Annotated in this window: 49 protein-coding genes and 1 pseudogene (1 of these 50 running past the window's edge); 21 read left to right on the top strand and 29 right to left on the bottom strand. The window is 70.4% G+C overall.

Features of this window, described 5'->3' with window-relative positions; translation table 11 throughout:
* The 6 genes in view from ETD86_RS10080 to ETD86_RS10055 are tightly spaced (at most 13 nt apart) and all read right to left on the bottom strand, a layout consistent with a single transcriptional unit that may run on beyond the window.
* Positions 1-133, bottom strand: the 5' end (the start) of a protein-coding gene (locus ETD86_RS10080) for a GH39 family glycosyl hydrolase (RefSeq protein ID WP_211369945.1). 1679 nt of this gene lie to the left of the window's left edge; only the first 133 of its 1812 coding nucleotides appear in the window; it begins with the start codon at positions 131-133; the stop codon falls past the left edge of the window.
* Positions 126-1643, bottom strand: coding sequence for a glucoamylase family protein (locus ETD86_RS10075; RefSeq protein WP_138665847.1), 1518 nt, complete (start codon positions 1641-1643; stop codon positions 126-128). Before ETD86_RS10075 ends, ETD86_RS10080 begins: the two co-directional genes overlap by 8 nt.
* 13 nt (positions 1644-1656) lie before the next feature.
* Positions 1657-2478, bottom strand: coding sequence for a carbohydrate ABC transporter permease (locus ETD86_RS10070; protein WP_138665846.1), 822 nt, complete (start codon positions 2476-2478; stop codon positions 1657-1659).
* Positions 2475-3383: a carbohydrate ABC transporter permease gene (locus tag ETD86_RS10065; RefSeq protein ID WP_211369944.1), complete on the bottom strand. Its 909-nt coding sequence runs from the start codon at positions 3381-3383 to the stop codon at positions 2475-2477. The genes ETD86_RS10070 and ETD86_RS10065 overlap by 4 nt, the downstream gene beginning before the upstream one ends.
* Entirely contained in the window at positions 3380-4657 is a 1278-nt protein-coding gene (locus tag ETD86_RS10060; protein ID WP_211369943.1) for a sugar ABC transporter substrate-binding protein, read from the bottom strand. Before ETD86_RS10060 ends, ETD86_RS10065 begins: the two co-directional genes overlap by 4 nt.
* Positions 4654-5649: a LacI family DNA-binding transcriptional regulator gene (locus tag ETD86_RS10055; RefSeq protein WP_170222980.1), complete on the bottom strand. Its 996-nt coding sequence runs from the start codon at positions 5647-5649 to the stop codon at positions 4654-4656. Before ETD86_RS10055 ends, ETD86_RS10060 begins: the two co-directional genes overlap by 4 nt.
* Positions 5650-5791: 142 nt before the next feature.
* On the opposite strand from ETD86_RS10055, the gene ETD86_RS10050 reads away from it, so the two are divergent.
* Positions 5792-6196 (top strand): nitroreductase family deazaflavin-dependent oxidoreductase, encoded by a 405-nt coding sequence (locus ETD86_RS10050; RefSeq protein WP_138665844.1) that lies wholly within the window; start codon positions 5792-5794, stop codon positions 6194-6196.
* Positions 6197-6442: 246 nt separating this feature from the next.
* Here ETD86_RS10050 and glgA read toward each other — a convergent pair whose 3' ends face one another.
* Entirely contained in the window at positions 6443-7615 is a 1173-nt protein-coding gene (gene glgA, locus ETD86_RS10045) for a glycogen synthase (RefSeq protein ID WP_138665843.1), read from the bottom strand.
* 209 nt (positions 7616-7824) lie between these two features.
* Between glgA and glgC the strand changes: the two genes are divergently transcribed.
* On the top strand, positions 7825-9060 hold the full coding sequence (glgC, locus tag ETD86_RS10040; protein ID WP_138665842.1) for a glucose-1-phosphate adenylyltransferase: 1236 nt from the start codon (positions 7825-7827) through the stop codon (positions 9058-9060).
* 142 nt (positions 9061-9202) lie between these two features.
* Here glgC and ETD86_RS10035 read toward each other — a convergent pair whose 3' ends face one another.
* Positions 9203-9907, bottom strand: coding sequence for a hypothetical protein (locus tag ETD86_RS10035; protein ID WP_138665841.1), 705 nt, complete (start codon positions 9905-9907; stop codon positions 9203-9205).
* A gap of 363 nt (positions 9908-10270) precedes the next feature.
* On the opposite strand from ETD86_RS10035, the gene ETD86_RS10030 reads away from it, so the two are divergent.
* Positions 10271-11749 carry an Nramp family divalent metal transporter gene (locus tag ETD86_RS10030; RefSeq protein ID WP_138665840.1) on the top strand — a complete coding sequence of 493 codons (1479 nt, stop codon included), beginning with the start codon at positions 10271-10273 and terminating at the stop codon, positions 11747-11749.
* Between the two features lie 215 nt (positions 11750-11964).
* The gene (locus ETD86_RS10025) at positions 11965-12627 is read left to right on the top strand and encodes an MFS transporter (protein WP_138665839.1); all 663 of its coding nucleotides are present in this window, start codon (positions 11965-11967) and stop codon (positions 12625-12627) included.
* Positions 12628-12685: 58 nt separating this feature from the next.
* Here the strand turns inward: ETD86_RS10025 and ETD86_RS10020 are convergent, their stop codons facing one another.
* On the bottom strand, positions 12686-13648 hold the full coding sequence (locus ETD86_RS10020; protein WP_138665838.1) for a sporulation protein: 963 nt from the start codon (positions 13646-13648) through the stop codon (positions 12686-12688).
* A gap of 90 nt (positions 13649-13738) precedes the next feature.
* Entirely contained in the window at positions 13739-14425 is a 687-nt protein-coding gene (locus ETD86_RS10015; protein ID WP_138665837.1) for an MFS transporter, read from the bottom strand.
* 244 nt (positions 14426-14669) lie between these two features.
* On the opposite strand from ETD86_RS10015, the gene ETD86_RS10010 reads away from it, so the two are divergent.
* Positions 14670-15905 carry a serine hydrolase domain-containing protein gene (locus tag ETD86_RS10010; RefSeq protein ID WP_246147822.1) on the top strand — a complete coding sequence of 412 codons (1236 nt, stop codon included), beginning with the start codon at positions 14670-14672 and terminating at the stop codon, positions 15903-15905.
* On the opposite strand, the gene ETD86_RS59605 is transcribed toward ETD86_RS10010, so the two are convergent.
* The gene (locus ETD86_RS59605) at positions 15896-17413 is read right to left on the bottom strand and encodes an IclR family transcriptional regulator domain-containing protein (RefSeq protein ID WP_138665835.1); all 1518 of its coding nucleotides are present in this window, start codon (positions 17411-17413) and stop codon (positions 15896-15898) included. The genes ETD86_RS10010 and ETD86_RS59605 overlap by 10 nt on opposite strands.
* A gap of 110 nt (positions 17414-17523) precedes the next feature.
* Here ETD86_RS59605 and ETD86_RS10000 point away from each other — a divergent pair, with 110 nt between their 5' ends.
* The 8 genes from ETD86_RS10000 (at position 17524) to ETD86_RS09965 (ending at position 26030) form a co-directional block, all read left to right on the top strand.
* Positions 17524-18303 (top strand): CoA transferase subunit A, encoded by a 780-nt coding sequence (locus tag ETD86_RS10000; RefSeq protein ID WP_246147821.1) that lies wholly within the window; start codon positions 17524-17526, stop codon positions 18301-18303.
* Complete coding sequence (locus ETD86_RS09995; RefSeq protein ID WP_138665833.1) at positions 18300-18929, top strand: CoA transferase subunit B; 630 nt, start codon at positions 18300-18302, stop codon at positions 18927-18929. The genes ETD86_RS10000 and ETD86_RS09995 overlap by 4 nt, the downstream gene beginning before the upstream one ends.
* Positions 18926-20071, top strand: a complete 1146-nt coding sequence (locus tag ETD86_RS09990) for a thiolase family protein (protein ID WP_138665832.1) — start codon at positions 18926-18928, stop codon at positions 20069-20071. The genes ETD86_RS09995 and ETD86_RS09990 overlap by 4 nt, the downstream gene beginning before the upstream one ends.
* 5 nt (positions 20072-20076) lie before the next feature.
* Positions 20077-20829, top strand: a complete 753-nt coding sequence (gene pcaH / locus ETD86_RS09985; protein ID WP_138665831.1) for a protocatechuate 3,4-dioxygenase subunit beta — start codon at positions 20077-20079, stop codon at positions 20827-20829.
* On the top strand, positions 20826-21362 hold the full coding sequence (gene pcaG / locus ETD86_RS09980) for a protocatechuate 3,4-dioxygenase subunit alpha (RefSeq protein WP_138665830.1): 537 nt from the start codon (positions 20826-20828) through the stop codon (positions 21360-21362). The genes pcaH and pcaG overlap by 4 nt, the downstream gene beginning before the upstream one ends.
* Positions 21349-22590 carry a lyase family protein gene (locus ETD86_RS09975; protein ID WP_246147820.1) on the top strand — a complete coding sequence of 414 codons (1242 nt, stop codon included), beginning with the start codon at positions 21349-21351 and terminating at the stop codon, positions 22588-22590. Before pcaG ends, ETD86_RS09975 begins: the two co-directional genes overlap by 14 nt.
* Positions 22591-22592: 2 nt before the next feature.
* Positions 22593-23678, top strand: a complete 1086-nt coding sequence (gene pcaDC, locus ETD86_RS09970; RefSeq protein WP_138665829.1) for a bifunctional 3-oxoadipate enol-lactonase/4-carboxymuconolactone decarboxylase PcaDC — start codon at positions 22593-22595, stop codon at positions 23676-23678.
* 237 nt (positions 23679-23915) lie between these two features.
* Complete coding sequence (locus tag ETD86_RS09965) at positions 23916-26030, top strand: PP2C family protein-serine/threonine phosphatase (RefSeq protein ID WP_138665828.1); 2115 nt, start codon at positions 23916-23918, stop codon at positions 26028-26030.
* 1 nt (position 26031) lies between these two features.
* On the opposite strand, the gene ETD86_RS54970 is transcribed toward ETD86_RS09965, so the two are convergent.
* The 15 genes from ETD86_RS54970 to ETD86_RS09890 all read right to left on the bottom strand — a co-directional run bounded on the left by ETD86_RS54970 (position 26032) and on the right by ETD86_RS09890 (position 42004).
* Positions 26032-26454: a hypothetical protein gene (locus ETD86_RS54970; RefSeq protein WP_170222978.1), complete on the bottom strand. Its 423-nt coding sequence runs from the start codon at positions 26452-26454 to the stop codon at positions 26032-26034.
* A gap of 160 nt (positions 26455-26614) precedes the next feature.
* Positions 26615-27775 (bottom strand): MFS transporter, encoded by a 1161-nt coding sequence (locus tag ETD86_RS09955; protein WP_211369942.1) that lies wholly within the window; start codon positions 27773-27775, stop codon positions 26615-26617.
* Entirely contained in the window at positions 27772-28323 is a 552-nt protein-coding gene (locus ETD86_RS09950; protein WP_138665826.1) for a Chromate resistance protein ChrB, read from the bottom strand. Before ETD86_RS09950 ends, ETD86_RS09955 begins: the two co-directional genes overlap by 4 nt.
* 20 nt (positions 28324-28343) lie before the next feature.
* On the bottom strand, positions 28344-30122 hold the full coding sequence (gene kstD / locus ETD86_RS09945; RefSeq protein ID WP_138665825.1) for a 3-oxosteroid 1-dehydrogenase: 1779 nt from the start codon (positions 30120-30122) through the stop codon (positions 28344-28346).
* 147 nt (positions 30123-30269) lie between these two features.
* On the bottom strand, positions 30270-31892 hold the full coding sequence (locus ETD86_RS09940; protein WP_138665824.1) for an FAD-binding oxidoreductase: 1623 nt from the start codon (positions 31890-31892) through the stop codon (positions 30270-30272).
* A gap of 139 nt (positions 31893-32031) precedes the next feature.
* Complete coding sequence (locus ETD86_RS09935) at positions 32032-32568, bottom strand: dihydrofolate reductase family protein (protein WP_138665823.1); 537 nt, start codon at positions 32566-32568, stop codon at positions 32032-32034.
* 113 nt (positions 32569-32681) lie between these two features.
* Entirely contained in the window at positions 32682-33110 is a 429-nt protein-coding gene (locus ETD86_RS09930) for a MarR family winged helix-turn-helix transcriptional regulator (protein WP_138665822.1), read from the bottom strand.
* A 33-nt stretch (positions 33111-33143) separates the two neighbouring features.
* On the bottom strand, positions 33144-33530 hold the full coding sequence (locus tag ETD86_RS09925; RefSeq protein ID WP_138665821.1) for a VOC family protein: 387 nt from the start codon (positions 33528-33530) through the stop codon (positions 33144-33146).
* 70 nt (positions 33531-33600) lie between these two features.
* The gene (locus ETD86_RS58030) at positions 33601-34800 is read right to left on the bottom strand and encodes a carbohydrate-binding protein (protein ID WP_246147819.1); all 1200 of its coding nucleotides are present in this window, start codon (positions 34798-34800) and stop codon (positions 33601-33603) included.
* A gap of 78 nt (positions 34801-34878) precedes the next feature.
* Positions 34879-37290: a PQQ-dependent sugar dehydrogenase gene (locus tag ETD86_RS09915; protein ID WP_211369941.1), complete on the bottom strand. Its 2412-nt coding sequence runs from the start codon at positions 37288-37290 to the stop codon at positions 34879-34881.
* A gap of 222 nt (positions 37291-37512) precedes the next feature.
* A complete protein-coding gene (locus tag ETD86_RS09910; RefSeq protein ID WP_138665820.1) occupies positions 37513-38343 on the bottom strand; it encodes a carbohydrate ABC transporter permease in 831 nt (276 codons plus the stop codon).
* On the bottom strand, positions 38340-39287 hold the full coding sequence (locus ETD86_RS09905; protein ID WP_211369940.1) for a carbohydrate ABC transporter permease: 948 nt from the start codon (positions 39285-39287) through the stop codon (positions 38340-38342). The genes ETD86_RS09910 and ETD86_RS09905 overlap by 4 nt, the downstream gene beginning before the upstream one ends.
* The gene (locus ETD86_RS09900) at positions 39287-40555 is read right to left on the bottom strand and encodes an ABC transporter substrate-binding protein (protein WP_138665818.1); all 1269 of its coding nucleotides are present in this window, start codon (positions 40553-40555) and stop codon (positions 39287-39289) included. The genes ETD86_RS09905 and ETD86_RS09900 overlap by 1 nt, the downstream gene beginning before the upstream one ends.
* A 91-nt stretch (positions 40556-40646) precedes the next feature.
* Positions 40647-41414 carry a fibronectin type III domain-containing protein gene (locus ETD86_RS09895; protein WP_211369939.1) on the bottom strand — a complete coding sequence of 256 codons (768 nt, stop codon included), beginning with the start codon at positions 41412-41414 and terminating at the stop codon, positions 40647-40649.
* Positions 41415-41419: 5 nt separating this feature from the next.
* Positions 41420-42004: a polysaccharide lyase family protein gene (locus ETD86_RS09890; RefSeq protein WP_138665817.1), complete on the bottom strand. Its 585-nt coding sequence runs from the start codon at positions 42002-42004 to the stop codon at positions 41420-41422.
* 161 nt (positions 42005-42165) lie between these two features.
* Here ETD86_RS09890 and ETD86_RS09885 point away from each other — a divergent pair, with 161 nt between their 5' ends.
* The 3 genes from ETD86_RS09885 to ETD86_RS09875 all read left to right on the top strand — a co-directional run bounded on the left by ETD86_RS09885 (position 42166) and on the right by ETD86_RS09875 (position 48152).
* Entirely contained in the window at positions 42166-45057 is a 2892-nt protein-coding gene (locus ETD86_RS09885; RefSeq protein WP_211369938.1) for a CBM35 domain-containing protein, read from the top strand.
* An 86-nt stretch (positions 45058-45143) separates the two neighbouring features.
* Positions 45144-46310 carry an ROK family transcriptional regulator gene (locus ETD86_RS09880; RefSeq protein WP_138665815.1) on the top strand — a complete coding sequence of 389 codons (1167 nt, stop codon included), beginning with the start codon at positions 45144-45146 and terminating at the stop codon, positions 46308-46310.
* Positions 46311-48152, top strand: coding sequence for a glycoside hydrolase family 36 protein (locus tag ETD86_RS09875; RefSeq protein ID WP_138665814.1), 1842 nt, complete (start codon positions 46311-46313; stop codon positions 48150-48152). It begins immediately after the preceding gene.
* Between the two features lie 5 nt (positions 48153-48157).
* On the opposite strand, the gene ETD86_RS09870 is transcribed toward ETD86_RS09875, so the two are convergent.
* The 3 genes from ETD86_RS09870 to ETD86_RS09860 form a co-directional block, all read right to left on the bottom strand.
* Positions 48158-49750: a pectate lyase family protein gene (locus ETD86_RS09870; protein WP_138665813.1), complete on the bottom strand. Its 1593-nt coding sequence runs from the start codon at positions 49748-49750 to the stop codon at positions 48158-48160.
* Positions 49751-49759: 9 nt separating this feature from the next.
* On the bottom strand, positions 49760-50980 hold the full coding sequence (locus ETD86_RS09865) for a carbohydrate-binding protein (RefSeq protein WP_138665812.1): 1221 nt from the start codon (positions 50978-50980) through the stop codon (positions 49760-49762).
* Between the two features lie 79 nt (positions 50981-51059).
* Positions 51060-52805 carry a glycoside hydrolase family 97 protein gene (locus tag ETD86_RS09860; RefSeq protein WP_170222977.1) on the bottom strand — a complete coding sequence of 582 codons (1746 nt, stop codon included), beginning with the start codon at positions 52803-52805 and terminating at the stop codon, positions 51060-51062.
* A gap of 179 nt (positions 52806-52984) precedes the next feature.
* On the opposite strand from ETD86_RS09860, the gene ETD86_RS09855 reads away from it, so the two are divergent.
* The 5 genes and pseudogenes from ETD86_RS09855 to ETD86_RS58025 all read left to right on the top strand — a co-directional run.
* On the top strand, positions 52985-54292 hold the full coding sequence (locus ETD86_RS09855) for an alpha-L-fucosidase (RefSeq protein WP_138665810.1): 1308 nt from the start codon (positions 52985-52987) through the stop codon (positions 54290-54292).
* 19 nt (positions 54293-54311) lie between these two features.
* On the top strand, positions 54312-55724 hold the full coding sequence (locus ETD86_RS09850) for an ABC transporter substrate-binding protein (protein ID WP_170222976.1): 1413 nt from the start codon (positions 54312-54314) through the stop codon (positions 55722-55724).
* The gene (locus ETD86_RS09845; RefSeq protein WP_138665808.1) at positions 55721-56620 is read left to right on the top strand and encodes a carbohydrate ABC transporter permease; all 900 of its coding nucleotides are present in this window, start codon (positions 55721-55723) and stop codon (positions 56618-56620) included. Before ETD86_RS09850 ends, ETD86_RS09845 begins: the two co-directional genes overlap by 4 nt.
* A gap of 8 nt (positions 56621-56628) precedes the next feature.
* Positions 56629-57531, top strand: a complete 903-nt coding sequence (locus ETD86_RS09840) for a carbohydrate ABC transporter permease (RefSeq protein ID WP_138665807.1) — start codon at positions 56629-56631, stop codon at positions 57529-57531.
* A 3-nt stretch (positions 57532-57534) separates the two neighbouring features.
* Positions 57535-57671, top strand: a pseudogene (locus tag ETD86_RS58025) (L-glyceraldehyde 3-phosphate reductase); the annotation flags it as partial.

The following is a 57671-nucleotide window of genomic DNA, read 5'->3' as shown; positions in this document are numbered from 1 at the left end:
TCACCGCACCGGCGCCGGGCACCGCCCGGAGGCCCGTGGGGGCCTCCAGGTCGGGCCACGCCGCTGTGGTGATCTCGCCGGACGTCTGGCCGATGCGGTCCTGCCAGTCGCGGTGGGCGGACGTGTTACTCAATGGCTTCCCCGTTTCCTCGAACATCCCATTCTTCGAGCCGCATCACCGGGCGGAGCTTGGCCTCCACGCCGGAGCCGGCGAAGTAGCGGTGCAGGTTGCCCTCGGCGAGCACGTTGCCGAGGGCGGCCATGACCATGCCCTGGTCGAGCGCCAGGTACCACTTCGACACCACGCCGGAGCGGACGGCGATCGCGTCGTAGAAGCCGCCGGGGCCGTAGGCGTCGAAGTCGCGGCGCAGCTTGGCCAGGTTGTCCAGGGCGGCGTCCTTCGCGTACGGCAGAGCCAGGAAGCTGGCGTGCGGCGTCACCACGCCGTCGCCGTAAGCAGCGGGCTCCGGCTGGGCCGGGCGGCAGCCCTCGTAGCCGGGGTCGGTGCTGGTGCGCTCGCGGTCGGAGGTGTAGCCGGGCGTGTCCATGCCGAGCGGGTCCACGCCGTACTCGCGGTAGCCGCCGTGCGGGTCATTGGACGGGGAGAAGCCCCAGTAGCCGTACTCGGCCTCGTTGAGCCCGTGTTCGATCTGGGCGCGCACGAAGATCGGGTGGTTGCGGCCCCAGCTCCGCGGCGCCCACGCGGCCTCGGGGACGACGAGGTCGGGCATGAGCGCCTCGAACATCGAGCCGCCCCAGTTGGGCACGAAGCGCATGCCGCGATAGCCGTAGGTGCCCTCCCAGACGTTCACGCCCAGGTGCTTCTTCCACGACCCGACCGGCTTCTGGTCCTGCCAGCCGAAGTCGCAGCCGTTGTCGGGGAACGTCCGGTACGGGCCGAAGTAGCTCTCGCGCGGGATCTGGCCGAGCGCGATGCCCACGTACTGGCCGATGCGGGTCTCGGCGGGCGCGCCGTAGTGGTGACAGGTGGAGTAGACGGTCGTGCCGGTGCCGGCGTAGTCGCTCTCCACGTGGCAGCCGTCGGGCGGCTCCGGCCAGAAGCCGCCGCGCAGCAGGCCCGTGCCGGCGTCGGGGCGGGCCGCCGGGTCGTAGTAGGACGTGAAGTTCATCGAGGTCAGCAGCCGGTTGGCACGGGCCGCATACTGCGGGGTGGCGTTGCGGACCATCATGAGGGCCGTGGCCAGCCAGCCGTTGTCCACGCTGGAGGCGAAGAGGCGGACCGGGTCGCCGGTCTCCGGCCAGGTGCGGACGAGCTGGAGGGTGGCGGGGTCGTACCAGTTGTAGAACTGGCCGGTCGGGGCGTTGCGCTCCAGCCGCTCCAGTGCCGTGAGGACCCGGCCGATCCTGGCGGCGGCGTCGTGGCCGCTGATCAGGCGCAGATCGCGGGCGGTGAGCGTGCTCCACACGTACGTGCCGATGTTGGTGGGCGAGGTGACCTTGGCGCGGGTCTTGAGGTCGCCGGTCACCTTGTCGGACGGCAGGCCGGTGGCCGGCTCGACCATGGCGGCCATCGACCGCCAGGTGTCCTTGGCGTAGCGGTGGAGCGTGCTGTCGGCGTTCGCGGGGGGTGCCGGCACCACGAGAGCCAGCACGACTGAACCGGAGAGGATCGTCTTGCGCATGAGGGGGCTCCTCTTACTTGAGTCCGGTGGTGGCGATGCCCTGGATGAAGAAGCGCTGCAGGAAGACGAAGAGGAGCAGGATCGGCGCGATGACCACGACCGATCCGGCGACGAGCAGGTTGTAGTGGGTGCCTTCGTTGCCGTTGAGGATGTTGAGCGCAACCGGGAGGGTGTACATGTTCTCGCTCTGCGCGACCACGGCCGGCCACAGGAAGTTGTTCCACGAGCTGAGGAACGTGATCAGCCCCAGCGTGGCCAGTGCCGGCCCGCACAGCGGCAGGATGATCCTGAAGTAGATGCGGAACTCCCTGGCGCCGTCCACCCTGGCCGCGTCGATCAGCTCGTCGGGCAGGTCGGAGATGAACTGCCGCATCATGAACACGCCGAGCGGCGTCACCACGGTCGGCAGGATGATCCCGATGAACGTGTTGACCATGCCGAGCTTGGCGATCAGTACGAACTGCGGCACCATGAGCACGATCGCCGGGATCGCCAGCTGGACCAGGACCAGCCCGAACGCCAGGTTCTTCCCGCGGAAGTCGAGCTTGGCGAAGGCGTACCCGACCATGGAGCAGAACAGCAGGTTCGTGACCACCAGCACGAGCGCGATGATCACGCTGTTGGCGAACGCGGTGCCGATGCTCACCCGCTCGAACAGCTCGACGAAGTTGTCCAGCGTCCACGTCTCCGGCCAGAACGTCGGCGGGTCGCGCCTGATCTCCCGCTCGGGCTTGACGGAGCTGAGCGCCGTCCACAGGAAGGGCCCCACGACCAGCACCAGGCCGACCGTGAGCCCGAGGTAGATGATCGCGTGCTGGCGGCGGGTCCGTCTCATCTGTTCCTCCCCAGCCTCAGCTGCAGCACGGCCAGCGCCACGATCACGGTGAACAACACCGTCGAGGCGGCCCCGGCGTAGCCGTAGTTGCCGACCCCGAACTGGCCGAAGATCGCCAACGACGCCGACAGCGTGGCGTTCAGCGGCCCGCCACGGGTCATCACCAGCGGCTCCTCCAGGAACTGCATGAACCCGACCGAGCTGTAGACGGTGCAGAACAACAACACGGGGCGCAGCGAGGGCACGGTCACGGAGCGGAAGCGGGCCCACCGCCCGGCGCCGTCGACCTCCGCGGCCTCGTACAGCTCCCTCGGGATGGTCTGGAGCGCGGCCAGCAGCACGACCATGTTGAAGCCGAAGCTGCGCCAGGCGGTCATGACGATGATCGAGGGCAGGGCGGTGCTCTGGTTCTGCAGCCAGTTCGGGCCTTGGACGCCGACCAGCTCCAGCAGCCGGTTGACCAGCCCCGCCTCGGGCTCCAGGAGGAACTTCCAGGCCACGGCGATGCCGATGATGCTGGTGATGTTCGGCAGGTAGTAGCCGAGCCGGAAGAACGCGGCAGGCAGGCGGGCGATGCCCGAGTTGAGCAGGACGGCGGCGGCCAGCCCGAGCCCGATGGTCAGCGGCAGCGCCGTGACCACGAACACGACCGTGTTGACCGCGGCCCGCCGCATGGCGCCGTCGTTGACGAGCCGCAGGTAATTGTCGACGCCGACGACGTCGACGGCGAGCGGGTTCGTCACGTCGGTGCTGCGCATGTCGGTGAAGCTCATGCCGATGCCGACGAGCAGCGGACCCAGGTAGAACACCACGAACAGCACCACGAACGGCAGGATGAACATCCAGCCGATCCAGCTCCTGCGTAAGGTGAGCCGGACGACCGCCGCGGGAACCGCCGAATTCACAGGCCGGTCCCGATCGTGTCGGCCTGCGACTGGATGGACTTGGCCGTCTGCTCAGGGGTCTGCGTGCCGCGGGCCAGCTTCTCCAGCTCGCCCTCCAGCACCCGGGCCACCTGCTCCCACGTGGGGAACGGCGGCGGCGTCTTGGCGTCCTTGAGCTGCTCGCCGAAGACGGCCAGCTGCTTGTCGGCGGTCAGCTCGGGCTCCTGCCAGGCCACCTGCACGGCGGGCAGCGCCTTGACCGTCGTGTACCACTTGGCCTGCACCTTGGGCTCGCTCAGCCACTGCAGGAACTGCCAGGCCGCGTCGCGGTTCTTGGCCTTCTTGAACACCGCCATGGCGGACCCGCCGATGAAGCTGGTGCCCGAGACCGGGCCCTTCGGGTACGGGGCGACGTCGAACTTGTCCTTGAACTCGGGGCCGCCGTCGTTGTTGAGCACGCCGACCATCCACGGCCCCGAGAAGAATCCGCCGACCTCACCCTTGATGAACGTCTGCGGGAAGGCGCCCTCGGCCGTGTTCGTCGGGGCGAGCTTCTGCTTGAACAGCGACTCGTACTGCTTGAGCGCCGTCACGGCCTCGGGGGTGTCGAAGGTGTACGTGCCGTCCTTGACGATCTCGCCGCCGGCCTGCCAGATCAGCGGCAGCACCTCCTGCCAGGAGGCGCCGAGCGTGTAGCTCTGCTGGAAGCCGTCCTTGGCGCCGCCCTTCTCCTTGAGCGCCCTGGCGAACTCGGTGAACTCCTGCCAGGTCTTCGGCGGTTGCACGCCCGCCTTCTTCGCCTGGTCGGTGCGGTAGTAGAGGACGCGTGTCTCGACGTACCACGGCACGCCGTACGCCGTGCCGCTGAGCTCGACCGTCTGCCACGCACCGGGGAAGAACGCCGCCTTGTCGACCAGGTTGCCCGGCGTCGGGTCGAGCGCGCCGGTCTTGGCCAGCTCGCCCGACCAGGTCGAGCCGATCATGCTCACGTCGGGCGTGGCGCCGCCCGCGATGGCCGCGGTGATCTTGTCGTGCGCCACGTCCCACCCGATCGCCGTGACGTTGACCTTCACACCGGGGTTGGCGCTCTCGAAGTCCTTGACGAACGTGCCGAGCGCCTTTCCTTCCTCCCCCATCGCCCAGACCGTGACCTCCCCCGTGACCTTGCCGGTCGTGACGTTCTGCGCCTGCTCCGGCGCCTGGGCGGCGTCGCGGCCGCAACCCGCGGCCAGGATCGCGAGAGCCAGCAGGCCGCCGGTGGCGCGGGCTCCGGCGCGCCGGGTGATCGTGTTCACGTTCTTACCTCCTGGGGGTGGGGACCGCAGCTGGCGCGGACGACCAGCTCGGTGGTCAGGATGAGGTGGCGCGGCGTGTCGCGGACGCCGGTGATCAGCTCGTCGAGCGCGCGGGCGGCGCGGGCGCCGAGCTCGCGCATCGGCTGGCGCACGGTGGTCAGCGCGGGCCTGGCGTGGCGGGCGGCCATGATGTCGTCCCAGCCGGTGACGGCCACGTCGCCGGGCACGTCGAGGCCGAGCTCCTCGGCGGCGAGCAGCGCCCCCAGCGCCACCTCGTCGTCGGAGCAGACGATCGCCTCCGGCCTCCTGTCCTTGAGCAGCGCCCTGGCCGCGTCGAAGCCGCACTCCACGGTGTACTCCCGCGTGGCGACGGCCTCGATCGCGCCGCCGAGCACCGACCGGACGCCGCGCCAGCGTTCGTCCACGTCGTCGCCGCTGGTCAGGGGCGCGCCGAGGAACGCGAACCGCTCGTAGCCGTGGCCGGCCAGGTGCTCGGCCAGTGCCCGCGCCGAGGCGGTGTTCTCGCTGCGCAACGTGTCCGCGCCGGGCAGCGGGTCGCGCGAGATGACCACCAGCCGCACGCCGAGCCGCACCAGCTCGGCGATCAGCGGGTCGGGGGCGGCATGGCCGAAGACCAGCAGGCCGTCCACCCGCCCGGCCAGGTCCTTGATCAGGTCGTTGACCCTGGTGCGGCCCTTGGTCGACAGGATGACCACGGAGCGGCCCAGCTCGGAGGCGACCTCCTCGTAGCCGAGCAGCACCTCGGTGTAGTACGGGCCCGCGAGGTCGGGGAAGACGACGCCGTTGGCGGCGTGCCGGCCTTCGGCCAGGCTGACGCCGAGCCGGCTGGGGGTGAAGTTGAGCTCCTCGACGGCCTTGAGCACCTTCTCGCGCGTCTTGGCCGCGACGGGCCCGGTGCCGCGCAGGGCCCTGGAGACGGTCGCGATCGACACGCCTGCCCGCTTGGCCACCTCGTAGATGGTCACGTCCATGGAGCCACTCCTTTGTGTAAGCGCTTTCATGATGAGCTGATGTAAGCGCTTACACAAATGCAGTGTGCCAGGTTTGTTAACTTCTCGTACAGACCCCGTCGAGTAACGGTGAGGTCACGCTGGAGATGGGTAGGCGGACGGCATGCTCTACGGCAAGGAACACGTCCGGCGCTACCAGGAGACCGACGGCGCGGAAGGACACGACTGGAACAACACCACAGTCCTGCTCCTCACCACCAAAGGCCGCAAGTCGGGCAAGCCATACACGACCCCGCTCATCTACCAGCGACACGGCGACGACAACGTGGTCGTGGCCTCGAAGGGCGGGGATCCCGACCATCCGGAGTGGTACAAGAACCTCAAGGCGAACCCTGACGTCGAGGTGCAGGTCAAGGGCGACAAGTTCAAGGCCCGCGCGCGTACGGCGAGCGACGAGGAGAAGCCCGAGCTCTGGCAGCTCATGACGAGCACGTGGCCGGACTACGACGAATACCAGCGGAAGACCGACCGCGACATCCCGGTCGTCGTCCTGCAACGCGCCACCTGACCGAAGGCCGCCCGCGCGCGAGGCGCGGGCGGCCGTTCGGCTTGCCGGCCGCCGCGGCCTCGTCTGACTCTCCTCACCACCCCCGAACCACGCCCCATGCGCGCCGCTCGCCTCCACCTTCTCGGCGGAACCGCACCCCATGGCCGGTGGGACGTGGCGTCCGCGTGCATGTGGCGCGCAACCGCCGCCCTGCGTCCCCCCAGAACTGATGAGGACCCCGGTCGGGGCAGGGGCGGGGCCGAGGGCTCAGGCTCGCAGGGTCGCGTACAGCTCCATGGTGCGGTGGGCGATGCGTTCCCAAGAGAAGTGCTCGACGGCCCTGGCACGGCCCGCCTTACCCATCGCCGTGGCCCGGTCCGGGTCACCCAGCAGGGTGTTGACGCGCTCGGCCAGGTCGGCGGCGAAGCGGTCGGGGTCGTGCGGGGTGCCGTCGGCACCCTGGTCGATCGGCACGAGCAGGCCCGTCTCCCCGTCGGCCACCACCTCGGGGATGCCGCCGGTGGCCGTCGCGACCACGGCCGTCTCGCAGGCCATGGCCTCCAGGTTCACGATCCCCATCGGCTCGTAGACCGACGGGCACACGAACACCGTCGCGTGCGTCAGCAACTGGATCACCTCGGGCTTGGGCAACATCTCCTGGATCCAGAAGACGCCGTCGCGGTCGAGGTCGCGGACCAGTTGCGTCACCTCGGCCGCGATCTCCGTCGTGTCGGGCGCGCCCGCGCACAGGACGAGCTGGGCCTCGGGGTCGAAGGAGCGTGCCGCGTGCAGGAGGTGGATCAAGCCCTTCTGGCGGGTGATGCGGCCCACGAAGACGACGTACGGCCTGCCGGGGTCCACGCCGTGCTTCTTCAGCACGTTCCGGCCGGGGTCGGGGGTGTACTCGGCGGTGTCGATGCCGTTGTGGATGACGCTGACCTTCTCCGGCGGGATCTCGGGGTACGCGGTCAGGACGTCGCGGCGCATGCCCTCCGAGACCGCGATCACCGCGTCCGCGGCGGCCAGGGCGGTGCGCTCGGCCCACGACGAGATCGTGTAGCCGCCGCCGAGCTGCTCGGCCTTCCATGGCCGCAGCGGCTCCAGGCTGTGCGTGGTGACCACGTGCGGGATGCCGTGCAACATCTTCGCGACATGCCCGGCGAAGTTGGCGTACCAGGTGTGGGAGTGCACGACGTCGGCGCCCTGGCAGGCGGCGGCCATCTCCAGGTCGACGCCGAGCACCTGCAGGGCCGCGTTGGCGTCCCGCAACCCGCCCGGCACCCGGTAGGCGGAGACGCCGGGCTCGTCGCGGTCGGCGCCGAAGCAGCGCACCCGTGTGTCGGCCAGCCGCCTCAGCTCCCTGGCCAGGTATTCCATGTGCACACCGGCGCCGCCGTACACCTCCGGCGGGTACTCCCGGCTGAGCAGATCAACACGCATGAGAAGACCTTACGGTGGGCCGAGTCCAGCGGCCCACCGCACGTGGCGAATCTTGCACTTACGATCAACGTGAGCATAGGGAACACGATCGGCAAACCCAAAGATCGGTAACCGCGGGCCGAGCGTTGAGCCGCAAATCAGGACACGAAGGAAGTTCACCGTGCCGGGATTCGTCGATAGATCGGCCATTTGAGGGTAGCGTCTCGGGCATGAGGTCCCGGAGGGTGCTTGCGGTTGTGCTGGCAGGTGGAGAGGGTAAGAGGCTCATGCCGCTCACGGCGGATCGGGCGAAACCGGCGGTGCCGTTCGGGGGGATATATCGGCTCATAGATTTCGTGCTGTCGAACCTCGCGAACGGCGGCTTCCTGAAGATCGTCGTCCTGACCCAATACAAGAACCACAGCCTGGACCGGCACGTCTCGCGTACCTGGCGGCTGTCGGCCATGCTGGGCAACTACGTGACGCCCGTGCCGGCGCAGCAGCGGCTGGGGCCGCGGTGGTTCTCCGGGTCCGCGGACGCGCTGTTCCAGAACCTCAACCTGATCTACGACGAGATGCCCGAGCACGTGATCGTGTTCGGCGCCGATCACATCTACCGCATGGATCCGCGGCAGATGGTCGAGCAGCACGAGGACTCCGGCGCCGACGTGACGGTGGCCGCGATCAGGCAGCCGCTGTCGCTGGCCGACCAGTTCGGCGTGATCGAGACCGACCCCCAGGGGCGCAGGATCGTGGCGTTCCGGGAGAAGCCCAAGGACGCGGTGGGGCTGGCGGACTCGCCCGACGAGGTGTTCGCCTCCATGGGCAACTACGTGTTCAAGACGCAGTCGATGATCGACGCGCTGCGCGAGGACGCGCTCGACCCGACCAGCAAGCATGACCTGGGCGGGAACATCATCCCGATGCTGGTCAAGTCGGGCGGCGCCGACGTGTACGACTTCGCGAACAACATCGTGCCGGGGTCGAGCGACCGCGACCGGGGCTACTGGCGTGACGTGGGGACGCTGGACGCGTACTACGACGCCCACATGGACCTCATCTCGGCGCACCCGGTCTTCAACCTCTACAACGACAAGTGGCCGATCTTCACCGGGCACGACCCGCTGCCGCCGGCCAAGTTCGTGCACAACGACGGGGACCGCGTGGGCCGGGCGATCGACTCGCTGGTGTCGCCCGGCGTCATCGTCTCCGGCGGCACGGCGATCAGGTCGATCCTCTCCCCCAAGGTGGTGCTGCACTCGCACGCGCTGGTGGAGGACTCGGTGCTGATGGAGAACGTGAAGGTCGGACGGGGCGCGATCGTGCGCAAGGCGATCATCGACAAGAACGTGGTGATCCCGGACGGGGCACGGATCGGGTTCGACCTCGAGTACGACCGCACTCGGTTCGCATTGACCCGGGGCGGGGTCGTGGTCATCGGCAAGAACGAGATCGTCGACCGGTAGGCGGCGCAGGCGGGTGCGCCGGCCCGGTCATGCAGGGGGGAGAGAGGGAGGGGGGCGCGCTACAGGGAGTGAGTTCCCCTGAACTGGTCAGGGGGTCCCGGGACACGCGGCGCGTGTCCCGGGACCGAATGGTCTGCGCGTCCTAGTACCGGCCGTACCAAGCCGTGGGCTTGTAGTCCCAATCGCTCCACGTCTTCCAGCCGTCGCCCGGGTGGCCGTAGCCGTCGTCGTGGCCCTTGTCGTGGTCGTGGTGGCGGTCCTTCGCGTACCAGTCGTTGTCCACGTCGTAGTCGTGATCGTGGTCGTAGACCGGCTTGTCGTAGATCACCGGGTACTTCTTGTACACGACCGGGATCTTCTTGTACACGACGGGGTACTTCTCGTAGACGACGTCGTACTTGTCATAGGTGAAGTACTTGTCGTAGACGGAGTACTTGTCGTAGACGGAGTACTTGTCGTAGCTGTCGTACTTGTCGTACTTGTCGTAGCCCTCGTCGTACTTGCTGTCGTCGTACTTGTTCTCGTGGTCGAACTTGTCGTGGTCGAACTTGTCGTGATCGAACTTGTCGTGATCGAACTTGTCGTGATCGAACTTGTCGTGATCGAACTTGTCGTGATCGAACTTGTCGTGATCGAACTTGTCGTGGTCGAACTTGTCGTGGCGGCGCTTGCACATGTCGGCGTCGAAGTCCGCGTACACGCCCCAGCCGTCGATGCCGAGGGTGTGGCCGTCGTCGCTGATGCTGAAGTCGCATACGCTCGGGCGGGCGTTGGCGGGGCTCGCCATGGCGATGACCACGCCGGCGGCGACAAGAGCACCACCAGCGGCTATGAGGTTAACTTTCATGATCTCTCCCTGTAGTCACGGTGTGACAACGCTCAATTACTCTACGTAGTCGGTCCCGTAACGTGCTGTAACGCCACGCGCAGAACGTTGCGTAGGGTTGCAGGGCGTGTTGGAACAATCGCGAGATTTGGGCGGTTTCGCGCGCTATAGCTCTTGGTCATGACAGCAGGTCGCGGCCTGCCGGGCAGCGGCCGCACACCCTCCTCGGACTGAGCACGAAGCCCTCCCGCGCACCACGGCTTCACCGTGGGCGGGGGCCGGCATCGTCAAAGCCGACGTCCAGTACGCGTAAAACGTCCTTTGCCGATTGGGTCTTGATGCCGCCGTCGTTCGGGATCACGCTGAACCACAGGAGGCAGTGACATGTCGCACCCACTCGGAGTCAGCCGCCCGGATCTCGAAGTCACCGACCTGCCCACGCCGGAGGAGGTCTTCAAGGTCTCCAAGATCGGCAAAAAAGAACTCTTCAAGTACGCCGTCGGCCCCAGCCTGATCGCACTCGGCATCTCGATCGGGAGCGGCGAGTGGCTGCTGGGCCCGCTGAACGTCGGCCAGTACGGTTTCGTCGGCGTCGGCTGGGTCATCCTGGTGTCGGCGCTGCTGCAGACCTTCTACAACGTCGAATGCTCCCGCTACGTCGTCGCCACGGGCGAGACGCCCGTGGTCGGCTGGGGGCGGGTGCCACCGGGGTGGCCCCTCTGGGTGCCGCTCTCGGTCTTCATCGTGATCTTCGCGTTCATCGCGGGCGGCTGGGCCGCCTCAGCCGGACAGGGCGTGTACGCCCTGGTCCACGGCGTGCCCCCGGCCGCCGACGCCGCGGAGCCGCGCTGGTGGGCCATCGGCCTGCTGGTGCTGGTGTTCCTCATCACCGCCGCCGCCCGTCGCATCAGCCGCGCGCTGGAGCTGGTGAACTGGGTGATGGTCAGCTCCATCCTGCTCGCCCTGCTGGCCGTGGACCTGCTCGTGGTGCCGTTCAGCCAGTGGTGGGAGGGCATCCGCGGGTTCATCACGCCCGCCGCCCCGCCCGCCGGGATCACCGCGACCCAGCTCGGCGCCCTGGCCGGCTTCACGGCGCTGGCGTCGGGCCTCAACTGGTACGTCATGGGCCACTACCGCGACAAGGGCTACGGCATGGGCTACCGCGTCGGCTACATCTCGGGCCTGCGCGGCGAGCGGCGCCAGATCCTGGCCAGCGGCGTGACCTTCCCCGACGACGAGCGCAACCGGGGCCTGTGGCGGCGGTGGTACCGGCTGCTGCTGACGGACATGTGGGGCGTGTTCTTCGTCGGCGCCATCCTCGGCATGCTGCTGCCCACGATCCTCATGGCGCAGGCGGTACAGATGTCGGGCGAGAAGCCCACGCGCGCCAACGTCCCGACGTTCGTGGCCAGCGCGCTGGGCGACGAGTACGGGCGCGTCGCGTTCTACGTCGCGCTGGCCGTGGGCGTGCTGATCCTGTTCTCCACGCAACTCGGCATCTTCGAGGCGATGGTGCGGGTGACGACGGACGCCGCCAACGCCACCAGCCCCCGCCTGCGCCGGCTGATCGAGGGTGACCCGCGCAAGTTCTACTACCCGTTCATGATCCTGCTGCTGGTGATCATCTCGATCGTCATCTTCCAGTCGCTGCCGGTGGGCCTGGTGGAGTGGTCGGCCAACATGTCCAACCTCGGGGCGCTGATCTATCCGTTCATGCTGATGTATCTCAACAGCAAGCTCCCGCGCCCCGCCCGGCCCCGGCCTTGGCACTACGTCATCCTCGTACTCAACTTCCTGTTCTTCGGCTTCTTCTTCGTCAACTTCATCGCCGACTTCGTGGGAGACCCCCTGGTGATCTTCTGAGGTCAGCTGATCAGGAACAGTCGCCGTTGCCCAGCTGGGCGACCAGGGCCGAGGACGGTCTTCACCTTGGTCCACGCCTGCATGGTGCCGCCGCGGTCGTGGAGCAGGTAGAGCACCGGGTGGCCCCGTCAACCACGCAAAGGGGGATGGATAGGTTGTAACCGTTATGTGCGTGCACACCTGCCCATCCAGCTGTGACCGGGGTGCGGGCGGCGATGGCTGAGGGCGGGCGTGGGAGGCGGGCGACCGCCGTGTTGCTGGCTCATGCCGCCGCCACGCAGGTGATCACGTTCGTGCTGCGTCCCACCATGTCGTACCGGGCGATCGAGCTCGACGTGCCCGCGGCGCTGCTCGGCCTGCTGGGCGCCAGTTTCGCGATCGCGCCGCTGCTGCTGGCGCTGCCTGCCGGGCACGCCGCCGACCGGTACGGCGAACGGCGCCTGGCCGTGGCCGGGGCTTTCCTGCTGACCGCCGCGAGCGTCGCGTTCCTGGCGATCGGGCACACCGTCCCGGGTCTGCTCGCGGCCGGGGTCCTGCTGGGCACCGGCCACCTGGGCTGTGTGATCGCGCAGCAGGCGCTGGTGGCCAACACCACCCGGCGTGGCGGCCACGACACCGCCTTCGGCCACTACACGTTCGCCGCCTCGCTCGGCCAGGCCGCCGGTCCCGTGCTGATCGCCGTGTTCGGCGGGGAACGGGCGATCCCCGACACCGAGCGGATCTTCGCCTGGTCGTGCGGCCTGGCCGCGCTGCTGGTCGTGCTGTCGGCACTGCTGGCCCGCAGCCCGCGCGCGGGCGCCGGGGACCGGGAGGCGCTGGTGACCGCGCTGGGGCTCGCCTGGGCGAGCGCGGCGGCCAGACGGCTGCCCGTCGAGTGAACCGGCCCGCGGGGATGGCACCCCCGCGGCCGTGATCACATCGTCGCCGGGGTGGGACTCACCAGTCGCCGCCCTCGTCCTCGGCGCCCTCGAAGATCTCCTCGACGACCTCGCCGGCGACGAGGCCGCCCGCCACGCCGAGGGCGCCGGCCGCGGCCATCGCGCCCACACCCGCACCGCCCCTGTGGTGGTGCTCGTGGTCATGGCCGTGACGTCCGCCGTGGCCATAACCGCCGTGGCCGTACTGGGACAGGCCGTACTGGGACAGGCCGGACAGCCACCGGCCGATCTCGCCGGCCCAGTCCGTACGCAGGGCGTCCTCATGGCTGATCGTGAAGTGGCCGATCGCGTCGCCGGAGAAGCGGCCGGCCCGCTTGTCGGCCTCCAGGACCACCACCAGCCCGCTGGGGGTGGCGACGAAGGTGACCTCGACCTCGCCCACGACCCCGCGCTGCTGGGACGGCGGGTAGAACTCGATCTCCTGGTAGAACGGCAGCTCCTGGTCCACCCCGTACAGGCGCCCGACCTCCAGGTCGGCGGACTTGAACCGGAAGCCGAGGTCCAGGAACGCCTCCAGGATCCGCAGCTGGGACGGCAGCGGCTCGACGGCGATCAGGTCGAGGTCACCCTTGTCGACGGCCTTGGCGATGGCCAGCTCGGTACGCACGCCCAGCGCCATGCCGGTCAGCGGCTGCCCGCCGATCTCGCTGATCGGCGTCTCCCACGGCACCGGGAGCTGGAAGGTGACGACGCGGTCCTCGCCCTTGCGCAGCGTGAAGGGCCCGGAGACCTGTGCTCGGGAGAACTCGCCGACTCCGGAGCTCTCCATGTCGCCGTGCTCGATCTCCACCCGGGCCACCAGGCCGAGGGTGATGTGCTCGATCTCGGCGTCGAAGTCGCCGCCCTTGAGGCGTACCTCGCCGTCCAGCGTCCCGCCCGGCCGGGTGCGCGGGGTGGACAGGACGGTGTCCACCGAGGGCGCGCCGACGCCGAAGGCACCCAGCATTCGTTTGAAGACCACGGGTTTGCTCTCCCTGCTCGAAGATCGGTTGTGCCGCCGACCTCAACGAGCGGTGATCAGATCGAGTTCCTGACGCGGACGATCTTTCGGTCAGGTCTCCGGAGGGGCGTTCCAAGGCCGTTGCTCGGCTGGTGGGTAGGGCATGCCGGCCGCGTTCGGTTGCGCAGGCCGCGGAGTCAGGAGCAGGACGAATCCGCTGACGGCAGTGGCGATCAGCCCCGCGACCAAAGGAAGCAGCGTGATGAGGTATCCCCACCTCCACGACAACGCGCTCGACAGCCCTTGGTTGATCAACGGGCCGAGAATCAGGGCGAGGACACCAAGACCGGCCAGTATCGCGACCAGCGCGCCCCAGCGGCGGCCCGCCCGCCGCGCGACTGCCACCGTCGCTCCCACCACGCCACCGGCGCCGAGCCCGCTCAGCACCCGGCCGGTCAGATAGATCCCGGTGCCGGGGGCGAGCGCGTTCAGCAGCACACCGATGATCATCAAGGCGACGGCCGTCATGCTCACTGTCGTCAGCGAGCGTCCGCCAAGACCAACGCCCAGTGCCCCACCCGCTGCCGCGCTGACCAGGTACGCAACGAGAGTCGTGAGCAGGGCGGTTTGGCTGGACAGACCCAGATCCACCTGCAGAGAAACCCGCGCTGCGGGCCCGAAGGGCATCGTCAGCAGGTACAGGCCGGTGAGCGCGGCGATTCCTGGGCCGGCCAACGCCCATGCCGGTCGCTCCCCGCCCGGCAGGGCGGCATTCCTCTGCCGTTGGTGATCGTGCATGGGGATCAGTTTGCATCGGGCTTGACTCCCTCGTCCATCCCGGCAAGGAGGGATACCGAACGCTGATCACGACGATCGGCGCCACCAGTCGGATGGTCTTGCCAGGCAACGGCGGCACGATCCTTCCCACGCCGGCGATCGTGCGGAAGGAACCTAAGAAATCACCCGAAAAGCCGTGTAAGGCACCCGCAACAACCGGCGATCCAGTAGAAATCTGGACATGCCTATAAACGATCACTCAGGTTTGACGAGACGACGGTTCCTGCAGGCCGGCGCTGTGGCGTTGCCCGCAGCCGCCTTACAAGCGCCGCGCCCGGCCCTGGCCGCAACCGTTCAGACGTCGGGGGTGGCGCCGGCCGCGCTGGCGGGTTTCGACAACGTGCTGAAGACCTACGTCGAGGAGCGCAAGATCTCCTGCGCGCAGCTGGCCATCACCAAGAACGGCAAGCTCGTGCTGGCCAGGGCCTATCGCTACAGCGACGATCCGTCGGTGCCCACGGTGTCGCCGACGTCGTTGTTCCGCATCGCGAGTCTCAGCAAGCACATCACCGCCGTGGCGATCATGCGGCTGGCGCAGGACGGCAAGCTGAGCCTGGGGACGTCCGTCGCGACCCTGCTCGGCCTGTCCACCGCGGCCGACTCCCGGTTGCGGAACGTGACGGTGTGGCGGTTGTTGCAGCACACGGGCGGCTGGGATCGCGACATCTCGCGCGACTACCTCTACCTGGACCACACCATCGCCTCGACGTTGCAGGTGCCGCTCCCGATCACGCGCGCCCACATCGTGCAGTACGCCGGCGGGCGGCCCCTCGACTTCGACCCCGGCAGCAGGTACGCCTACAGCAACTACGGCTACCTGCTGCTCGGCATGATCGTCGAGAAGGTGTCCGGCATGAGCTACGAGTCGTACGTCAAGCAGAAGATCCTCGCGCCGGTCGGCATCACCCGGCTGCGCCTCGGACGTACCCTCAAGGCGCACCGCGCGGCCGGCGAGGTGGTCTACGAGTCGGACCAGACGAGCAAGACCGTCACGGACGCGTCGGGCACGATCGTGCCGGCGCCCTACGGCGGGTTCAGTATGGAGAATCGCGGGCCGGGCGGCGGGTGGCTGGCCTCGGCGGTGGATCTGGTGCGGTTCGCGAGAGTGCTGGACGCGCCCGGCGCGGTGCTGAACGCCACCTCCATCGGCCGGATGCTGGCCAAGCCGGAGATCGGCGTCAACGAGGGCGGCGCCTGGTACGGCGCGGGGCTGTGGGTGCGGCAGGTGACGGGCCACCTCAACACCTGGCACAGCGGCGGGCTGCCGGGCACCTACACCTACACCGCCCGCCTGCAGAACGGCTTCACCTACGCCGCGCTGTTCAACCGGGGCGAGGAGACGGGGTCGCTCGACTTCGACGCGCTCAGCCCGCGCATCAACGAGCAGATCGGCAAGGTGACCACCTGGCCGACGACGGACCTGTTCCCGCGTTACTTCTGACCGCCGAGCCTGACGGTCTCGGGCAGGGCGCCGTTCCAGGCGGGGCCGTGGACGTGCGCCAGGTCGGCCTCCATGCGGGCTGCGGCGTCCTGGAGCGCGGGCAGGACGTCGCGTACCAGGTCGGCGGGGGTGGCGCGGCTGGCGTGCGTGGCGACGTTCACGGCCGCGACCACCCGCCCGGCCCGGTCCCTGATGGGGACCGCGAGTGAGCGCACGCCCTCCTCCAGCTCCTGGTCGACCAGGGCGTACCCGTCCGCGGCGGCCTGCCGCACGACCGCTTTGAGCTCGGCGGTGGTGGTGATGGTGTGCCGGGACAGCGGCCTGGGGGTGATGTCCTCCAGCCGCTCCTCCGGCCGGTCGGCCAGGAGCACCCGCCCCATGGAGGTCGCGTACGCGGGGAAGCGGGTGCCGACGGTGATGTCGACGCTCATGATCCGCTGGGTCGGCACGCGGGCCAGGTAGACGATGTCGTCGCCGGACAACACGGCCACCGAGGCCGACTCGTGCACGCGGGCCACTAGATCGGCGAGGTGCGGCTGCACGACGGCGCGGAAGGCACGCCCGGACAGGTGGGCGTACCCGAGCTCGAGGACCTTGGGCAGCAGCACGAACCGGGAGCCGTCGGCGGCCACGTAGCCGAGCCGTTCCAGCGTCTGGATCGCGCGGCGCACGGTCGCCCGCGGCTGCCCGGTGACCCTCGCCGCGTCGGCCAGGGTCGAGCCGCCGGGCGCGGTGCCGAGCGACACCAGGACGGCCAGGCCGCGGGCGAGCGACTGCAGGTATCCGGCGCCCAGCTCCTTCTTGGCGGCCCGTGAGGCGTCCTCGGCGGCGACGTCCCTGTGCGGCTCGGGGGCCGGCCGGGCCAGCGCCGTCTCCATCTCGGCGACCGTCTTGAGCAGCCGGGGAAGGGCGTGCTCGCGCAGCCCCGCGGCGGTGTGCCTGCTGGTGTGGCTGACCACGCTGACCGCGCAGACCGCTCCGCCGTGCTGGTCCCGTACGGGCACCGCGACCGCCACCAGGCCCGGCTCGACGAGCTGGTCGTCCTCGGCCCACGACGCCGAGGGGTCGGTCAGCGCGAGACCGGCCGCGCACCGGTCGGCGGGCAGCAGGTCCCCGACCCGGAAGGCGACGGACATGGTGCGCCGCCGGGTGAACTGGCCGATGAAGCGCACATGCTCGATTCCGGCGGCACCGTCCGGCACGGCCAGCGACACCGACTCGTCGAGGTCCTCGGCCAGCCGCTCGGCGAACGGGGACAACACGTCACGCAGGCCGGCACAGGCCAGGTACGCCTCCCCCAGCTCCATCAGCCGCGGTGCGAGCCGCACCTCCCGTTCCTCGAGACGTACGTAGCCGAGGTGGGCGAAGGTGGCCAGCACACGGTCCACCGTGGACCGGGCCAGACCGGTCGCGCGCACCAGGTCGGTCGGGCCCAGGCGGCGGCGCGGGTCGCCGGCCAGCACGCGCAGCACGGCCAGGCCGCGTTCCAGGGTTCCGGCCGGTTCCATCGCCCACCCCTCGAGATCCTTTGACAGGAGCGCCTCTCATTACAGATACTCGACCACACAATAGTGGACAAAAGTTCACTATGCGAACACTCCGGGGTGAATGGAGCGTCGTGCGGAGAGACAAGGTGGTCGCGACCGCCGAGGAGGCGCTGGCCGGCGTGCGCGACGGCGCGTCGTTCGCGGTCGGCGGCTTCGGGCTGAGCGGCATCCCCAACGTGCTGATCCAGGCCCTCTACAACACCGGCGTCACCGGCATCGCCGTGGTGTCGAACAACTGCGGCGTCGACGGCGGCGGCCTCGGCGTGCTGCTGGCGGCCGGGCGCATCGCCCGGGTGACGGCCTCGTACATCGGCGACAACAAGGAGTTCGCCCGGCAGTACCTCGGGGGCGAGCTGGAGGTGGAGCTGACGCCACAGGGCAGCCTGGCCGAGCGGCTGCGCGCGGGCGGCAGCGGCATCCCCGCCTTCTACACCCCGGCCGGGGTCGGCACGCCGGTGGCCGACGGCGGCCTGCCGCTGCGCCACCACCCGGACGGGTCGATCGCGGTCGCCTCGCCGCCCAAGGAGGTGCGCGAGTTCGACGGCCGCCCGTACGTGCTCGAGCACAGCATCACGACGGACTTCGCGCTGGTCCGGGCGGCGAAAGGCGACCGGCACGGCAACCTGGTCTTCAGCAAGGCCGCCAGGAACTTCAACCCCCTCGCCGCCATGGCCGGGCGGATCACGATCGCCGAGGTGGAGGAGCTGACCGAGCTGGACCCCGACGAGGTGCACCTGCCCGGCGTCTTCGTCCAGCGGGTGCTCGTGCTCACCCCCGAGCAGGCGGCCGACAAGGGCATCGAGCGGCGCACCATTTCCGCAGCTCCGACAGGAGGGACTGTTCGCTCATGAGCTGGACGCGTGACGAGATGGTGGCCCGCGCGGCGGCCGAGCTGCGCGACGGCGACTACGTGAACCTGGGCATCGGCCTGCCCACCCGCATCCCGTCGTTCCTGCCCGCCGACGTGGACGTGATCCTGCACTCGGAGAACGGCGTCCTCGGCGTCGGCCCCTACCCCACCGAGGACGAGGTCGACCCCGACCTGATCAACGCGGGCAAGGAGACGGTGACCGTGCGGGACGGGGCGGCGTTCTTCGACTCGTCGCTGTCGTTCGGCATGATCCGCGGCGGGCACATCGACGTGGCGGTGCTGGGCGCGATGCAGGTCTCGGCCGCCGGTGACCTGGCCAACTGGATGGTTCCGGGGAAGCTGGTCAAGGGTATGGGCGGGGCGATGGACCTGGTCCACGGCGCGCGCAAGGTCATCGTGATCATGGACCACACCGCCAAGGACGGCTCACCGAAGATCGTCAAGGCGTGCTCGCTGCCGCTCACCGGCCAGGCGTGCGTCCACCGGATCATCACCGACCTCGGCGTGCTCGACGTGACCGGGGACGGGCTGCGCCTGGTGGAGACGGCGCCGGGCGTGAGCGTGGACGAGCTGCGGGACCGTACGGAAGCCGAGGTGCTGGCATGAACACCGTCTACATCGTGGACGCCGTCCGCACGCCCTTCGGCCGGCACGGCGGGGCGCTGGCCGGCATCCGCCCCGACGACCTGGCCGCCCACGTCGTCGCGGCCATCGCCGAGCGCAACGACGTGACCGCCCCCGACGAGGTGATCTTCGGCAACGCCAACGGCGCGGGCGAGGAGAACCGCAACGTCGCCCGCATGGCCGCGCTGCTGGCCGGGCTGCCGGTGTCCACGCCCGGCGCGACCGTGAACCGGCTGTGCGGCTCCGGTATGGAGGCCGTCATCCAGGCGTACCGGATGATCGCGCTCGGCGACGCGTCCACCGTGATCGCCGGCGGCGTGGAGTCGATGACCCGCGCCCCGTGGGTGCTGCCCAAACCGGAGCGGGCGTTCCCCGCCGGCGGGCAGGAGCTGGTGTCCACCACGCTCGGCTGGCGGCTGGTCAACCCGAAGATGCCGGCCGAGCACACCGTGCCGCTCGGCGAGGGCGCCGAGCTGATCGCCGACAAGCACGGCATCACGCGGGACGAGCAGGACGCGTACGCGCTGGCCAGCCACCAGAAGGCGGCCAAGGCGTCCTTCGACGGGGAGATCGTCCCGATCGCCGGGATGACCAGGGACGAGGGCATCCGCGAAGATACCTCGCTGGAGGCGCTCGCCCGGCTCAAGCCGGTCTTCCGCAAGGACGGCACGGTCACCGCGGGCAACTCCTCCCCGCTCAACGACGGCGCGGCGGCACTGCTGCTCACCGACGAGGCCGGGCTGCGCGGCCGCGAGCCCCTGGCGCGGATCACCGCCGGCGCCGCCAGCGCGCTCGAACCCTGTTACTTCGGCCTCGGGCCGGTCGAAGCCGCGCGGAAGGCCCTCGCCAAGGCCGGCAAGACGCTCGGCGACCTGGACACGGCCGAGCTGAACGAGGCGTTCGCCGCCCAAGTCCTCGGCTGCCTGGCCGAGCTGCCGGACCTCGACCCCGCCATCGTCAACCCGAACGGCGGGGCGATCGCGCTCGGCCACCCCCTCGGCGCCTCCGGCGCCCGCGTCACCGGCACCGTGGCGCACCGGCTGGCGGCGGCCGGCACCGGCACCGGGCTGGCTTGTCTCTGCATCGGCGTCGGTCAGGGCCTGGCCGTCGTACTGGAAAGGTAGGCACCATGACCCCACCCCTCACCCAAGCGGACATCGACGGCGAGATCGCCGACCTCCACAAGGACTGCGACGGCCAGGAGGCGAACCACCCCCCGCGTGACTTCGCCCCCTATCGCAGCAGCGTGCTACGCCACCCCAAGCAGCCGCTGATCATGGTGAAGGAACCGGAGGCGGTCGAGCTGACCGGGCCGGTCTTCGGCGTCACCGACGTCACCGCGCTCGACGCGGACCTGACCAAGCAGCACGCCGGCGAGCCGCTCGGCGAGCGGATCACCGTGCAGGGGCGGGTGCTCGACCGCGCCGGGCGGCCGGTACGCGGCCAGCTGGTGGAGGTCTGGCAGGCCAACGCCTCCGGCCGGTACCCGCACCAGCGTGACGACCATCCCGCGCCGCTGGACCCCAACTTCACCGGGGTGGGCCGGTGCCTGACCGACGACGAGGGCCGGTACTCGTTCACCACGATCAAGCCGGGCGCGTACCCGTGGCGCAACCACGTCAACGCCTGGCGTCCCGCGCACATCCACTTCTCGGTGTTCGGCGCGGCCTTCACGCAGCGGCTGGTCACGCAGATGTACTTCCCGAACGATCCGCTGTTCGCGTACGACCCGGTGTTGCAGTCGGTGACGGACGAGCGGGCCAGGCAGCGGCTCGTGGCCGCCTACGAGCACGACCTGTCCGTGCCCGAGTGGTCCCTCGGCTACCGGTGGGACATCGTGCTGGACGGGCCGGCGGCGACCTGGATGGAGGAGGGCCGATGAAGGCGACGCCTTCGCAGACCGTGGGCCCGTTCTACGGCTACGCGCTGCCGTTCCCGGGCGGCGGCGATCTGGCCCCACTGAACGACGGGGGCGGGATCACCGTTCACGGGTACGTGTACGACGGGGCGGGCGACCCGGTGCCGGACGCGCTGCTGGAGTTCTGGCAGGCCGACCCGTCCGGCGACCTGAGCGGGGCGCCGGGATCGCTGCGGCGGGACCCGGTGACCGGGGCCGTCATCGGGCGGCACGGGCTGGACTTCACCGGCTTCGGGCGGGTCCCGACCGACGCCGACGGCCGGTACGCGCTGCGCACGCTCATGCCCGGCAACGGGTACATCAGCGTGTGCGTGTTCGCGCGTGGCCTGCTCCACCACCTGTACACCCGCATCTACTTCGGGCAGGACGCCTTCCTCGACGGGCTGCCGGCGCACCGGCGGGAGACGCTGGTCGCGGTGGCGGAGCGCGAGGGGTTCTACCGGTTCGACATCCATTTGCAGGGCGAGAAGGAGACGGTCTTCCTTGACTTCGGGTGACGTGCCCGGCGCGGACCTCGGGCTGCTGTCACCGATGCGGGGCGCGGCCGAGGAGACCGGTGACGTCGCCTTCCTGCAGGCCATGCTGGACGCCGAGGCGGCGCTGACCCGGGCGCAGGCGGCGCTCGGCCTGGTGCCGCGTCCGGCGGCCGATGCCGTGGCCGCCGTCGCGCGAGCCGGCGCCTTCGACCTGCCGGGGCTGGTCCGGCGGGCTCGATCCGGTGGCAATCCGGTCATTCCGCTGGTGGAGGATCTGCGCGAGGCCGCGTCGCCGTACGGGGCGTACGTGCATCGGGGTGCGACCAGCCAGGACATCGTCGATACGGCGATCATGCTGGTGGCGTACCGCACGCTGGGTGTGGTCCTGGCGGACCTCGACCGGGTCGTGGCCGCGCTCGCCCGGCTGGCGGCCGAGCACCGCGACACCCTGATGGCCGCGCGGACGCTCACCCAGCAGGCGGTGCCGACGACGTTCGGGCTCAAGGCGGCGGGCTGGCGGCTGCTGGCCACCGACGCCCGCACGCGCCTGCGCGCCGCCCGCGCCACACTCCCGGCCCAGCTCGGCGGCGCGGCCGGCACCCTGGCCGCCTTCCACGACACCGCCGTCCCCGGAGCCCCCGGCCCGGCGGGCGGCGACGGCATAGGCGCAGCGGGCGGCGACGGCATAGGCGCAGCGGGCGGCGACGGCATAGGCGCGGCGGGCGGCGATGCCGGGATGGTGCTCGTGGCTCGGTTCGCGGCCGAGGCCGGGCTGGCCGAGCCGCGGTTGCCGTGGCACGTGTTGCGGACGCCGGTCGCCGATCTGGCCGGGGCGCTGGCGTTCACGGCCGGGGCGCTGGGCAAGATGGCGGCCGATGTGCTCGTCCTGTCCCGTACCGAGATCGGCGAGGTGACCGAGGGCGTCGGCGGCGGGTCGTCGTCCATGCCCCACAAGCACAATCCCGTCAGGTCCACGATGATCGCCGCCGCCGCCCGCCAGCTGCCCGCGCTGGCCGCCACCCTGTACGGCTCGCTGGCCGCCGAGGACGAGCGCCCGTCCGGCGCCTGGCACGCGGAATGGCAACCGCTGCGCGAGGCCCTGCGCCTGGTGGCGGGCGCCGCCCGCGACGCCGCCGAGCTGGTCTCGGACCTGCGCGTGCATCCGGAGCGCATGCGCGCCAACCTGACCCTGTCCGGCTCCACGGGCTCGGCACGGGCCCTCGTCGACCGGGCGCTCGAGGAGGAATGACGATGTTGCAGCACCAGCTGGACGGCCCGGCGAACGGGGAGCCGCTGATCCTGGGGCCGTCGCTGGGCACGTCCCTGCGGGTGTGGGAGCCGCAGCTGGCCGCGCTCGCGCGGACGTTCCGGGTGCTCAGATTCGACCTGCCCGGCCACGGCGGCTCCCCCGCGATCGCGCTGAGCTCGATCGACGATCTGGCGCGCATGGTGCTGGAGGCGGCCGACGCGCAGGGCTTCGACGGCTTCCACTACGCGGGCGTCTCCATCGGCGGCGCGATCGGCGCCACCCTGGCGCTCGGCCGCCCCGACCGGGTGCGGTCGCTCACGATGATCTGCTCCTCCGCCAGGTTCGGCGAGCCGGAGGCGTGGCGGGACCGGGCGCGGCTGGTCCGCGCGGAAGGCACGGCGCCGCTGCTGGAGGCCACGGCCCAGCGCTGGTTCGCCGGGCCTGCCGACCGGGCGCTGCTCGACGACCTGGCCGCCGCCGACCCCGAGGGGTACGCCGCCTGCTGCGACGCCCTGTCGGCCTACGACCTGCGCGACGCGCTGACCGAGGTCAAGGCCCCCACGCTGGTCGTGGCGGGACGGGACGACCCGGCGACGCCGCCCGCCCACGCCAGGCAGCTGGCCGACGGCATTGCCGGCGCCACGCTGGTCGAGCTCCCCGGCGCCGCCCACCTGGCCAACGTCGACCAGCCCGACCGCGTGACGGCCGCGCTCCTGGCCCACCTGCCGGCCGTGCCGGGCATGCGGGTGCGCCGGGAGGTGCTCGGCGACGCGCACGTGGACCGGGCGATCGCCCGCACCACCCCCCTCACCAGGGACTTCCAGGACTTCATCACCCGCTACGCCTGGGGCGAGATCTGGACCAGGCCGGGCCTGGACCGCCGTGCCCGCAGCTGCGTGACGCTCACCGCGCTCGTCGCCCAGGGCCACCTGGAGGAGCTGGCCATGCACGTACGCGCCGCGCTGCGCAACGGGCTGACCCCCGACGAGATCGGCGAGGTGCTGCTGCAGACCGCCGTCTACTGCGGTGTGCCCGCCGCCAACGCCGCCTTCGCCGTCGCCCAGCGGGTCCTCGCCGAGACGGAGTAACGGAGTTCGGCGTCTGGAAGGCCGCTCCACCAGGGTGATCAGGGACGAGCTGTGGCGGTCCCGCCTGTGGGACCGGCTCATCGTCAGCTCACGGCCTGGCAGAGGGCCGGAGCGAAAGGATGGGTTATGGACAGAATGTAATCAATTCGCTCCATCTCTGCGTGTATCCTGCCCATATGGGGGGTTTGGAGCTGCTTTCTCGTTCACGATTCGTGAGCGTGAGGACGGTCTGAGGCGGTGCGGGAGGAGGCCGCCTCGCACTCCGGCTCGTCTCGTCTGGACGAGCTGCTGATCACGGCCGTCGCCGACACGGGAGCCCACATCGGTGCGGTGTATCTCCTCGCCGAAGACGGCCAAGTGGTGCTGATGGACGCGCAGGTGGGCATGCCCGCCTCGGTCGCCTCCGTGTGGGCCAGGGTCAGGTGGAACGAGCGCGTGCCGATCGCCGCGGCGGTACGCCAGCGGCACATGATCTGGCTGTCCGACCGGGAGCACATGGCCCGCACGTTCCCGACGGCGGCGGTCGTGCTGCCGTACGACTTCGCGGCCGCGATCTCCCCGATCCGCACCGGCGACACCGTCTGGGGCGGGCTCACGCTGCTGTGGCCGGCCGGGCCCGCGACCAGGCTCAGCCGGCGCCTGCGCACCGCCATCGACACGACCTGCGCCCGGATGGGGGAAGTGCTCCGGGAGGCGGCCGAGAAGGGCCGTCCGATCACCCCCGGGCCGGGCCCCCGGGTCCTGAGTCCCCGCCCCCTGCACGCGGCGGAGCCGAACGCGCCGGTGGTGGCGCTGGAGTGCCTCGACCGGCTGCCCGAAGGGTACTGCTCGCTGGACGTGGAAGGCCGCGTGACCCTCATCACCGCGCCGGCCGCGAACCTGCTCGGCGGCTGCACGTCCGAGCTGCTCGGCGAACGCCCGTGGGCGGCGCTGCCGTGGCTGAGGGACCCGATCTTCGAAGACCGCCACCGTGCCGCGGTCTTCAGCCGGGAGGCCACCTCGTTCACCGCGCGTAACCAGGCGGGACAGCTGCTGACGTTCCGGCTGTTCCCCGGCCAGAACGGCATCACGGTCCGTATCACGCCCGACTCGGCCGACCGCGACCTCGCCCGCCGGGCGCCGGAGACCGGGGCCGACCGGCCCACCCAGGTGATCGCGCTGCACGAGATGCTGCACCTGGCGACCACCCTCGCCCGCGCGGTGACCGCGCAGGAGGTGATCGACCTCGTCGCCGACCACGTCATGCCCGTGTACAACGTGCAGGCCCTGGCCATCCTCACCTCGAAAGGCGGCAGGATGCGCGTGGCCGCCTCGCGCGGTTACAGCCGGCAGGCCGTCGAGGACTTCGACGGGCGTCCGGTGATCCCGCCGGTTCCTCAGCGGACCCTGTACGACGCCGGCAAGCCGGCCTTCTTCGGCTCCTGGGACGAGCTGCGCGAGACCTACCCGGACGCCATCCGCTCCGACAACATGTCCGCGTGGGCCTTCCTGCCGCTGGTCACGTCCGGACGGCCCATCGGCACCTGCATCCTGGCCTACGACCGCCCGCACCGTTTCAGCACCGACGAGCGGGCCACGCTGACCGCCCTCGCCGGGCTGATCGCGCAGGCGTTCGAGCGGGCCCGGCTCTACGACGTCAAGCACCAGCTCGCCCAGTGCCTGCAGCAGAGTCTGCTGCCGCGTACCCTGCCCGAGGTGCCGGGCCTGGAACTGGCCGCCCGGTACGTGCCCGCCAACCCCGGCATGGACATCGGCGGCGACTTCTACGACCTGATCCGGCTGAGCGACACCATGGCCGCCGCGGTCATCGGCGACGTCCAGGGGCATGACGTCACAGCAGCCGCCCTCATGGGGCAGGTCCGCACCGCCATCCACGCCTACGCCACCGCCGGCGCCAATCCCGGCGAGGTGCTCGCGCATACCAACCGGCTGCTCAGCGAGCTGGCTCCGGACCGGTTCACCAGCTGCCTGTACGTCAGCATCGACCTGGAGCGGCACGCGGCCTGCCTGGCCAGCGCCGGCCACCTGCCGCCGCTGCTCGGCCGGCCCGGTAGGGCCGGCCGAATCGTCGGCACCTCACCGGGCCTGCTGCTCGGCATCGACCCGGAGGCCGAGTACGCCACCACGGAGCTGGACCTGCCGCCCGGCTCCGTCCTGACCCTCTACACCGACGGCCTCATCGAGGAACCCGGCCTCGACCTGGGCGAGTCGATCGCGGACCTGGCCGAGCGCTTCACCCCGTGGCCGGACCAGCCGCTGCACGACCTGGCGGAGTCCCTCATCGAGGACGCCATGGTGGACCGGGGTGCGGACGACATCGCGGTGCTGCTCCTGCGTGAGGCGGCCCGCTAGGTCAGCGTGCCGGTGTCAGGCGGAGCACCGCCTTGCGCGACGACAGCGACACGATGCGGAACCTGATGCCGCTGACCGTCGCGGACCCGCCCTCGCTGAAGCCGGCTCCCGACATCACGCCCGGCCCGACGCCCTTCACGGTCACCCCGTCTTCGGTGAAGCCGACGGACAGCCGGGTGATGCCGAAGCGGGAGCTGACCCGGAACGACACGCGCTTGGTGATGGTCAGCTTGCATCTGCCGTCGTAGCAGGCACGCACGTTCGGCTTGGCCCATGCGGCGGACGCACTGCCGGCGGGCACGGTGGCGGGCACGGTGGTGGGCACGGTGGCGGGCATGGTGGTGGCGGCGGAGGCCTGCCCGGCCGGGGCGAGGCTGATGACGGACGCGGCGACGACCAGAGCGGTGGCGATCCGGGGGGCCATGATCCTCCTCATGCGATGGGACGCTGTCACCGGCGAGTGTGCCGGGATTCGCCCGGGACCGGTCCCGATCGCTGATCCTCCGCCGGTGGAAGCGCTGTCGGCGGGCTGTCGGCCGGCTGTCCGCGGGCTGTCGGCGGGCTGTCGGCGGGCTGTCGGCGCATCATCTGCGGAGGCGGCCGGCCAGCATGGCGGCCGGGGCGATGACCAGCAGGAGGGCGAGCGCGGCGTAGCCGTGGGCGAGGGTGGCGGCCGTGGCGACGCCGGCGACCAGGAGCGGGCCGCCCGCGTCGCCCAGCTCGCGGCCGATCTCCGCCGTCCCCATGGTCTGGCCGAGGCGTTCCTGCGAGGTGGAGGCGGCCAGGGCGGCGAAGCCCAGCGGGGTGATCAGTCCCGTGCCCGCCCCGATGAGCACGGCCGGCGCCAGCACGCCTGCCAAGCCCGGCATCATCGCCGACGCCAGGCCGGCGGCGGCGATCGCGAGACCGGCGCCGAGGCCCGCCCGGGTGGTGAGGCGGCCGGCGTCCAGGGCCCGCCCGGCGGCCGGTTGCACGACGGCGGCGCAGGCGGCGAGGACCGACACCGCGGCCCCGGTGGCGACGGGGCCCAGTCCCGCGGCCGCGCCGGAGACCGGAAGGAAACCGACGCCGACCGACAGCGCGGCGGTGGCGGCGGCCAGCGCGGCCGTGGGCTGCCAGAACGCCCGGTCGGCCAGGCGGCGCCCGAGGTCGAGCACGGTCTGGCGGGTCCTGGGCAGCGGCGGCACGCGGGGCACCGCGAGCGCTGCCCACACCGCGACGGCCACCGCGAGCAGCGCCATCACCGCGAACAGCAGCCGGAGCCCGCCCGCCCACACGAGCACGCCGCCGAGCAGCGGACCCAGGGTGTAGCCGATGCTCTTGTAGAAGCCGTAGCCGCCGAACGCGCGGCCGTGCCCGGTGGCCGGGTTGAGCCTGGCGACCAGGGCGGAGGCTGAGGGGGAGAACGCGGAGGCGGCGGCGCCCTGGCCGAGCCGGGCCACCCACAGCGCGGCGGGGTTGTCGGCGAGCGCGTACAGGGCCGAGGCGCAGGCGAAGGCGACCAGGCCGCCGAGCAGCACTGGGCGGGCGCCGATCCGGTCGGCCAGGGTGCCGAAGAGGGGCTTGAGCAGCACCTCGGCGCCGTCGTACAACGCCAGCAGGCCGCCGAGCACCAGCAGCGACGTCACCGCGTCCGAGGACTGGCCGCCGAGGCTGGCCGCGACCCCGTGCGCGCCGAACGCGGTGGTGAACCCGGCCGCGTACAGCGGCCACATCCGCCCACGCGGAGTGGGCGGCACCGTCATTCGGAAGCCCCCGGGGCCTGGTGGAGGGCGGCGAAGACGCGTTCGGCGTAGTCCTCGCAGGCCGCCGTGCACGCGGCCAGCCGCTGGGCGGCCTGTCCGGCCTCCGGGGTGCCGAACACGTCGCGTGCGGTCAGGGCGCGGTGCCAGCGCCGCAACCGCTCCAGCGACTGCTCCTCCTCTTCCAGCTCAGCAAGCGTGAACTTGGCCTGCCGGATCTCCTTGGCCAGCTCCTCCTCGTACTTGCCGCAGTCGGCGAGGAACTCACCCCAGTCCTCCCGTCGGGCGGCGGTGAACATGGCCTGAAGGCGCTCGGAGTCGGCCGGCGTGCGCCCGGCCGCATCCAGCACCACCGCCTCTCCCCCGGCCGCGCCGGCGAGCTCGACGGCACGTGCCAGCCCGTCGGCGAAGACCGGCACGTCGGGCACCGTCCAGGCGCCCAGTCCCAGGGACACGGCCCCGAGCCGGCGCAGCTCCCGCCACAACGCGACCCGGTGCCGCGACGGACCGGCGGGCAGCCGGACGAGGAGCACCACCCACTGCACTGTCACACCGGCGAATGTAGCAGCTGTTACAACGAGTCGGCGATGTGATTGGCGGCCACGTAGCCGAAGGTCATGGCGGGTCCGAGAGTCGAGCCGGCGCCGGCGTAGCTGTGACCCATGACGGCGGCGCTGACGTTGCCCGCGGCGTACAGGCCCGGGATGACCGAGCCGTCCTCGCGCAGCACGCGTGCCCGCGCGTCCGTGAGCATCCCGCCCTTCGTCCCGAGATCCCCCGGAACAATCTTGAACGCGTAGAACGGCGGCAACCACAGGGGTGCCAGGCAGGGGTTCGGCTTGATGGCCGGGTCGGCGTAGTAGCGGTCATAAACGCTGTCGCCGCGGTGGAAGTCGAGGTCCTTCCCGGTCGTCGCGAACCCGTTGAAGCGCGTGACCGTGCCGCGCAACGCCGCCGCGGGCACGCCGATCCGCTGCGCCAGTTGCTCGATGGTCCACGCCTTGTGCACGGCGCCGCTGTCGTACCAGGAGGAGGGCAGCGGCAGGAGCGGGGCGACGTCCTTGAACAGGTAGCGGTTGCGGTACTGCTGGTCGACGATCAGCCAGCACGGGATGTGCCGTGCGGCAGGGGTGTTGCGGTCGTACATGACGTGCACGACGTCGCTGTAGGGTGCTCCCTCGTTGACGAAGCGCACGCCGTTGCCGTTGACCATGATGCAGCCCGGCAGGGTGCGCTCGGCCAGGCAGAAGTACGCCTCGCCGGGCAGCGGGATCGCGGGTCCCCACCAGGCGTCGTCCATCAGCCCCAGCGCCGCCCCGGCGCGCTCGCCGGCCTCGATGCCGTCGCCGGTGTTCTCCTTCGCGCCGACCGTCCAGCTCGTCCCGATGGGCTGGCGCTGGAACTCGTCCCGCAGGGCCGCGCTGTGCTCGAACCCGCCCGAGCCGACGATGACGCCGCGGGCCGCCTTGATCAGCGTCTGCGTGCCGTTCCTCGACACCACGACGCCGGTCGCGCGGCCGCCCTCGACGCGCAGGTCGGTCAGCGGGGTGTTGAGCCACACCGGCACGCCGGCCGCGAGCAGTCCGGCGCGCAGTCCGCCGGCCAGGGCCTGCCCCATGGTCAGGGGCTTCTCGCCGCGCAGCGCAGCCTCGGTGCCTCTCAGCAGGCAGGCGGCGGCCACCTCCGTCCCCTTCAGGTTGACGGCGCTGAGCGTGAGCCACCTGTAGTCGGCGCTGAAGACGACCATGCCGGCCGGCGTCGGGATGTAGGAGGGGTTGAGCCGGTCGAGCTCCGCACCCAGGATGCGGCCGTCGAGCTGGGCGGGCTCGATGGAGCGCCCGTTCGGCATGCCGCCGGGGAACTCCGGATAGTAGTCGGAGTAACCCTCCATGAACCGGAACCGCAGCGGGCTGTTGCGCATCACGAACGAGATCATGGCCGGGCCGGCCGCGAGGAACGCCTGCTGCCGCTCGACCGGCACGTCGTCGCCGACCACGCGGGAGAGGTAGGCGGCCGCCTTGGCCGGGGTGTCCGGCACCCCGGCGGCCAGGATGACCTCGTTGTTCGGGATCCAGATCCCGGCGCCGGACCGGGCGGCCGACCCGCCGAACGTGGGCGCCTTCTCCACCACGAGCGTACGCAGCCCCCGCTTGGCGGCGGTCAGCGCCGCGGTCATGCCCGCGGCGCCGGCCCCGACCACGACGACGTCGTATTCGACCTCGGCACGGGCGGGGGCACCGCCCAGCGCCGCGCCCGTCACCAGCGCGCCGCCGGCGACGGCGGCCCCACGCAGCAGGGTGCGCCGGCTGGGGCCCTCGGGGGCGGGGTGTGCGTGCGTCGCATCGGCCATGGCGAGTCGATCCCTTCGCTCGTGGGGCGTTCACAGGGTGTACGAAGCGGGCCATGGGGCGCTGGGGCCCCGGCCGTGATCGCCACTCGAAGGATCACACCACATCATGATCGAAGCAAGCGCTTGGGCAATACTGCCTGACGGGACTCACGCGGGCGGGCGGACCGAGAGGGCGTGGCGGAAGACGTTCCGCGGGTCCCAGCGGGCCTTCACCCGCTGCAGACGGGCGTAGTTGTCGCCGTAGTAGATCGTGGACCACGGCACGCCGGAGGTGTTCCACGCGGGGTCGGCGTGGTCGATGTCCGGGTAGTTGATGTAAGCGCCGCCGCTGCCTCCCCCGGGCACGGGCACGCCGCCCGTCGCCGCGAACGTGCGCTGGTGCAGCCGGCGCACCCACTCCAGGTGCGCCGCGCCGTCCTGGCCCTCGTCCCAGGTGACCAGGTGGAGGGCCTTCAGGATGGACTGGCGTTCCACGGAGGCGGTCGCGGCCGGCGGCACCGTGTTGACCTGCCCGCCGTACGACAGGAGCCACAACAGCCCCCGGGAGGAGACGTCGCCGGCCTGGTGGAGGGCGTCGAAGGCCACGTCCGCCTGCTCGTCGGCGAACGGCTTGCGCAGGTAGGCGGACTTGCCCTTGTAGCGGCCCGACTCCGACTCCGCGCCGAGCGACAGCGTACGCACCGCCTGGAACCACGGGTCGCGGATGAGCGGCGGCACGAACACCTCGGGGGTGACGCCGTCGGCCACGGCGGCGAAGTGGTCGCGCAGCACCCGCTCCGCGTCGGGCACGGAGGCGTCGATCTGGGCGGGCAGGACCATGCCGCCGGGGTCGGCGCCCGCCTGGCGGCCGGGGATCAGCAGCGAACCCCACAGCGAGACCTGCGGGCTTCCCGGGACGCTGTTGCGGACGTGCCATTCGGCGTAGTTCCGCAGCAGCCTGCGGAACGACTCCTTGGTCATGCCCTCCCACGACCAGACGGCCACGCCGGAGAGCACCTCGGCGGGCGGCCTGGGCAGCAGCTTGGCCGGGTCGCCGCCCGTGGCGTTCGGATCGCGCATCCAGTAGCGGGTGACGATGCCGAAGTTGCCGCCGCCACCGCCCGTGTGCGCCCACCACAGGTCGTGGTTCGGGTCGGCCGGATTCCTGGTCGCCACCACGGCGCGGGCGCGGCCGGCGCGGTCGACCACCACGACCTCCACGGCGTGCAGGTAGTCGACCGTGAGGCCGTCGCGGCGCGACAGCGGGCCGTACCCTCCGCCCGCGATGTGGCCCCCGGCGGCCACGCCCCCGCACTGGCCGCCCGGGATGGTGACGCCCCACCCGAGGTAGAGCTTCCGGTACGCCTGCATGAGCGTGGCGCCGGCCTCGATGGCCAACGCGCCGCGCTCGGCGTCGAAGTACACCTCGGACATCTCGCACATGTCGATCACGACCTGGGCGCCGTCGCCGACGAAGTTCTCGTAGCAGTGGCCGCCGCTGCGGACGGTGACGCGGCGGCCGGCGCGGACGGCCTCGTTGACGGCCGCGACGACCTGCTCGGTGGAGCCGACCACGTGGAAGTAGTCGGGCTGCGGGCGGAAACGCTGGTTCGTCCTGCGTACCGCCAGATCGTCGTAGCGGGGATCGGCGGGGCGCACGACGACGGGGCCGAAGGGCGGGCCGCCGGCCGCCTGCGCCGGCTTCGTCAGGCCCGTGAGTTCCACCGTCATCGCCGCGCCGCCCAGCGCGGCCGTGCCCCCGAGAAATCCACGGCGCGTGACCTTGCCCATGATCCACTCCCCCTGTCATCCGTCCGGAATCTGCGCCTTCGACGCTAGAAGCGGGGACGTGGCCGGAGAATGCATCCAGATGTACGCAGGGGTGGAGGTAACTCCACCCCTGCCGGCCTCGGTCATGAGCCCGGGCTGTCTACTTGAGCCCGTACGTGTGGACCACGATGCCCGACTTGAACCGCGTCGTGCCGAGCAGGTTCAGGTGGGTGAGGTCCAGGCCGTCCAGCAGCCGGTGGCCGCCGCCCGCGATGGTGGGGAACACCCAGAAGTGGAACTCGTCGACGAGCTTGTTGGCGATCAGCGTGCGGTCGAGCGACCCGGTCCCGAACTTCAAAATGTTCTCCCCCGGCTGCCGCTTCAGCTCGGCCACCGCGGTGGCGACGTCCCCCTCGATCAGGGTGCCGTTCCAGGCGTCGGCGTCCTTCAGCGTGGTGGAGGCGACGTACTTGGGCATGCTGTTGATCCGATCCGCGAACGGGTCTCCCGACCGGGCCGTCCAGGCCTCGGCGAAGGCCTCGTACGTCTCGCGGCCCAGGAGCAACGCGTCGGAGGCGAACATCAGCTTGCCCGCGTACGCATCGTGCTCGTCGTCCCAGTACGGCCGGCCCCAGACGTGCGGGTCGCTGATGACGCCGTCGAGGGTGACGAACGTCGACTCGATGAGCTTCCTCATGGCAGATCTCCTTCACGTTCTGTCGGCTTCCTGAAGACGAGCCTGGCCGACGGCGCTTACCGAATTCTGCTCATGCGCTTAAGGTCGCGGCTCAAGGAGGACGCGGAGCGGGCTCAGATCGCGAACGCGGCCCGCACGGCCTGCGCGATCCGCCGCTGCACGGGATCGGCGTCCGGGCCGAACATGTGCTCGTCCACCTCGGCCACCGCCTCCCTGGCCGCCTCGAGGAGGCGGGCGCCCTCGGGCGTGACCTCGATCGTCGAAGCGGACCCGGCGCGGGCGGTGTGATCCCGCACCAGTCCCGCGCCGACCAGCGCCTTCACCGCGGTGTGCACGCTCTGCACCGTGGTCCCCGACATCCGCGCCAGGTCGCTGAACGACACCCCGGGCACCACGGCGATGTGACCGAGCAGCCCGAGCCTGCTGACGGTGAGCTCCAGCGGCGCGAGAGCGGCGTTGAGCTCGGTCTCGATGCGGCGGGCCAGCGTCAGCAGGATGATCGCGGGGCTGGTCACAGGCGGGGCGGGGCGGTCGTTGCTCACCTCCCCAGTCTCCCCTACCGAGCCGTGGGCCCGTCAGCGCGGATCGCGGCGCAGCGGGTGGTCGGGCGGCACCTGGACCAGGACGATGCGATGACCGTCGGGGTCCGCGATCCACGACTCGACGAGCCCCCACGGCTCCAGGCGGGCCTCGCGCAGCACGCTGACGCCCGCCTGGCGCAGGCGTTCCTCCTCGCCCGCGACGTCACGTACCTGCAGCCAGAGCGACACCCCCGGACCGGCGCCGTCGTCGCAGTGCCCGGAGAGCTCCAGGAAGCCCTGGCCCAGGAAGAACACCGTCCCCGGCTGGTCGGCCGGGCCGAACTCGCGATAGACGGCCAGGCCGAGGGTCTCGGCATAGAAGCGGCGGCTGCGCGCGAGATCCCTCGGACGCAACAGCACGCGGCTGCTCAGCACTTCCATGCCGCACCTGTTCCCCGCCAGGCCGTCGCAGACGCATGGCGCGGTCACCACCCGCCGGAAGAGCGCCTGGTCATTGCACCACCTCGATGTAGTCCAGGTTCGGGTTGCCGCCCGCGGTGGCGGCCGTGATCCGCACCGTGTTGGAGCCCGCGCGCAAGGTGACGGGCACGGTGGCGGTCGCCCACGTGGCCCACGCGCCGGTGCCGTTGAAGGGGTGGTCGGCGGCCACCGTCGCGCCGTTGACGGTGATCGTGGCGGGGCGGCCGGTGGTGGTGCCGTTGGCGTACCGGATCCTGAGGGTGGCCGCTCCGGCGGCGCCGTTGACGGTCCACTCGACGTACGAGCCCGCCGCGTTGTCGCCGTTGACGAACCCCGTGCCGGAGTAGCCCGCGTGGTTGGACTCGGCCACGCCCTGCGAGATCGTCGCGTTCTCCGCCTCGTACCGCGTGACGCCCCCGCCGCCGCCCGGGACCGCCTTGTACGACCTGAGCCTCGTCAGCAGCAGGTGGCAGTCCTGCAGCGAGCCCGACGTGTCGCCCAGCGACCGGTAGATGCCCCACTTGGGCCGCACCCGGTCGCCGAGGAACGTGTCCACACCTGTCGTCGTGGCGTCCACCACCGTGGCGCCGCCGTTCCTGACCACCCACCGGACCGCGCCGGCCGAGCCGTCACCGATCTTGATCTCGTAGTCGATGTCGATCCACTTGTTGTGCAGCGGCTCCAGGTCGGTCCGCCCGACCAGGATGTTCGGCTCGAAGATCTTGTGCTCGATGGTCTGCCGGCCGTCCACCCTGCGCAACGAGGTGACCGTGATCGGCGCGGTTCCCGATCCCGGCATCTTCGTCTGGAAGATGTGGGTGAAGGTCGTGGTGGCCTTGAGCGTGCTCGGGATGTACATCGAATAGGTGACCCGCCACAACTCGCCGCTCTTCCACTGCAGGTAGCTGCTGCTGGAGGTACGGTTGCCGGTCACCTCGTGCCGCTGCCGGTCCGTGCTGGTGTCGCGGTCGACCATGTGCATGGTGAAGCGGTAGTTGTCGCCGTCGGGGCGGATGTGCGGCGCGGCCGCCGGGTGGGAGTCGGCGCGGTCGTCCTCGATGCTCTCCCACGCCCCCATGCCGTTGGCCGAGGCCGACGGCGACCACATCAGCTGCCACGTCATCCCGGACGGGAGCAGGGTGGGCGCCGCGAAGGCGGGGCGTGCGGGCAGGAGCGGCGCGGCGGCGGCAGCACCGACGAGGAGTCCGAAACGGCGTCGCGAAAGGGTCATGGCGTCACTTCCAGAGGGGTGGGCGGCGGCCGCGCGCTCGCGCGGCCGCCGGCGGGATGGAGGTGCTACTGGATGGTGTTACTGGATGGCTGAGCGGCGGATCGTGTCGGCGGAGCCGTCGCCGTTGTTGTCGGAGTTGGTGGAGCCGAACCAGATCGCACTGGCGCCGGGCACCTTCTCGACCGCGCGGAGCCTGCCGTACGTGCCGTTGAAGTAGGAGTTGACCGTCGAGACGTTCTCGCCGTTCAGCACGATGCGCCACAGCCGCTGGCCGCGGAGCGCGGCCATGAAGACCGTGTTGCCGACGATGGCGATGCCGCTGGGCGAGGCCTCGGCGACCCCCCAGGTGTACTTGGGGTTCGTCATGCCGGAGACGCTGCAGGTGCCCTCGCACGTCGGCCAGCCGTAGTTGCGGCCCGGCAGGATGAGGTTGAGCTCGTCGCGCGAGGAGTTGCCCAGCTCCGACGACCACAGGCGGCCGGCCGAGTCCCAGGCCAGGCCCTGCGGGTTGCGGTGGCCGTAGCTGTAGACGCGAGTGCCGAACGGGTTGCCGGGTGCGGCCGCGCCGGTCCTGGTGATGCGCAGGATCTTGCCGTTGAGCGAGTCCAGGTCGGGCGCGTTGCTCGTCTGCTGGGCGTCGCCGGTGGCGACGTACAGGTAGCCGTCGGGGCCGAACCTGATCCGCCCGCCGTTGTGGTAGCGGTTCTTGTCGATGCCCTGCAGGACAGCGGCGTAGCCGCTGAGCGTGGTGCCGTTGAAGGTCATCTTGGCGATGCGGTTGCCCTCGGACGCGGTGTGCATGAAGAACACGTCCTGGTCCGTGGTGCCGTTCCAGGTGGGCGAGAAGTCCAGGCCCATCAGGCCGCCCTCGCCGTTGGTGGTCTGGGTGTTGGGCACGGTGCCGACCTGCGTCTTCGCGCCCGACGCGGTCACCTTGAACACCCGGAACGTGTCCCGCTCCGTCACCAGCGCGTACGTCCCGTCGGGCGCCCAGGAGATGTCCCACGGCACGTCCCAGCCGCCGGCCACGCCGGCGGGCGTCTGCGGCACCGAGCCGCAGGTCCCGGTGGTGAACGACGCGGACGGCGCGCTCGGCGCGGAGAGCTGGTTGGCGGTGTCGCGCGCCACCACGTGCACCTGGTACGTGCGGGCGCACTCCAGCGGCACGCTCGCGGTGGTCGCGGGCGGGGTGCCGGTGACGGTGGCGAGCACGGCGTTGGTGGCGTGGTCACGGACGAGGTAGGCGCGCACGCCGTTGTCGTCGGTCGACGCTCCCCAGGTCACGGTGGCCGTGGTGGCCTGCACGCCGCTGACCGCCGGCTGTCCGGGTTGCGACGGCGGGTCGTCGGCCGGCGCGGGCAGCGTGCGGCAGTTCGCCTCGGGGCTGCTCAGCGACACGTTGCCGGAGGCGTCGCGGGCGAACACCGACAGCTGGTAGGCGAAGTCGGGGTTGAGCCCGGTCAGCCGGTACGGCGGCGCCGGCGCGGTCGCGATCTGCTGACCCTGGTGGTAGATGTCGTACGCCACCACGCCGATGTTGTCGGTGGCCGGCGGCCAGTCCAGGGTCAGGGCGTTGTGCGCGATGGCGGAGCACACCGGCTGCCCTGGCGAGGTGGGCTTCTCGGTGTCGCCGGGGCCGGTGACCCGCAGCCGGTCGAGGTTCGGCCCGCCGCCCTCGGCGGTGGCGGTGGCCCTGACCGTGTTGGCGCCCGCGGTCAGCGGCGCGTCCAGGGTGACCTCCTGCCACGTGGCCCAGGCGCCGGTGCTGGGGAAGGGCCGGGCGGTGGCGACCGCGGTGCCGTTGACGGTGATGGTCATGGGCCGGTCGGCGGTGGTGCCGTTGGCGTAACGGAAGGTCAGGCTCTGGGTGCCGGCCGCGGCGGCGCTGACGGCGAACTCGACGTACGAGCCGGTCACGTTGGCGTAGTTGACGAATCCGGAGCCGGTGAAGCCGGCGTGGTTCGACTCGACGGCGCCCTGCGAGATCGTCGCGGTCTCCGCCTGGTAGTCGGTGAATCCGCCGGTCGGGACGTCGGCGTCGAGATAGTCCCAATTGGGGTTGCCGCCCGCGCTCGCGGCGGTGGCCCTGATCTTGTTCGCGCCGGCGACGACGGGCGCGGTCAGCGTGACCGTGGCCCAGGTGGCCCAGCTCGCGGTGGCCGGGAAGGACCGGCTCGCCGCGACGTTCGTGCCGTTGACCGCGATGTCGCTGGGCCGGTCCGCGCCGGTGCCGTTGGCGTAGCGGAAGGCCAGTGTGGCGGTGCCGGCGCCGGGCGCGTTGATCGTCCACTCGGTGAAGGAACCGGCGACGTTGGTCCCGTTGACGAAGCCGGTGCCGGAGTAGCCGGCGTGGTTCGACTCCACGGCTCCCTGGGAGATCGTCGCGTTCTCGGCTTCGTACCGGGTGGGGGCCGCGGCGGCGGGGAGGGTGGCCATTCCCATGACGAGTAAGCAGGCGATGGCACAGGCCCGGGACTTGCTGAAGTTCATCGGGCGCTCCTGGCTGAGAGTGATGCCTCGAGTAAGAGATTGGAGCTTTAGAACGTGTTCCCACAAAACCGGCACCGCCGTCAACACCTGGACCGGTACATTTTTTAGGAAAGTTTCCTAACCTACATGGGGTGAGTGCACGTGGACAGCCCGCGCCGCCTCGCCAGCCAGGCAGAACGGCGTCGCGGCACGTCAGCGCCGGGACGCAGACATAGGATGTCTTCAGCCCTTGGTCGCGCCTCCGGTGAGTCCCTTGACGAACTGCTTCTGCAGCAGCAGGTAGAAGACGAGGATCGGCAGCGTCGCCAGGAACATGAGGGCGAACATGCCGCCGAAGTCGGCGGCGTACTGGCCGAGCGACTTGTAGACGCCCGTCATGATCGTGGTGCCCTCGCGCGGCCCATAGATGATCAACGGGTTGAGGAAGTCGTTCCAGATCCACACGCCGAGGAAGATCAGCACGCTGGCGGTGGCCGGCCGCAGCAGCGGGAAGACGATCCGCCAGAACGTCTGCCACCGCGTCGCCCCGTCGATCGCGGCCGCCTCCTCCAGCTCCCGCGGCACCGCCTTCATGAACCCGGAGAAGACGAACACCCCGAACGGCACGTAGTAGCCGACGTTGAACAACACGAGCCCCTGCAGCGTCGACATCAGCCCGAGCGACTTCAGCACCTGGGTGACCGGGATGAGGATGACCTGCGGCGGGATCATCAGCCCGCACAACAACAGCACCATGATCGCGCGCGACCACCAGCCGGTGTGCCTGGCCAGGTAGTGGCCGAGCATGGCCGACAACACCGCCAGGACGGCGATCGACAGCGAGGTGACCAGGACGCTGGTGCGCAGCGACGACCAGAAGAGGCTGTCCGGGCCGGTCAGCACGTGGACGAGGTTGTCCAGCGTGGGCGGCGCCGGCGGCGCCAGGGTGTCCGCGGCCACCTGCCTGCTCTGCTTGAAGACGTTGATCAGCGCGATGTAGAGCGGGATGGCGAAGATCGCCGCGACGGCCAGCGCCACCAGCGGGCGCAGCCACGGCGGGCTCGACCGGCTCACAACTGCACCTCCCTGCGCTGCAGGATGCGCAGCGTGACGACTGACAACGCGGCGATGACGACCAGCATGACGACCGCCTCGGCCGAGGCGTAGCCGGTACGGTTCTCCACGAATCCCTCCTGCAGCACGACGAACGCCACGCTCGCCGTCGTGCCCGTGCCGGGGCCGCCGTTCGTGATGACCTTCACGTGGTCGAAGATCTTGAAGGCGGAGATCAGCAGGACGACGGTGTTGATGGTCAGCGCCGGTGCCAGGAGTGGCCAGGTGACGTGCCGGAAGCGCCGCACCGCCCCGGCGCCGTCGATCGCGGCCGCCTCCCCCAGCTCCTGCGGCACACCCTGCAGCCCGGCGAGGTAGACGACCACGCAGAAGCCGAGCATCTGCCAGCAGACGATGGACGACAGCGAGTAGAGGGCGATGTCGGGGTCGGACAGCCACCCCGGCGGCTCCCGTACGCCGAGCGCCCTGAGCGCCTGGTTGACGGGCCCGTCGTCGGCCAGGATGCGGGTCCAGATCACGCTGATGACCACCGAGCTGATCACCATCGGGGTGAAGAAGACGCTGCGGAGCGCGTTGTAGAGCCAGCCGCGCCGGTCGAGCAGGACGGCGACGGCCACGCCGAGCACGTTCGGCACGATGACCACGATCAGGGTGAGGATCGTGGTCACCCGGAGCGACTGCAGGAAGGTCTCGTCGCGGAGCAGCAGCTCGTAGTTGCGCAGCCCCACGAACTCGGTCCTGGGCCTGAGCAGCGCCTGGTTGGTGAGGCTGTAGCCGACGCTCATGATGATGGGCGCCAGCACCAGGCAGAGGTAGACGAGCGTGCCCGGCGCGGCGAAGGTCAGGAAGTGCCACAGGCCCGGCCCCCTCCGGCGCCGGTCGCGGCGCCCTCGCGCGTCGGTGCCGGCGGGACCGGGCCTGCGATGGATGGTGCCGACGGCCATCAGCCGCTCTTCTCCCATTCCGTGTCGAGGAACGAGAGCACCTGGTCGACGTTCTTCTCGCCGCTGACCAGGTCCTGCGCGGCCGACCAGAACTTGCCCTGCATGCCGGGCACCATGGCCGTGTCGCCGGCCTCCCAGCCGAAGGGGGCGACGGTCGCCTTCTGGGCGAGCGCCTGCTGCCACAGGTCGTAGACGCTCTTGAACACCGGGCCGGTGCCGGACGGCGGGGTGTAGCCCTTGATCGCCGGGAACAACGCGTCCGCCTTGACCGAGGCGTCCAGGTTCTCCTTGGTGAGCTGGAAGGCGAGGGCGAACCTCTTGGCCGCCGCCACGTTCTTCGCGGTCGCGCTGACGGACAGGCCACCACCCGTGTACGCCGGCAGGTGCAGGCTGCCGTCGTCGCTGGGCCAGGCGAACACGCCGATGTCGGCCTTCATCTCCGACTGGTCGGCGGCGGCGGCGAACCAGCTGCCCATCGGGTACATGGCGCCCTTGCCGGCCAGGAACGCCTCCTGGGTCTTGGGGTAGTCCTGGCCGATCTGCCGCTTGTCGATGTAGCCCTTGGCGGCGAGGTCGGCGAACTTCTGGGTGGCCGCCTTCATGTCGGGGGCGGCGAACGTCACCGCGCCCTGGCGGCGCTTGGTCATCCAGTCGGGCGTCTTCGCGTACAGGTCGGTGGCCAGGATGGCGGTCCACGGCTGGGAGGTGACGAACGCCCCGCCGCTCACGAACGGCGTGATCCCGGCCGCCTTGAGCTTCTCGGCCGTGGCCAGCAGCTCGGCGTACGTCTTCGGCGGCGCCTCGATCCCGGCCTTGGCGAAGAGCTTCTTGTTGTAGAAGACGTTCGGGATCGTCTGCGTGTTGGCCGGCAGCTGCAGCACCTTGCCGTTGACCGCGCCGCACGTCGGGCAGAGGAAGTCCTTGAGCTCCTCCTCGGTCCAGGGCTCCAGGCTCGGCTCCAGGGCGATCAGGTCCTGCATGCCGATCTGCACGTCGGGCAGCTGCCCGGACGCGGCCAGCTGCTTGGCGTAGTCGTTGCGCTCCGACTCCGACGGCGCGGCGACGAGCTCCACCTCCAGGTCGGGATGGGTCTTGGTCACCAGCGCCACCTGAGCCTTCCAGTACGACTCCGGCAGGTTCGGCGACGGGAAGATCAGGAAGGAGACCTTCTGCTTGCCCCCGGCGGACGTGGGCGCGGAGGACGGGTCCCCACTGCCGCAGCCGGTCACCGCGAGGGTGACCGCCAGCAGCATCGCCACGAAGGACATCCGATCATTGGTGCGAATTCTGGCTCTGCAGGGGCCGGTGGGTATGGTCACTCTTCTGTGCCTCATGTCGCGTCTAAGGTTGGATGATTTGTCAGCCGCCGCCAGTCGTCCGATGGACCACGTTGGAGTGCGGCCCGTACCGGAACGCCCGCACCCGGTAGGAGGCCTGCCGCTCCTCGGGGAGCGTGATCAGGCCCACGGCGTTGACGTCGGGATCGAGGGCGGCGACCACGCGGTAGTCCGGCCGCCCCGCGGGTCGGTTCTCCAGCAGGTGGCCCTCCTCGTCGGCGGCGCGGTCGGTCCATCCGAAGGCGACGCCGTCGGCCTGCGTCACGGTGGCCTTCAGATCGGCGGGCGCCGCCGCCTCGGTCCCGGCCGGCAGGCCGCCCCGCGGCCCGCCGGGGATCGTGCGCGGCCGCGACCAGTCCGGCTCCGGCTCGGGGTACGGGCCGGAGCCGAGCGTCACCTCGACCGGCGCCGAGGCGTGGCCGTAGTAGGGGCGCAGCCGGTAGAAGAAGGTGGTGTTCGGGATGAGGTCGGGATGGGTGTAGGCGGTCTGATCCTCCGGGAGGAAGGCCAGGATCGTGTAACGGCCCTGCGGCTCGGTGGCGAACTCGAGCACGTGCCCGGCGGCCGCCGGGTCGCCGGCCGTCCAGCGCAGCTCGACGTCGGTCGGCGACACCAGCTCGGCCGACAGGCGAACCGCACCCTGCCGCACAGTGTCCTGCCGCTCCGCGCTTTGCTGCTCGGCGAGCCGGCCCCGGTCGGCGCGACCGCCGCCGGCGCCGGCGGCGGTCGCGCCGTCCGGCGGCGCCGCGCAGGCGGTCGCCACCAGCACGAGCGCCACCAGAGCTCTCATGGTCCCTACTTGCGCCAGAAGCTGATGTCGCTCCACTCGACCGTGGCCGGGCCCTGGCCGCTGTTGGTGCGGTAGGCGCCGAACTTGTCGTAGAAGCTGCCGCTCTCGCTGGAGACGGTGTGCCTGAGCGAGCCGTTGATGTAGGTCCGGTGGGTGCTGCCGACCACGTGCACGGTGTTGACGCGCACCGTGGTGCCGACGGTCGCGCCGGTGGCGATCGTGGTGCCGCCGTGCACGGCGTACAGGCGGCCGCCGCGTTCGACGGCGAGCATGAAGAACGGGCCGGTCGTCTTGAACGTCTGCTTCAGGCTGATCCGCGTCCCCGGCAGGCTGGTGATCCGGAAGTACCCCTCGAACTGCCGGGTGCCGCCGGAGTAGGTCGCGTAACGCCGCTCCGCCCGCTGGTCACCACTGGCGGTCGAGCAGGTCAGCCGGAAGGTCAGGCCGCCGACGTCGCCGCAGCCGCGTTCCTGGACGGTGAACGTCGGCGAGTACGCGGTCCACGGGCCGGATTCCACGGGATCGGCGGCGGCGGGCAGAGCCGGCACGAGCAGTCCCGCCACCGCCCCGCCCATGAGGAGTAATCGCATGGATCCCTCCAGGTTAGGAAAGTTTCCTACGGTGAGTCATAGGACCACTTCGGCTAACTGCCCGTCAAGAGTCGCCGTGAAACAGCCCTTGACCCCACCGTCATCCCGCTGTATTCATCGGATGTCTAGGAATGGCCATCCTCCACGAGGGAGCGATCCCGGTGAGACCTCGAGCCCGCGCCGCCACCCTGCTCTTCGCATTGATCGTCACCCTGATCGTCGCCCCCGCCGCCCGCGCGGAGGTCGAACACCCCCGGCAACAATGGTTACGCGACTCCACGGCAGGCCTGTTCCTGCACTGGGGCATGTTCACGGCTCCCCGCCACCTCGACTGCGCGGCCTGGGAGCGCGACGTCACGGAGGGCGGCTGGACCGCGGACTACTGGGTCGACGAGGCCCGCAAGCTCGGGGCCTCGTACATCGTCCTGGCCACCTTCCACAGCAGGCTCGGCTACGCGCGCCCGTGGCCGTCGGAGATCCCCGGCAGCTGCGCGACGAAGCGGGACCTGCTCGGCGAGCTGGTGACCGCCGGCAAGGCGAAGGACGTCCGGATCATCCTGTACATGACCGACGACCCCCAGTGGCACAACGAGCAGGGGGTCGAGACGCTCGACTCGGCCGCGTACTCGGCGTACAAGGGCCGGCAGGTCGACCTGACCACGCGCGCCGGGTTTGGCATGTACAGCTATGACCTGTTCTTCGAGGTCATGGAGAAGTATCAGGACCTTGCGGGGTTCTGGATCGACAACGACAACGACTACTGGGAGCAGAACAAGCTCTACGAGCAGATCAGGGAGAAGCGGCCGTCCTGGTTGCTGAGCAACAACAACGAGGACACGCCGATCATGGACACGGTCAGCAACGAGCAGAAAACCGGCATGACCCCGGCCTACGACTACCCGCAGGCCGCGTGGACGCCGATGCCGCGCCTGGTGGAGGCCGACTACAAGCTGCCCACCACCGGCGACTGGTGGTACGACGGCGGCAACCACCCGGTCGACGTCCGGCTCAGCACCGGCCGCTACATCACCAACGCCGGGTCGTCGATGAAGTCGCTGATGGCCGAGACACCGATGGTGAACGGCCGGTTCCCGCCGCAGCAGGAGGCGTTCAACGCCTTCATGTCCACGTGGGTCCCGCCGATCAAGGAGTCGCTGCAGGGCACCGAGGGCGGCGGCTACATGTACGGCGGCATGCGGCCCGGCTTCTGGAACGACGGCGCCCACGGCGTGATCACCGTCTCCCGCGACGGCGCCAAGGTGCAGTACGTGCATGTGGTGACCCGGCCCAGCACCGACATGGTGCGGCTGCGCGACAACGGCTATCGGGTGACCCGGGTGAGCGACCTACGCACCGGCGAGCAGATGCGCTTCAGCCAGTCCGGCGGCCATCTGTCGATCCTCGGCATCACCCGATGGGACCAGTACGACACCGTGTTCAAGGTCGAGACGGCCGACCGGCAGCACTTCTACGATCAGTCCACCCTCAAGGCCACCGCCTCGTCCTCCCGCGAGGGACACCCGGCCACCGCCCTCGTGGACGGCAGCTTCCAGGACTACTGGGACAGCGACGCGCAGCTCCCGGTGTCGGTGACGCTGGACCTCGGCCGTGCCCGCAAGGCGTCCTACCTGGCGGTCAACCAGCGCGAATGGTCGCCCACGTACGCCAGGGAGACGTTCGGGCGCCCGGAGGACTCCGCGCGGATCAAGGACTACCGGGTCTACGTGAGCGACGACGGCAAGCGGTGGGGCGCGCCCGTGCGCGCCGGCGCGCTGCCCAGCGCCCGCGGCGTGCAGGCCATCGACCTCGGCGAGCAGCATGCCCGCTACATCAAGCTGGAGGTGCTGAACACCTGGGCAGGCCCGCAGGCGCCGCGCTTCGTCCGGCAGTTGCAGATCGACGAGATCCAGGTCGCGCACGGCTACCCGCTGTCGCCGGCCACCCCCGTCCCGCTGGAGGCCGAACGCCAGCAGCGGTCCGGGGCGGCCAGGCTCGCCCCGTGCGCGGCGTGCTCCGGCGGCGCGCAGGTCACCGGGCTGGGCGGCGGCTCGCGCAACGCGATCACGTACCGCGAGGTGACGGTCGCCGCGGCCGGTGATCACCGGCTCCAGATCGACCACACCACCGCCGCGGCCACCTCGCTGTCGGTCTCGGTCAACGGCGCCGCCCCGATCAAGGCGGCGGTCATCGGCGACAACGCGGCCGTTCCCGCGGACACGGCGCTGTCTGTGCCGCTCCGCGCAGGAGCCAACACGATCACGGTGTTCAGTGACGCCGCCAAGGGTCCGGGCGTCGACAGGATCGCGGTCGCGCCCCTGCCACCCACGTCGTACGTGCCCAAGACGACCATGACCGTCGATCCATCCGGGCTGCAGTGGGCAGGGCCCGGGCAGCAGTCGCTGAAGGTGTCGGCCACGCTGCGCCTGGACGTCGAGGACGCGCTCGACCAGGTCGAGCTGGCCCCCGCCGTGCCCGCCGGGTGGACGGTCGAGGGCGGCCCGGCCACGGCGGCCACGATGCGGCTGGGTCAGACCCTGGAGGGGACGTGGACGCTCACCTCGCCGCCCGGCCAGGACGTCGCCTCGGCGGACATCCCGATCAGGGCGTCGTTCCAGGTGCTCGGCCGGCCGAACACGGTCACCAGGCAGCTCCGGGTCCGGCTGCGCCCCGCCGACCGCGTCTTCATGCGCGAGGCCGAGGACTCGCGCAACCAGCTCGGCAGCGCGGGCATCACCAACTGCGGGCCGTGCTCGGGCGGGCAGAAGGTACGCAACCTCGGCGGCGGCCCGGACGCCTACGTGTTGTTCGAGAACGTCACGGTGGACACGGCCCGCCAGTACACGCTGTACATCGACTTCACCGTCAACGGCGAGCGCTCCTACTTCGTGACCGTCAACGGTGAGCCGCCGATCGAGGTGAAGGTGAGCGGCGTCGGCAACAACACCCCCTACACCACTTCCGTGCCGATCACTCTGCGCGCCGGGGCCAACACGATCAAGGTCCACAACGACACGGCCACCGCCCCCGACCTGGACCGTCTCTCCCTGGGCTGACCCGCCCATGACTCGCCCACTATCGGCCCCTTCGTCACGTTCCAATTCAATTCTTGAGGAAGTTAATTAGTGCTACGATTGCCGCCATGCATCCTCGGCTCACCACCACTCGCGCTGAGGCCACCGTCTTCACCATGGTGCTCACCCAGGGTCCGGTGACCCGAGTGGAGATCGCCAGGCGCAGCGGGCTGTCGTCCGCCGCCGTGACCAAGGCCGCCCGCCCGTTCATCGAGGCAGGTTACCTGGAAGAGCTGGAGGCCAGGGAGCGTACGGCGCCCGGCGCGGGGCGGCCGGCCAGCCCGCTGGTGATCAGGGCGAACCGGGAGTTCTTCGCCGGCGTGAAGATCACCGACGACGAGCTCATCGGCGTCGTCACCGACCTGCGGGCCCAGCCCCTGGTGTCGGCGCACCGCCGCCTGACGACGGCGTCGCCCGAGGGCGTGGTCGAGGAGCTCGCCGAGCTCGTCGCCGACCTGCTGGCCGACGATCCGGCCTACGGCGAGCGCTGCCACTGGCTGGGACTGGCCGTGTCGGGCGACGTGGACAAGGCCCTCGGACTGGTGCGCTACTCCCCTTTCCTGGGGTGGCGGCAGGTGCCGCTGGCGCGGCTGGCCGGCGAGGCGACCGGGCTCAACGTCACGGTCGAGAACGACGTCAGGTCCCTCACCGTGGCCGAGCAGTGGTTCGGCGACGGCGTGGGGGCGTCGTCGTTCGCGCTGGTCACGGTGGGGGCCGGCATAGGGTGCGGGCTGGTGGCGAACGACCGGGTGGTGGCCGGCTCGCACGGCGTGGCCGGGGAGATCGGGCACATCCCGGTGGGCGGCGAGGAGCCGGAGTGCCACTGCGGCGGGCGCGGCTGCGTCGAGGCCATCGCCGGGACCGCGCCCATCGTGGCCGCCGTACGCGCGGTCACCGGGAACGCGTCGCTCACCATCGACGCGGCCATCGACGCCGCGCACGCGGGCAACACCGCGGCGCGGGAAGTGTTCGCCCGGGCGGGGCACGCCATCGGGCTGGGCATCGCGGCGATGGCCAATCTGTTCGGGCCGGAGCGGATCATCGTGACCGGTGATGTGCAGGGGCTGGCGGCGTATGACCTGTTCGAGGAGCAGATCAACCGGTCGTTCGCCAGCCAGGCGTTCGGCGCGGCCGCCGACTGCCGTCTGCTGCTGCGGCCGCGGACCTTCGAGCAATGGGCGCGCGGCGCGGCCGCGGTCGCCATCCAGACCCTCTTCACCTCCCAGGAGCGTTGAGTGACCGCCGCCCCCGGCATCTGGCAACCACACGACGGCACGCCCCAGCCGCCGGAGGAGGTGTGCTTCCAGGCCTTGGGCCTCACCTTCACCTGCACAGCCACCCCCACCCCACCCGCAGCGGCGGCCGGCGCCGCTCTCGACACGACCGCCATCGTGCCGGAGGCGGGCGGGGCCGTCTTGGGGAGCGGCGAGGCGGCAGGGCTGAGCTGGGTGGTGGCCGAAACCGCGCCGGGGGTGCTGGAGGTGCGGGTCACGCCCGATCGGCCGGCCACGGTGCGGCTCGGGTGGCGGGTGCCGTGTGTGGACGCGACGGCGTTCTGGGCCGCCGACGGGGGTGAACATCGCGGGTTGCCGCCGTTCTGGCGGCGTCCCCGCGTCGCGGCGCTGGAGAAGAACGCCCCCGTCGGATGCCTGGTCGGCGCCGGTGACGTGGCAGTGTGCACCTACGCCGCCGCCGAAGTCGTCAAGCCCGTGCTCACCCGCACCGGAGTCGTCGAGGAGACCGGCGAGTTCGGGTTCTGGGTGGAGCACGAGGCCGACCCGGACAGCGGGCTGGTGCTCCGGCTGGACTGCACGCGGCGGCACTTCGCGCGCACGCTCGCCGAGGTTGCCGAATGGTGGGGGACGCGCAACGGCCTGGCCAGGGACGTCCCACGGGTGGCGCGCATGCCCGCCTACTCCACCTGGTACGCCATGCAACAACACGTCGACGCCACGAGCGTCGAGCGGCAGGCGGCACCGGCGGCCGAGCTGGGCTGCGAGGCGATCATCGTGGACGACGGCTGGCACAGCGACGACCGGGGCCGGGGCTACGGCTACGTCGGCGAGTGGGAGCCGTCCCGCACCGCATTCCCTGACATGCCGGGCCATGTGGCGAAGGTCCGCGGTGAAGGGCTCGCCTACCTGCTCTGGTACGCCCTGCCGTTCGTCGGCCGCCACACCGCGCTCTGGGACCGCGTGCGACCGTACACGCTCGCCTACAAGGAGCACATGAACGCCGCCATCGTCGACCCCCGCTACCCCGCCATCCGCGACCTGGTCGCCGGGCACCTCACCCGGGCGGTCACGGAGTGGGGCATGGACGGCCTCAAGATCGACTTCGTCGACCAGTTCGCGGTCGAGGACGCGCCACCGCCGGGCCCCGAGGCCGACTGCGCCACCGTGAACGAGGGCGTGCGCAGGCTCCTCGCCCAGCTCCCCAGGGACTGCCTGGTCGAGCTGCGCCAGCCGTATGTGAGTCCGGGCCTGTGGCCGTACGCCACGATGATTCGCGCCTCCGACTGCCCGCTCAGCCCCGCGCACAACCGGCAGCGCACCGTCGACCTGCGCCTGATCGCCGGCCCGCTGGCCGTGCACGCGGACATGCTGATGTGGCACCCCGGCGAGAGCCCGCAGTGGGTCGCGACGCAGCTGATCAACGTGCTGTTCGCGGTCCCGCAGATCTCGGTGGACCTGACGGCGCTGACGCCGGCGCAGGAAGAGGTGCTGCGGTTCTGGTTGTCGTTCTTCAGGGAGCACGCGGAGGTGCTGCAGCGGGGCCGGTTCGAGCCGGCCCGGCCCGATCTGGCCTACCCCCAGGTGACGGCGCGCTCGGACGACACGGTGATCACTGCCAGGTACGCGCCCATCCCCGTCCGCGCTCCCGACGCGGGCACGTTGTGGCTGGCCAACGGGGACGCCTCCACTGACGTGCTGCTCCAGGTCGCTTCGGCCGGCCCGGCCCGCGCCACCGTCGTCGACTGCCGGGGCCGCACCGAGGGCGACGAGGTCGTGGACCTCGCCCTCGGGCTGGTGGAGGTCACCGTGCCCGAGGGCGGGCTGCTACGCCTGGAGCGGTAGCGCGGTCAGGCGGAGCGCAGCCGGTCCCGCAGCTGCGCCTCGTAGAGCGAGGGCGGGAAGAGGCCGGGCTGGTTGGCGCCTTCGATGTAGCCGACCGGTTGCGCGAAGGGCCCGTCGCCGGTGATCGTGCCGCGGCAGCCGATCGCGTAGTTCTGCGCGGTCGGCGGCTTCTGGACGATGAGCCTGCTGGTGGCGACGTCGCAGTTCCAGGCCACCGAGTGGGCCGCGGACCAGCCGTGCGAGGTGCCGTAGCGGCCGCGGTTGTACAGGCCGAGCGTGTAGCTGTAGTGCGGGTCCACGTCCCGGTGGCCGTCGAACAGCAGCGCCTGCGACCAACGACGGTGGCCCTCGCTGGAGTTGAGCGCGTAGTCGGAGGTGCCGCGCAGGAACACCACGCCGGAGACCGTGCTGTGCCCGTTGGAGACGAAGGCGTGCCTGGCCTTGTAGGCGTAGCAGTCCCGGAAGAGCACCTGCTGCGAGTAGGTGTAGGTGTTGAAGTTGTAGCGCCTACTGCCGGTCACGATGCTGACCGGGTCGATGGCCCGGCAGTTCTCGACCGTGGCCCGGGTCGTCTCCTGGGTGGCGACGCCGGCCTGGGTGAAGTGCAGCATGGTGCAGTCGCGCACCCACGAGTCCTCGGTCCGCAGCAGCACGATCGCGTTGTAGGCGTGGTCCTCGTCCTGCTCGGGGTCGCCGTGGTACTCGATGTCCACGCGCAGCCGTTCCACGCCCACCTCGGTGACGAGCCCGGCCTGGTCCCACTTGTAGAGGTAGGAGGTGGCGTGGGCGCGGTTGAGGTGGTTGTAGACCGGCACGTCGATCGTCACGACGTTCCCGGACACGTCGCGGACGTACCGGTTGTAGATGAGCGGATGCTCGCCGACCTTCCACGGCGGGCCCACGTCGTGGCCGCCGTAGTCGATGGCCTTGAGCCACTCCTCGGTGCAGGGGTGGGTGATGACGATGTTGTCGCCGGGGCGCAGCGCCCCCGGGTTCGCCACCTCGAACTGGCGCGACCCGACCTGCACGAACCCGGTGGTGATGTCGGTACGGGTGCCGGGGACCTCGCCCTTCCAGCCGCCGCCCTCCACACCGCCGGCCACGATCACGTCGCGGTCCTTGGGGTTGTTCCCGGTCGCCTTGATGATCGTGTTGCCCGACGGGTCCTCGCCGTCGCCGACGCCGCGTAACACGGTGCCGCCGGCCCGCACGTACAACGTGCCCGCCACCGGGTACGTGCCCGGCAGCAGGAGCAACGCTCCGCGGCGGGCCCGGGGCAGGGCTCCGATCTCGTCCAGCGCCGCCTGGATGTGGGCGGTGTTGTCGCCCTCGACCGGCCGGATGGTCTTGACGACCGGCACGTGCGGGATCGGCCGCTCACCGTTGCGGTAGCCGGCGTGGCTGAAGTCGGGGACGCGGTTGGCCTCGGCGTCCTGCTCGTAGGCCAGCCGCCCGTGCCGGTCGTAGTGCACGAGCCGGGACTGCCATGGCTGCGTGCCGGCCGGACGTGCGGCGGCGGGACGCGCGCCGGCCGCCGCGGTCAGCGCCAGCGCGCCACCCGCGGTCAGCACGGCACGCCTGCTGAGGTCATGTGCCATGAGAGTCCCTTACTTGATGACGATCTTGTCGAGCTCGGGCGAGCGCGCGGTATGGCTGTAGAACCGGATCGTGTTGACCCCGGCCACCAGGTCCACCGGCACGGTCGCGGTGGTCACCGTGTCCTTGGTCCCGGTCATCGGCACCTGGATCGCGTCGCCGCCGTTGACGCTGACGGAGTACGTCTGGGAGCCGTCCACCAGCGCGTGCACGGTCATCTGCCTGGTCCCGGTGGTCTCCGACAGCACGCCCTTGACCACGGCGTAGTCGTAGACGTTGCCGCCGATGAGGATCACCTTCCGCCCGCCGGAGCAGACGGCGCAGTAGGCGGGCTCGGCCGCGCCCTCCCACACGTTGCCGACCCGCTCGGCCTCGTACGTGCCGGGGCCGCGGTCCGGCGGCGGCAGCGTGACGGGCGGCGTCGCGGGCCCGAGCTGCTCCGCCTTGAGGTCCTTGACCAGCATGTACGTCTCTTGCAGCCCGGCGCTCCTGATGCTGCGGTAGATGCCCCACTTCGGCCGGTTGTACTGCTCCGGCGTCCACCACAGGTCGATGCCCTCGACCTTCTGGTCGACGATCGTCCGATTGCCGTCCCGCAACACCCACCGCATGGAGCCGGCGTCGGCGGACTTGAGCTCGATGGTGACGCCGACCCACTTGTTCTGGATCGGCTCCAGGTCGGCGGTGGCGAAGTCGTGGGACCTGTTGTCCTCCAGCGTCCAGTAGCGGGCCGCGATCTTCGGCACGCCGTTGATGACCGGCAGCGACAGCTGCGCGACCGGGGTGCCGATGTCGGACGTCTTCAGCTGCCAGATGTGGGTGAAGCTGGTGGTCGCGTCAAACGTGTCGGGAATGTACATCTGGTACGTGATCCGCCACGTCTCGTCCTTGCGCATCTCCAGCGCCCGGCCGTCGGAGGCGCGCATGCCGCGGACCTCGTTACGCATGCGGTCGGAGCCGTCGCGGTCCTCCAGGTGCGCGTCGAACCGCCAGGCGTTGCCCTGGACGTAAACGTGCGGCTGTCCCTCGGGGTGGGAGCCGCGCCGGTCGTCCTCCAGCGCCTCGAACGCGTTCACACCGTCCCGCCAGGGGCTCGGATTCCACCGGGTCTCCCAGCGCGGCGCCCCGTCCCCGAGGCCGGCCCCAGTCCCGGAGCCGGCCTGGGCCGGCGGGGCGGCCACGAGGAGCAGCGCGAGCGCCGACAGGGCGCCCGCCACGCGCAGGCTCCTCATGCGAGCCCCGCCCGGTCGAGGCCGAGCGCGCCGGCGGCGGTGGGTGCCGGGGCGGCTAAGACGCCCCCTTGTCGTTCGGTCATGAGAGTGCTCTCCTCAGGTGCAGTGTGAAGCCGCCGTTCTGGGCGACGGCGAGGTCGAGCTTGCCCCCGGCGGGGACCGTGACGGTCTCGGTGGCGAGCTGGTCACCGGGGGCGTCCCGGTAGATCTCGGCCGTCCACTCCCCCTCGTCGAGGAAGTCGAGCGGCACGGTGAGCGTGCGGGCCTCGCCCGACACGCCCGCGGCGACGTACCACTCGCCGCCGCTCCTCCTGGCCAGCAGGATGTGGTCGGCGGGGTCGCCGGACAGCAGCCGGGTGTCGTCCCAGGCGGCCGGCACGGTGGACAGCAGGCGCAGGGCCTCGGGCCGGGCCTGGTAGGTCTCGATGGAGTCGGCGAAGTGCTGGATCCCGGACTCGAAGAGCACCGACAGGGCGAGCTCGAACCCGGCCGAGATGGCCCGCACCGCGGTGAACGTGCACGGCGTGAAGTCCATCGGGCCCTGCACGTTGCGGGTGAACGCGAGCGACAGGTAGTGGGTGGCCGGGTAGAGCGGCTCCTTGCCGGGCTTCGGCTTGATCCATTCGGCGCCCTTGACCGCCTCGGCGGACATGAACTGCGGCCAGGTCCGCTCGGTGCCGCGCGGGATCGTGCCGCCGTGGAAGACCACCATGAGCCGGAGCCGGGCGGTGGCGGCGAGGATGGCGTCGAACCAGCGCATCCGGTCCTGGCCGTCCGACTCGGTGAAGTCGATCTTCACGCCGACGGCGCCCCACTCCTTCCAGAGCGCGAGCTTCTCGCGGTGCTCCAGCTCGGTGTCGACGTGTTGCCAGTGCGACCAGAGCCAGACGCCGACGCCCCGGTCGCGGGCGTAGGCGATGAGCTCGGGCATCCACTCCTTGTTCCAGCCGGCGTCCGCCAGCACGTAGGGCCAGCCGTTCGCGGCGGCGAAGTCCACCCAGCGCTTCTGCGCGTCCAGGTCGCGGGTGGAGGGCCCGTCGGACCACCAGGACCAGGCGGCGGCGCCGGGGCGGATCCAGGACGTGTCCTCCACCTGGGACGGCGCCGCGAGGCTGGTGACCAGGTCGCTCTCGACGATCGTGGCCAGGTCGCCGACGATCATCGTGCGCCACGGGGTGACGAGCGGGCTGGCCGCGGTCACGTACGGGTCCGGCAGGTCGAGCCGGAAGGCGCGGCCGTCGAAACGCAGGCGGGAGCCGGCGTATCCGGCGTCCAGGTTCGACTCGGTGATCAGCATCCAGGTGCCGCCGGCCTGGAAGAGCGACGGGTAGCCGTACAGCATGGGCTCGGCCTCGGCCACCGTGGTGTGCCGGTGGATCTCCTCGTAGTCGCAGCGCCCGTTCTCGTACGGCAGCAGGACCGCGCGGCCGTCACCCGGCACGACGTACTCCGAGATCTCCTCGACCACGGTCACCGGCCCGGTCCAGGGGATCAGGTAGCGGTAGGCCACGCCGTGGTCTCCGACCCGGATCTGCAGGTCCAGCCGGTGCCCGTCCCTGGTGAACGACAACGTCCACTCGCCGGCCGCGTACCGGTGCTCACGGCGTTTCCCGGTGACCGTCAGGTAGGTCTCCTCCACCTGCCGCTCGGACATCCCCGCCGGGACCAGGCCCGTGCTCAGGTCCGCGTGGGCGGTGCGGATCCCGAGCCTGGACGGCTCCACCAGGACCTGCCCGGCGTACCGCACCTCCAGCGTGAGCTCGCCCGCAGGTGAGAGGTCGAGCACCGCCCGCACGTCCCCGTCGCTGAGCGTCCAATTCGCCACGTGACCCTCCACAGAGAAAGAGATAGGAGGAGTCGATCGCGTCCTGCCGCCCGGCGCCGGCCGGGCCCGCTCCGGTCGCGCAAGGCGCCCGACTCTCCTCACAATGGGCAAGAGCCTAGGTTGCGGCGGGTTTCAATTCAATTCTTGACGAAGTTAATTAGGCGGTCTACCGTGCAGCCATGCCTCACGGACCGTCGCCACACGACCGCAGCACTCCCGCCATACATCCGACCTCTACCGCCCGGCTGGCGGAGTTCCGTGAGCAACGGTTCGGGTTGTTCATCCACTGGGGCCTGTACGCGCTCGCCGCCCGCCACGAGTGGGTCAAGCAGCGGGAGCGGCTCACGGACGAGCAGTATCAGCCCTACTTCGACCACTTCGACCCTGACCTGTTCGACCCGGACGCATGGGCGGAGGCGGCGGCCGGCGCGGGCATGCGTTACATGGTGCTGACGACCAAGCACCATGACGGCTTCTGCCTGTGGGACTCGGCCTACACCGACTACTCGGTCGCGAACACGCCGTTCGGCAAGGACCTGGTGGGCCCGATCGTGGAGGCCTTCCGCGCCCGCGGGCTCGGTGTGGGCTTCTACCACTCGCTGATCGACTGGCACCACCCACACTTTCCGATCGACGGCCTGCATCCGGCGTACGTCGAGGGTGTCACCCCCGATGACCGAAATATAGAGATATACCAGTCCTATTTGCACAACCAGGTCGAAGAGCTGCTTACCCGCTATGGCCGAATCGACACCATGTGGTTTGACTTCTCCTACTCGAAGCGGGTCAGGAACGGCGAGCGCACACCCGGCGGCAAGGGCGCCGCGGACTGGCGTTCGGAGGAGCTGGCGGCGATGGTCCGCAGGCTGCAGCCTGACGTCCTGATCAACGACCGCCTGGAGATCCCGGGCGACTTCACCACGCCCGAGCAGTTCCAGCCGCCCGCCCCGCCGGCCGAGGTCTGGGAGGCCTGCCAGACCCTCAACGGCAGCTGGGGCTACGACCGCGACAACCTCGACTACAAGCCGGTGGATCTGCTCGTGCGCATGCTGGTCGACACGGTTTCCAAGAACGGCAACCTGCTGCTCAACGTGGGGCCCAACGGACGCGGCGCGTTCGACCCGCGGGCGCTGGAGTCGCTGCGCGGCATCGGCGAGTGGACGCGGCTGCACGGCCGCTCCATCTACGGCGCCGGGCCGAGCACGTACGAGGCGCCGCCGGACTGCCGCTTCACCCAGCGCGGCGACCGGCTCTATGTGCACCTGTACGCCTGGCCGTACAAGCATCTGCACCTTCCCGGCCTGGCGGGCAAGGTGCGTTACGCGCAGTTGCTCAACGACGCCTCCGAGATCCGCGTCCTGGCCCCCGACCCGGCCATGGACAGCGGGCACACGAAGCTGGGCGCGTTGCCGCCCGGCACCCTGACCCTGCAGCTCCCGGTGCAGCGCCCCGACGTGGCCGTTCCGGTGATCGAGCTCTTCCTGTGAAAGGCCCAGCCCCATGGAGATGAACCGTCGGCAGATGCTGGCCCTGGCGGTGGCGGCCGCCGCCCTGTCCGCCTGCGGCGACAGCCGCCAGCAGAAGCAGGCCGCGGCCCCGGTCAAGTCCGGCGCCCAGGTGATCGACCCGAACCGGCCCAGCAGCGACGACTGGCCGTTCGAGGAGGCCGAACAGCTCAACAACTCGCTGACCTGGCCGAAGACGAACGTGCCCGACCCTGCGTCCAAGGTCGTGATCACGCTGGGGTTCACCACGGACGCCGTCACCGAGGTGCGCAACGCCCAGTTCGACTTCTTCTTCAAGAAGCGCCACCCGAACATCGAGATCAAGCGCGAGTCGGCGCCGTTCGACCAGTTCCTCACCAAGTACATGGCCCAGGCCGCCGGCGGCTCGCTGCCCGACGTGCTCTACAACCACTACTCCTGGACGCAGAACCTCATCGCCAACAAGGTGCTGCACCCGCTGGACGAGTTCATCGCCAAGACGCCCGAGTTCGACATGGACGACATCCCGCAGCGCGGGCTCGGCTACTTCCAACGGGACGGCGCCCTGTACGGGCTGCCCACCGACATGGCGCCCAAGCTGCTGTTCTACAACAAGGACCTGTTCGACAAGGCCGGGCTGGACTACCCGGACGAGAGCTGGACGTGGGACAAGCTCTTCGAGACGGCCAAGAAGATGACCAGCGGGTCGGGCGTGGAGAAGATCTACGGCGTCTCGCCGATGCCGAAGCCGGCGCCGGACCTGAGTTCCGTGTTCTTGATGCCGTTCGGCGGGCGATTCCTGGACGTGGCCGAGTCCAAGGTGATGATCGCCGAGCCGAACGCCAGGGACGTCATGGCCCGCTGGCTGGACCTGCTGCTCAAGGACAAGGCGACGCCGAGCCTGGCCGAGCTGCAGCTGCTGGAGAAGGTCGATCCGTTCAAGTCCGGGCACGCGGCCCTGTTCATCAACGGCGCGTGGGTCATGCTGGAGCTGTCCAAGCAGAAGGCGTTCAAGTGGGGCTCCACGCAGCTGCCCAAGGGGCCGGAGGGGCGCACCAGCCCGGCCGTGGGCAGCGCGCTGGTGATGGCGGCCTCGTCGCAGAACAAGGACGCCGCCTGGATCTACATGAACGAGTTCCTGTCGGCCTCCGGCTACAAGTTCCGCCGCATCGCCGCACCGGCCCGCCAGTCCGCGTGGGAGGACAACGCCAAGGCGCTCGGCATCCCGGTGGAGGAGGCGGACCTGGTCAAGAAGATCATGGCCGAGTACGCCTCCGACGACGGCGTGCTGCGACTGCCGGCCAACAAGAAGGTCGTGGACACCGCCCTGCCGATCTGGGAGCGGGCGCAACTCGGCAAGATCAGCGTTGACGACGCGTTGAAGGAGATGGTCGACAAGGTCACACCGGTCCTGAGCGAGAACAAGATCGCATGACCGCCGTCAGCGTCCGCAGCACTCTGGCCCGCCGGGAAGCGCGGCGCTTCCACCTGTTCGTCTCGCCGTGGCTGGTGGGGTTCGTCCTGTTCAGCGCTGGGCCGATCCTCGCCGCGGTGGTGCTCAGCTTCATGGAGTGGAACCTGCTCCAGTCGCCGCGCTGGGTCGGCCTGGCGAACTACGTGCGCATGGTCAACGACCCCGAGTTCTGGGAGTCGATCGAGAACACCGTGCAGTACGGCCTCGGCGCGGTGGTGCTCGGCGTGAGCTTCACGTTCCTGCTGGCGTTGCTGCTCAACCAGCCGCTGCGGTTCCAGGGCCTGTTCCGCACCGTGATGTACCTGCCGTCGGTGGTGTCGGGCCTGGCCACCGCGCTGCTGTGGATCAACATCCTGCACCCCGACTACGGGCTGATCAACAAGCTGCTCGCCTCGGTCGGCATCCAGGGGCCCGGCTGGCTGGCCTCGCAGGAGTGGGCCATCCCCGGCCTGGTGCTGATGAGCGTGTGGGGAGCGGGCAACACGATCGTCATCTACCTGGCCGGGCTGCAGGGCATCCCGAAGACGCTCTACGAGGCTGCCGAGATCGACGGGGCCGGGTGGTGGCGCAGGTTCTGGAGCGTGACGGTGCCGATGATGTCGCCGGTCATCTTCTTCAACGTGGTGACCGGGTTCATCGCCGCGCTGCAGAGCTACGTGCTCATCCTCGTCATGACCGAGGGCGGTCCCGGCAACGCGACGATGGTGCTGGGGCTCTACATCTACCGGCACGCTTTCGTCTACTTCGACATGGGCTACGCGGCCACGCTGTCGTGGGCGATGTTCGTGCTGGTCATCGTCGTGACCGCGATCCAGTTCAGCCTGGCGAAGCGCTGGGTGCACTACGAGTTCAAGTGAGGTCCCCGATGCTCCTCGAGACCGCGGCCCGGCCCGCGCGTACGAAGCCGGGCCCGCCCCTGACGTCCGAGCAGGCCGAGCGCATCAGGCGGATCCGGCGTAGCGGGGCGTACGTCCTGCTGATCATCAGCTCGGCGGTGTTCCTGCTGCCGTTCCTGTGGATGCTGACGACCTCGCTCAAATCCGACGCCGACAACCTGGCCTTCCCGCCCCAGTGGTTCCCGGACTCCTTCCATTTCGAGAACTACGTCAAGGGCTGGACGGGGTCGCTGCCGTTCAACACGTTCTTGCTGAACACGATCGTGATCACCGCGCTGTCGATGACCGGCAACCTCATCTCGTGCATCCTGCCCGCCTACGCGTTCGCACGGCTGCGGGCGCGGGCGGCCGGCATCATGTTCACGGCGCTGCTGGCCACGATGATGATCCCGCGTGAGATCACGCTGGTGCCCAAGTTCATCATGTTCTCGAAGCTCGGCTGGGTGGACACGTATCTGCCGCTGATCGTGCCGGAGTTCTTCGGCGTGGCGCTCTACATCTTCCTGCTGCGGCAGTTCTTCACCACGATCCCGCAGGAGCTCATCGACGCCGCCCGCATCGACGGGGCCTCGGAGCTGCGCATCCTGTGGAGCGTCATGTTGCCGCTGGCCAGGCCGGCGATCGCGGCGATCTGCCTGTTCTCCTTCGTCGGCAACTGGAACCAGTATCTGGAGAACACCCTCTACCTGCGCTCGATGGAGAAGATCACCCTCGCGCAGGGCCTGGGCATGTTCAGCGGCCAGTACGTCACGCAGTACAACCAGATGATGGCGGTCGCGCTGCTGTCGATGCTGCCCATCCTCATCGTCTTTTTCCTGGCGCAGAAGACGTTCATCCGGGGCGTCACGCTCACGGGTATCGCAGGAAGGTAATCCTTGAAGTACCAACGTCAGCCGTACCGCAGGTGCGGTCGCAGCGGACTGCTGCTGCCCGCCGTGTCGCTCGGTCTGTGGCACAACTTCGGTGAGGGCAAGCCGGTCGAGAGCCAGCGGGCGATCCTGCACAAGGCGCT

It is taken from the genome of Nonomuraea turkmeniaca (genome assembly GCF_005889735.1).
In the GTDB taxonomy this organism is placed as follows: domain Bacteria; phylum Actinomycetota; class Actinomycetes; order Streptosporangiales; family Streptosporangiaceae; genus Nonomuraea; species Nonomuraea turkmeniaca.
Note: the sequence above shows the minus strand (reverse complement) of the source record. Positions and strands in the feature narration are given on the sequence as shown.

Excerpts from the sequence above, each read along its gene's own strand:
- ETD86_RS10025 (WP_138665839.1), top strand. The coding sequence starts at position 11,965 with ATGGCTGAGGGCGGGCGTGGGAGGCGGGCGACCGCCGTGTTGCTGGCT.
- ETD86_RS09845 (WP_138665808.1), top strand. The coding sequence starts at position 55,721 with ATGACCGCCGTCAGCGTCCGCAGCACTCTGGCCCGCCGGGAAGCGCGG.
- ETD86_RS09850 (WP_170222976.1), top strand. The coding sequence starts at position 54,312 with ATGAACCGTCGGCAGATGCTGGCCCTGGCGGTGGCGGCCGCCGCCCTG.
- kstD (WP_138665825.1), bottom strand. The coding sequence starts at position 30,122 with ATGGCCGATGCGACGCACGCACACCCCGCCCCCGAGGGCCCCAGCCGG.
- ETD86_RS10075 (WP_138665847.1), bottom strand. The coding sequence starts at position 1,643 with ATGCGCAAGACGATCCTCTCCGGTTCAGTCGTGCTGGCTCTCGTGGTG.
- pcaDC (WP_138665829.1), top strand. The coding sequence starts at position 22,593 with ATGTTGCAGCACCAGCTGGACGGCCCGGCGAACGGGGAGCCGCTGATC.
- pcaH (WP_138665831.1), top strand. The coding sequence starts at position 20,077 with ATGACCCCACCCCTCACCCAAGCGGACATCGACGGCGAGATCGCCGAC.
- ETD86_RS09915 (WP_211369941.1), bottom strand. The coding sequence starts at position 37,290 with ATGAACTTCAGCAAGTCCCGGGCCTGTGCCATCGCCTGCTTACTCGTC.
- ETD86_RS09995 (WP_138665833.1), top strand. The coding sequence starts at position 18,300 with ATGAGCTGGACGCGTGACGAGATGGTGGCCCGCGCGGCGGCCGAGCTG.
- ETD86_RS10050 (WP_138665844.1), top strand. The coding sequence starts at position 5,792 with ATGCTCTACGGCAAGGAACACGTCCGGCGCTACCAGGAGACCGACGGC.
- ETD86_RS54970 (WP_170222978.1), bottom strand. The coding sequence starts at position 26,454 with ATGGCCCCCCGGATCGCCACCGCTCTGGTCGTCGCCGCGTCCGTCATC.
- glgC (WP_138665842.1), top strand. The coding sequence starts at position 7,825 with ATGAGGTCCCGGAGGGTGCTTGCGGTTGTGCTGGCAGGTGGAGAGGGT.
- ETD86_RS09870 (WP_138665813.1), bottom strand. The coding sequence starts at position 49,750 with ATGGCACATGACCTCAGCAGGCGTGCCGTGCTGACCGCGGGTGGCGCG.
- ETD86_RS10015 (WP_138665837.1), bottom strand. The coding sequence starts at position 14,425 with ATGCACGATCACCAACGGCAGAGGAATGCCGCCCTGCCGGGCGGGGAG.
- glgA (WP_138665843.1), bottom strand. The coding sequence starts at position 7,615 with ATGCGTGTTGATCTGCTCAGCCGGGAGTACCCGCCGGAGGTGTACGGC.
- ETD86_RS09865 (WP_138665812.1), bottom strand. The coding sequence starts at position 50,980 with ATGAGGAGCCTGCGCGTGGCGGGCGCCCTGTCGGCGCTCGCGCTGCTC.
- ETD86_RS09880 (WP_138665815.1), top strand. The coding sequence starts at position 45,144 with ATGCATCCTCGGCTCACCACCACTCGCGCTGAGGCCACCGTCTTCACC.
- ETD86_RS09990 (WP_138665832.1), top strand. The coding sequence starts at position 18,926 with ATGAACACCGTCTACATCGTGGACGCCGTCCGCACGCCCTTCGGCCGG.
- ETD86_RS09840 (WP_138665807.1), top strand. The coding sequence starts at position 56,629 with ATGCTCCTCGAGACCGCGGCCCGGCCCGCGCGTACGAAGCCGGGCCCG.
- ETD86_RS10035 (WP_138665841.1), bottom strand. The coding sequence starts at position 9,907 with ATGAAAGTTAACCTCATAGCCGCTGGTGGTGCTCTTGTCGCCGCCGGC.
- ETD86_RS10055 (WP_170222980.1), bottom strand. The coding sequence starts at position 5,649 with ATGGACGTGACCATCTACGAGGTGGCCAAGCGGGCAGGCGTGTCGATC.
- ETD86_RS09905 (WP_211369940.1), bottom strand. The coding sequence starts at position 39,287 with ATGGCCGTCGGCACCATCCATCGCAGGCCCGGTCCCGCCGGCACCGAC.
- ETD86_RS09940 (WP_138665824.1), bottom strand. The coding sequence starts at position 31,892 with ATGGGCAAGGTCACGCGCCGTGGATTTCTCGGGGGCACGGCCGCGCTG.
- ETD86_RS59605 (WP_138665835.1), bottom strand. The coding sequence starts at position 17,413 with ATGGAACCGGCCGGAACCCTGGAACGCGGCCTGGCCGTGCTGCGCGTG.
- ETD86_RS09890 (WP_138665817.1), bottom strand. The coding sequence starts at position 42,004 with ATGCGATTACTCCTCATGGGCGGGGCGGTGGCGGGACTGCTCGTGCCG.
- pcaG (WP_138665830.1), top strand. The coding sequence starts at position 20,826 with ATGAAGGCGACGCCTTCGCAGACCGTGGGCCCGTTCTACGGCTACGCG.
- ETD86_RS10030 (WP_138665840.1), top strand. The coding sequence starts at position 10,271 with ATGTCGCACCCACTCGGAGTCAGCCGCCCGGATCTCGAAGTCACCGAC.
- ETD86_RS09895 (WP_211369939.1), bottom strand. The coding sequence starts at position 41,414 with ATGAGAGCTCTGGTGGCGCTCGTGCTGGTGGCGACCGCCTGCGCGGCG.
- ETD86_RS09855 (WP_138665810.1), top strand. The coding sequence starts at position 52,985 with ATGCCTCACGGACCGTCGCCACACGACCGCAGCACTCCCGCCATACAT.
- ETD86_RS09925 (WP_138665821.1), bottom strand. The coding sequence starts at position 33,530 with ATGGAAGTGCTGAGCAGCCGCGTGCTGTTGCGTCCGAGGGATCTCGCG.
- ETD86_RS09900 (WP_138665818.1), bottom strand. The coding sequence starts at position 40,555 with ATGTCCTTCGTGGCGATGCTGCTGGCGGTCACCCTCGCGGTGACCGGC.
- ETD86_RS09955 (WP_211369942.1), bottom strand. The coding sequence starts at position 27,775 with ATGACGGTGCCGCCCACTCCGCGTGGGCGGATGTGGCCGCTGTACGCG.
- ETD86_RS09935 (WP_138665823.1), bottom strand. The coding sequence starts at position 32,568 with ATGAGGAAGCTCATCGAGTCGACGTTCGTCACCCTCGACGGCGTCATC.
- ETD86_RS58030 (WP_246147819.1), bottom strand. The coding sequence starts at position 34,800 with ATGACCCTTTCGCGACGCCGTTTCGGACTCCTCGTCGGTGCTGCCGCC.
- ETD86_RS10070 (WP_138665846.1), bottom strand. The coding sequence starts at position 2,478 with ATGAGACGGACCCGCCGCCAGCACGCGATCATCTACCTCGGGCTCACG.